We start from the raw sequence: 55738 nt of genomic DNA on the forward strand, positions 1-55738 counted from the left end.
CGCCACGGCCGGGGTCGTGGACGACTGGATGTACGAGCGGCTCAGCGCCGAGTACGTCTTCGCCCCGGAGAACCGGGACTTCATGAAGAAGTCCAACCCGTGGGCGCTGCGCGGCATCACGGAACGGCTGCTGGAGGCGGCCGACCGCGGCCTGTGGGCCGAACCGGACGCGGAGACGCTGGAGCGGCTGCGCGCCACCTATCTGGAGCTCGAAGGCGACTTGGAGGGCGACGACAAGTGAGTACCCCGTTCCCGTTCACGGCCGTCGTGGGCCAGGACGACCTGCGGCTGGCGTTGCTGCTGAACGCGGTGTCACCCGCCGTCGGCGGTGTGCTGGTGCGCGGTGAGAAGGGCACCGCGAAGTCCACGGCGGTCCGCGCGCTGTCGGCGCTCGTGCCGGAGGTGGACGTCGTCTCCGGATGCCGTTTCTCCTGCGACCCCGCCTCCCCCGACCCCGCCTGCCCGGACGGCCCGCACGAGGCCGGGGCGTCCGGGGCGCGGCCCGCGCGGATGGTCGAGCTGCCGGTCGGCGCCTCCGAGGACCGGCTGGTGGGTGCCCTGGACATCGAGCGGGCGCTGGCGGAGGGCGTGAAGGCCTTCGAACCGGGCCTGCTGGCCGACGCTCACCGCGGGATCCTGTACGTCGACGAGGTCAACCTGCTCCACGACCACCTCGTGGACCTGTTGCTGGACGCCGCCGCCATGGGCGCGTCTTACGTCGAGCGCGAGGGCGTCTCCGTGCGGCATGCCGCACGGTTCCTGCTCGTCGGGACCATGAACCCCGAAGAGGGCGAGCTGCGGCCGCAGTTGCTGGACCGCTTCGGCCTCACCGTCGAGGTCGCCGCCTCGCGCGAGCCCGACCAGCGCGTCGAGGTCGTACGGCGCCGGCTGGCGTACGACGACGACCCGGCCGGTTTCGCCGCGCGCTGGGCCGACGAGGAGGCCGCCGTACGGGCGCGGATCGTGGCGGCGCGCGAGCTGCTGCCGTCGGTGCGGCTGGGCGACGGGGCGCTGCGGCAGATCGCGGCGACCTGCGCGGCCTTCGAGGTGGACGGCATGCGGGCCGACATCGTGATGGCGCGCACGGCGACGGCGTTGGCGGCGTGGGCCGGGCGGACGGACGTACTCGCCGAGGACGTACGGCAGGCGGCGCTGCTGGCGCTCCCGCACCGGCGGCGGCGCAATCCGTTCGACGCGCCGGGGCTGGACGAGGACAAGCTGGACGAGACGCTGGAGGAGTTCGGCGGGCCGGACGGGGACGACGGCGGGGACGACGATCCCGGTCCGGGGCCCGGCGGCGGTCCCGGCGGGCAGCCCGAGCCCGACGACGCGCCGAGGGGTGACGGGGACGCCGCCGCGCGCCCGGAGGCCGGTGAGGGCGGGGAGCCTCAGCCGTCCGGCGGTGCCGGTGAGCAGTCTCCCGCCCGTGCCGCCGAGCCGTTCAGGACCAAGGTGCTCAGCGTGCCCGGGCTGGGCGACGGTGCCGCCGGGCGGCGGTCCCGGGCGCGGACCGAGCACGGGCGGACCACCGGGGCTCGGCGTCCCGAGGGGGCGCTGACCAAGCTGCACCTCGCGGCGACCGTGCGGGCCGCGGCTCCGCACCAGCGGGCGCGGGGCCGCAGCGGGCCGGGGCTCGTGGTGCGGCGGGACGATCTGCGGCAGGCGACCCGTGAGGGGCGTGAGGGCAACCTCGTGCTGTTCGTCGTCGACGCCTCCGGGTCGATGGCCGCGCGGCAGCGGATGGGTGCCGTCAAGGGTGCCGTGCTGTCGCTGCTGCTGGACGCGTACCAGCGGCGGGACAAGGTGGGGCTGGTGACGTTCCGGGGTTCGGCCGCGGAGGTCGCGCTGCCGCCGACCTCGTCGGTGGACGCGGCGGCGGTACGGCTGGAGTCGCTGCCCACCGGGGGGCGTACGCCGCTGGCCGCCGGGCTGCTCAGGGCGCACGAGGTGCTGCGCGTGGAGCGGCTGCGGGATCCGGCACGGCGGGCGCTGGTCGTGGTGGTGACGGACGGGCGGGCCACCGGTGGTCCGGAGCCGGTGGCTCTGGCCTCGCGGGCCGCGCGGCTGTTCGCCGCCGACGAGGTCGCCTCCGTCGTCGTGGACTGCGAGTCGGGGCCCGTGCGGCTCGGGCTCGCCGGGCGGATCGCGGGTGAGCTGGGCGGTACGGCGGTGACGCTGGACGAGTTGCGGGCGGACTCGATCGCCGGGCTGGTGAAGGACGTTCAGGGCAGCAGGAGGGCCGCGTAGTGCCGCAGGGGAAGCCGAGTGTCGTGCCGGACGACGGACTGACCACCCGTCAGCGCCGTCACCGTCCGTTGGTCGTCGTGCACACCGGCATCGGGAAGGGCAAGTCGACCGCCGCCTTCGGGCTCGCGCTGCGGGCCTGGAACCAGGGGTGGCCGATCGGGGTGTTCCAGTTCGTCAAGTCGGCGAAGTGGAAGGTCGGCGAGGAGAACGCCCTGCGGGTGCTGGGCGCCAGCGGCGAGGGCGGGTCCGTCGACTGGCACAAGATGGGCGAGGGCTGGTCCTGGGTCCAGCGCGACGCGCAGATGGACAACGAGGAGAAGGCCCGGGAGGGCTGGGAGCAGGTCAAGCGGGACCTGGCCGCCGAGACGTACAAGCTGTACGTGCTGGACGAGTTCGCCTATCCGATGCACTGGGGGTGGGTCGACACCGACGAGGTGGTGTCCGTGCTGCGGGAGCGGCCGGGGACCCAGCACGTCGTGATCACGGGGCGGAACGCGCCCGCCGCGCTGGTGGAGTGCGCCGATCTCGTCACCGACATGTCCAAGGTCAAGCATCCGATGGACGCGGGACAGAAGGGGCAGAGGGGCATCGAGTGGTGACCTCCTCCGGCTCCGGCTCCGCCGTTCCCCGGCTGGTCGTCGCCGCGCCCTCGTCCGGCAGCGGCAAGACCACCGTCGCCACCGGGCTGATGGCCGCGCTCTGCGCGCGGGGCCTCGCCGTGTCCCCGCACAAGGTCGGGCCGGACTACATCGACCCCGGCTACCACGCGCTCGCCACGGGGCGGGCGGGGCGCAACCTCGACGCCTACCTGTGCGGGCCCGAGCTGGTCGGGCCGTTGTTCCTGCACGGGGCGCGCGGGTGCGACATCGCCGTGGTCGAGGGCGTGATGGGGCTGTACGACGGGGCCGCCGGCGAGGGCGAGCTGGCGTCCACCGCGCAGGTCGCGAAGCTGCTGCGGGCGCCGGTGGTGCTGGTCGTGGACGCGTCGTCGCAGTCGCGGTCGGTGGCGGCGCTGGTGCACGGGTTCGTGTCCTGGGATCCGGAGGTGCGGATCGGGGGCGTGATCCTGAACAAGGTGGCGTCGGACCGGCACGAGGCGTTGCTGCGGGAGGCGGTGGACTCCGTCGGGGTGCCGGTGCTGGGGGTGTTGCGGCGCGCGGCGCGGGTCGACGTGCCGTCGCGGCATCTGGGGCTGGTGCCGGTTGCCGAGCGGCACGCGCAGGCGGTGGACGCCGTCGCGGCCATGGCCGCGCAGGTGGCCGACGGGTGCGATCTGGAGGCGCTGGTCGCACTGGCCCGGGGTGCGGGGACGTGGGGCTGTACGGCTTGGGACGCGGGTGAGGCCTTGGTTTCCTCGCCCCCGCCGCCCCTTCCCGTCCCGTCCCCGGGGGCCGCGCCCCCGGGCCCCCGCGTCGCCGTCGCCGGCGGGGCCGCCTTCACCTTCTCCTACGCCGAGCACACCGAACTGCTCGCCGCCGCCGGGGCCGAGGTCGTCACGTTCGATCCGCTGCGGGACGAGGAGCTGCCCGCGGGGACCGCCGGGCTGGTGATCGGGGGCGGCTTCCCCGAGGTGTACGCCTCGGAGCTGTCCGCCAACGAAGGGCTGCGGAAGTCCGTCGCCGAACTGGCCCTCGCCGGGGCTCCCGTCGCCGCCGAGTGCGCGGGGCTGCTGTATCTGTGCCGGGACCTGGACGGGCTGCCGATGTGCGGGGTGCTGGACGCCTCCGCGCGGATGTCGGAGCGGCTGACGCTGGGCTACCGGGACGCGGTGGCCGTGTCCGACAGTGCGCTGGCCGGGGCGGGAACGCGGATGCGGGGGCACGAGTTCCACCGGACGGTCGTGGAGCCGGGGGCCGGGGCGGCGCCGGCGTGGGGGATGCGGGCGCCGGAGCGGCGCGTCGAGGGTTTCGTGGAGCGCGGTGTGCACGCGAGCTATCTGCACACGCACTGGGCGGCCGAGCCCGGTGTCGCCCGTCGGTTCGTGGAGAGGTGCCGGACGTCATGAGCAGCAGGCTGATCGGTGTGGGGGTCGGGCCCGGGGACCCCGAGCTGGTGACCGTGAAGGGCGTCAACGCGCTGCGGGACGCCGAGGTCGTGGTCGTGCCCGTGATGGCCGCACCCGATGGAAGGGACGGCGGGGAGCGCGGGCGGGCCGAGGCGACCGTGCTGCACTACGTGGGCGCCGAGAAGGTCGTACGGGTGGTGTTCGCGCTGAACGAGCGCACCGACCGGGCGCGGCGCGAGGCGGCCTGGGACGCGGCCGGGGAGCGGGTGGCCGGGCTGCTGCGGGAGCACACGGCCGTCGCCTTCGCGACCATCGGTGATCCCAACGTGTACTCGACCTTCACCTATCTCGCGCAGACGGTCGGCGCGCTGGTGCCGGGGACCGTGGTGGAGACCGTGCCGGGGATCACCGCCATGCAGGACCTCGCGGCGCGGTCGGGTGCGGTGCTGACCGAGGGCACCGAGCCGTTGACGCTGGTGCCGGTGACGGCGGGGTCGGCCGTGCTCAAGGAGGCGCTGCACGGGCCGGGCACGGTGGTCGCCTACAAGTTCGGCCGGCAGGCGGCCGAGGTGGCCGAGGCGCTGCGCGAGAGCGGGCGGCTGGAGGACGCGGTGTGGGGGTCGGCGCTGGGGCTGCCGGAGGAGTCCGTGCGGCCGGCCGGTGAGCTGGACGGGGCGCCGTTGCCGTATCTGTCGACGCTGATCGCGCCCGCCCGGCGCGGGAGCGGGCGGGGCGGGAAGCTGTGAGCGTCCGTGGCGCGTGCCGCTCAGTCGGCGGCCAGGCCCACCACCAGCCAGATGAACGCGGCGCCCGCGACCGTGCACAGCAGCGTCGAGCGGGCGGGGTGCTCGTGGTGGGCCTCGGGGAGGATCTCCGCCGCGGCGAGGTACAGGAGTACGCCGCCGAAGAGGCCGAGGTAGGCGCCGAGCGCCTGCTCCGGGATCGTGAAGAGCAGGGTGGAGGACGCGCCGAGGACCGGGGCGAGGGCGTCGGCGACGAGCATGGCGATGGCGCGGCGGCGGGCGTTGCCGTAGAGGCTGGTCAGTGTGTAGGTGTTAAAGCCGTCCGCGAAGTCGTGGGCGATCACGGCCATCGCGACCGCCGCCCCCATGCCGCCGCCGACCTGGAAGGCCGCACCGATCGCCACGCCGTCCATCGCGCTGTGGCCGACCATCGCGGCGGCGGCCGTCAGGCCCACCTCGGGCGAGCGGTGCCCGTGCTCGTCGCCGCCGTGTGCGGCGCGGCGGGCCGCCAGCAGGCGTTCCACGAGGTGCGCGAGCAGGAATCCGGCGACGAAGAGCAGCAGGGCGGCCGGAACACCGAACACCTCGTCGCCCGCCGCTTCCAGGGCCTCCGGCAGCAGGTCGAGGCCGACCACGCCCAGCATGAGGCCGCCGGCCAGGCCCAGGACCAGGTGGCGCCGGTCGGTCACGCGCTGTGCCGTCCAGCCGCCGGCCAGCGTCATCAGGAACGCGCCGAGCGCGACGAAGACCGCCATGGGCCCTTGGTATCCGATCACACCGCGTTCACGCGCGTACGACAGCAGCAACCGCAGTAAATATGCGCAGGACGCACAGGATGCACAGGATGCACAGGAGAGGACCGAACACGATGGATTCCGAGGCCAGGGTGACCTTCGTCGGTGCCGGTCCCGGCGCCGCCGACCTGCTGACGTTCCGTGCGGCGCGTGCCATCGCCGAGGCGGACGTGGTGATCTGGGCGGCCAGCCTCGTCCACGCGGACGTGTTGCAGCACGCGCGGGAGGACGCCGAGGTGCTGGACTCGGCGACGATGTCGCTGGAGGACGTGGTCGCCGTGTACCGGCGGGCCCGGGAGGAGGGGCTGCGGGTGGCCCGCGTCCACTCCGGGGACCCGGCGCTGTGGGGCGGCACGCAGGAGCAGCTGGACCGGTGTGCGGAGATCGGCGTGGCGACCGAGGTGGTGCCCGGTGTCTCCGCCTTCTCGGCGGTCGCCGCGCTCGCGCAGCGGGAGCTGACGATCCCGGAGGTCGCGCAGTCGGTGATCCTCACGCGGCTCGGCGGGGGCAAGACGCCGATGCCGCCGGGCGAGGAGGTCCGGGAGTTCGCGAAGCACGGGACGACCATGGCGGTCTTCCTGTCGGCGGCCCGCAGCGGGCAGTTGGTGCGGGAGCTGCTGGAGGGCGGCTATCCGACCGAGACGCCGGTCGTCGTCGCCCACCAGGCCACCTGGCCGGAGGAGCTGGTCGTGCGGTGCACGATCGGGACGCTGGAGGAGACGGTCAAGGAACACAGGCTCTGGAAGCACACGCTCTTCCTGGTCGGCCCGGCCCTCGACGCGCACGGCACTCGTTCGCACCTGTACCACCCGGGGCACTTCCACGGTTATCGCAGGGCGGACCCGGAGGCGCGCCGGGAGTTGCGGGCGCGGGGTGCGAGCACGTGATCACCGTGGTCGGGATGGGGGCTTCCCCCGGTGCGGCACCGACGGGGGAGGTCGCCGCCGGTGCGGAGCTGGTCGTCGGCGGGCGGCGGCACCTGGACGCGGTACGGCTGCCGGAGGGAGCGAGGACGGTGGTCCTGGGGGCGTTGGCGCCCGCCCTGGACACGGTCGCGGAGTACGTCGCCGAGGAGCGGCCGGTGACCGTGCTGGCCTCCGGTGATCCGGGGTTCTTCGGGATCGTGCGGGCGCTGGCCGAGCGGTTCGGGTCCGAGCGGCTGGACGTGCGGCCGGGGGTGTCCTCGGTCGCGGCGGCCTTCGCGCGGGTCGGGCTGCCGTGGGACGACGCCGTGGTGGCGAGCGCGCACGGGCGGGACCTGAGGACGGCGGTGCACCTGTGCCGGGCGCACCCGAAGGTCGCCGTGCTGACGGGCCCCGGGGCGGGTCCGGCGGAGCTGGGGGCCGCCCTGGCGCCGGACGGGCGGGTGTTCTTCGTCGCCTCGGCGCTGGGCTCGGCCGAGGAGCGGGTGGAGCGGGTGACGCCGGCCGAGGCCGCCGCGCGCGACTGGGGCGGGGCGGTGAGCGTGGTGCTGTGCCTGGACGAGGCGCGGACGCTGGGACCGGTGCGCTCGGTCGCCGGGCCGCGGCCGGGGCCCGCCGGGTGGGCGCTGGACGAGGCGGAGTTCACCCACCGGGACTCGATGATCACCAAGTTCGAGGTGCGCGCGCTCGCGCTGGCGCGGCTCGGTCCCCGGCCCGGCGACCTGGTGTGGGACGTCGGCGCGGGTTCCGGGTCGGTGGCCGTGGAGTGCGCGCGGCTGGGTGCCGCCGTCACCGCCGTCGAGAAGGCCCCGGACGGGGTCGAGCGGGTCCGCGCCAACGCCGCCGCGCACGGTGTCGACGTGCGGGTGGTGCACGGGGCGGCGCCCGCGGTGCTGTCCGGGCTGGACGAGGATCCCGACGCCGTGTTCGTGGGCGGCGGCGGGCGCGAGCTGCCCGGGATCGTCGCCGCGTGCGCGCGGCGGGCCCGGCGCGTCGTGGTCGTGGCCGTGGCCGCGCTGGACCGGGTGCCGGCGGCGCGCGAGGCGCTGCTCGGTGCCGGGCTGGAGTGCGACGGGGTGCTGCTGCAGTCCGCGCGGCTCGCGCCGCTGCCGGGGGACGTGACCCGGCTGGCGGCCACCAATCCCGTCTTCCTGCTGTGGGGCGCGAGGCCGCACAGCCGTACCGAAGGAGTTGCCCCTTGATCGGCCTCATCTCCGCCACGGCGGCGGGAGCGGCGGCGCGGGACCGGCTGGCCGCGGCGTGGCCGGAGCGCACGCGCGTGTACGGGGGTCCCGTCGCGGACGCCGTACGGACCGCGTTCGCCGAGTGCGACCGGCTGGTGTGCTTCCTGGCCACGGGTGCCGTGGTGCGGCTCGTGGCGCCGCTGCTGGACGACAAGCGGACCGACCCGGGTGTGGTGTGCGTCGACGAGGGCGGCCGGTTCGCGGTGTCGCTGGTCGGCGGGCACGGGGGCGGCGCCAACGAACTGGCCCGCGCGGTCGGCGAGGTGCTGGGCGCGGAGCCGGTGGTGACGACGGCGACCGACGCGGTCGGTCTGGCCGGTCTGGACACGCTCGGGCTGCCCGTCGAGGGCGACGTCGCCGGGGTGTCGCGGGCCCTGCTGGACGGTGAGCCGGTGGCGCTGCGCGCGGAGGTGGCCTGGCCGCTGCCGCCGCTGCCGGTGGCGGCCGAGGGGGCCTACGGAATCCGGGTGACGGACCGTGCGGTGGCCCCGGCCGAGGGCGAGGCCGTCCTGCGGCCGCCGTCCCTGGCCGTCGGCGTCGGCGCCTCCCGGGGCGCGCCGGTGGAGGAGGTGCTCGGGGTGGTGGAGGACGCCCTGCGCGAGGCGGGGCTGTCGGCCGCGTCGGTCGCCGAGCTGGCCACCGTGGACGCCAAGGCCGGGGAGCCCGGGATCGTCGGGGCGGCCGAGCGGCTGGGGGTGCCCCTGGTGACGTACCCGGCCGAGGTGCTGGCGGGCGTCGAGGTGCCCAACCCCTCCGACGCGCCGCTGGCGGCGGTGGGCACGCCGTCGGTCGCGGAGGCGGCGGCGCTGGTGCGTGGGGGCGAACTCCTCGTGCCCAAGCGGAAGTCGGCGGCGGTGCCCGCGACGGCGACCTGCGCGGTCGTACGGCGGCCGGGACGCGGGCGGCTCGCGGTGGTCGGACTGGGGCCCGGTGCCCGGGACCTGGTGACGCCGCGGGCGCGGGCGGAGCTGCGGCGGGCGTCGGTGCTGGTCGGGCTCGACCAGTACGTCGACCAGATCCGCGACCTGCTGCGGCCCGGCACCCGGGTGCTGGAGTCGGGGCTCGGCGCGGAGGAGGAGCGGGCCCGGACCGCAGTCGAGGAGGCGCGGCGCGGGCACGCCGTCGCGCTGATCGGCAGCGGGGACGCCGGGGTGTACGCGATGGCCTCGCCCGCGCTCGCCGAGGCGTCCGACGACATCGACGTGGTCGGGGTGCCGGGCGTGACGGCGGCGCTGGCGGCCGGGGCGATCCTGGGCGCGCCGCTGGGCCACGACCACGTGTCGGTCAGCCTGTCCGACCTGCACACGCCGTGGGAGGTCATCGAACGGCGGGTGCGGGCGGCGGCGGAGGCGGACCTGGTCGTGACGTTCTACAACCCCCGCAGCCGGGGCCGCGACTGGCAGTTGCCCAAGGCGCTGGCGATCCTCGCCGAGCACCGGGAGCCGTCGACTCCGGTGGGTGTCGTGCGCAACGCGTCGCGCGCCGACGAGTCGAGCCGCCTGTCCACGCTCGCCGCTCTGGACCCGGCGACCGTCGACATGATGACCGTCGTGACGGTGGGCAACACCGCGACCCGGGAGATCGCCGGGCGCATGGTGACGCCGCGCGGCTACCGCTGGCAGGAGGACCCGGCGACCCGCCGCTCCCCCGCCCCTGCTTCCCGGACCTCCGGGTCCGGGACGTCCGCATCCGAGAAACCCGAGGAGAACCTGTGACGACCCCGCCCGCCCTGCTCATCGCCGGACACGGCACCCGGGACGAGGCCGGAGCCGAGGCGTTCCGCGACTTCGTGCGCGAACTGGGCCGACGCCATCCCGAACTGCCCGTCGCGGGCGGCTTCATCGAGCTGTCCCCGCCGCCCCTGGGCGACGCGGTCGCGGAGCTGGTGGAGCGCGGTGTGCGCCGGTTCGCCGCCGTGCCGCTGATGCTGGTGTCCGCCGGGCACGCCAAGGGCGACATACCGGCGGCCCTGTCCCGGGAGAAGGAGCGCCACCCCGGCATCTCCTACACGTACGGGCGCCCGCTGGGCCCGCACCCCGCGCTGCTGCGGGTGCTGGAGCGGCGCCTGGCGGAGGCGGTCGACCCGTCCTGGGACCCCGCCGAGGTGACCGTGCTGCTGGTCGGGCGCGGGTCGACGGACCCGGATGCCAACGCCGAGGTGTTCAAGGCGGCGCGGCTGCTGTGGGAGGGACGCGGGTACGCGGCGGTGGAGACGGCCTTCGTGTCGCTGGCGGAGCCGGACGTGCCGGGCGGCCTGGAGCGGTGTGCGCGGCTGGGGGCGCGGCGGGTCGTCGTGCTGCCGTACTTCCTGTTCACCGGCATCCTCCCGGACCGGGTCCGCCACCAGACCGAGGAGTGGGCCGCCGCGCATCCGGAGACGCAGGTGCGGTCGGCGGACGTCGTCGGACCCGAGCCGGAACTGCTCGACCTGGTGTGGGAGCGGTACGAGGAGGCCGTCAAGGGCGACCTGCGGATGAACTGCGACAGCTGCGTCTACCGGATCGCGCTGCCGGGGTTCGAGGACAAGGTGGGGCTGCCGCAGCAGCCGCACTTCCACCCCGACGACGACGGCGATCACCACCACGGGCACCATCACGGGCATGGACACGCACACTCCCACGCACACTGAGTCCGGGACGAGCGGGCCCGGCGGCCCGGACCTGCGCCACCACGGGGACGCCGAGGTGCGCGACGGCGGTGCGGCGCTGGTGGACCTCGCGGTGAACGTCCGCGCGGACACTCCCCCGGTCTGGCTGCGTGAGCACGTCGCCGCCTCGCTCGGTTCGCTCGCCGCCTACCCGGACGGGCGGGCCGCGCGGGCCGCGGTGGCGGCGCGGCACGGGCTGCCGGTGGAGCGGGTGCTGCTGACGGCGGGCGCGGCGGAGGCGTTCGTGCTGCTGGCGCGGGCGCTGAAGGTGAGCCGGCCGGTCGTGGTGCACCCCCAGTTCACCGAGCCGGAGGCGGCGCTGCGGGACGCGGGGCACACGGTCGGCCGGGTGCTGCTGCGGGCGGCGGACGGCTTTCGCCTCGACGCCGGGGCCGTGCCGGAGGACGCCGACCTGGTGGTGGTCGGCAACCCGACGAACCCCACGTCGGTGCTGCACCCGGCGGACGTGCTGGCGTCGCTGGCCCGGCCGGGGCGGACGCTGGTCGTGGACGAGGCGTTCATGGACGCGGTGCCGGGCGAGCGGGAGGCCCTGGCCGGGCGGACGGACGTACCCGGCCTGGTGGTCCTGCGCAGCCTCACCAAGACGTGGGGGCTGGCGGGGCTGCGCATCGGGTACGTCCTGGCGGACCCGGAGACGGTGGGCGCGCTGGAGCGTGCCCAGCCCCTGTGGCCGGTGTCCTCGCCCGCGCTGGCGGCGGCCGAGGCGTGCGTGGCGCCGCGGGCGCTGGCGGAGGCCGCCCACGCCGCCCACCGGATCGCCGCCGACCGGGACTGTCTGGTCGCCGGGCTCGCGGAGTTCGCCGCGGCCGGACTGCGGGTCGTCGCCCCGGCCGAGGGCCCCTTCGTGCTGCTCCGCGTCCCCGACGGCGCCGCCGTACGGCACCGGTTGCGCGGCCTGGGGTACGCGGTGCGGCGCGGCGACACGTTCCCGGGGCTGGGCGAGGAGTGGCTGCGCCTGGCGGTACGGGACCGGGCGACGACGGAGCGCTTCCTGCGAGCCCTGCGACGGGCCGTGCCGACCTGAACCGCGCGAAGCCGGACCCGGTCGCCCCGGCCCCGGCCTCCCGCGCCCACCCCGAGACCGGCGCCCGACCCGCCCGCACCCCGGCCCGCGCCCCCGAGCCCTCACCGCCGGTCTCCGGGTCGGGGCGTGAGAGCCGGGCCGGGCGGCCCTCACGCGCCCCGACGCCCATCCGGCGGGCGAAGGCCCACGCCACCCGCCCCGACGCCGACGCGCTCGCCCAGGACGGACCGCACACCGCCGGCGCCCCCGCCCAGCACCCCGGCAGCACCCCCCCGACCCGTCCTCGTGCGCCCCGCCCCCGGAGCGAGCCCCACGCCCCCCGGGCGCTCGCGAAGCGCGGACCGCTCGCCCGGCCCGTAGCCTCCCTGCTCCCCACCGCCGGTCTCCCCCGCCCGGAGCGCGAGGTCGGTGGCGCCGTGGGGAGGGCCCGCCCGCACCCGGGGACGGGTGCCGTCGGGTGCCGGGTGAGGGGGCCGAGGCGGAGCGGGGGTCAGCCGCGCTTGCGTCGGGACAGGACCAGGGCTCCGCCGCCCGCCAGGACCAGGGCCGCGGCGCCGGCCGCGACGTACGGGGTCGACGAGCTGCCGCCCGTCTCGGCGAGGTCGGCCTCGGCCTCGGTGCGGGTGCCCTGGGCCTTGACGTCGGCCGCCGGTTCGGCGGCGGGCTCGGCCTTCTGCCCGGCCGGGGGCTCGTCGGCCTTCGCCGGGGGCTGCTCGGCCTCGTGCGCCGGGGCGGCCGGGGACTCGCAGGTCGCCTTCGCCAGGGTGACGGTGCCGTCGACCTCGGCGACGTTCAGGTTCCCGGGATTGACGGAGACCTTGAGTTCGAGCGCGGTGGCGGCGGCCGTGCGGGAGGTGGTCTCGGTCTTCGACAGGTCGAGCCGCACCTCCCCGACGCCGGGCACCTTGACGTCCGTCGTCCCGCCGGTGGTGAGCGTGACCTTCTTGCCCAGGACGGTCACCGGGCCCAGCACGTGGGCGTCGGCGACCGGCTGCTTCCCGGCCGCGCAGGTCGCCGTCGACGTGACCTCCTGGACCTCGATCACCGACAGCAGCGGCAGGCCGGGGACGTGGAGCCGGGCGCGGGCCAGCGTCGTGGTGCCCTCGCTCTTGTCGGCGGTGGCCGTCGCCTTCGCCTCGGCGACGTCGGCGCGCAGGACGCTGAAGGGCTTTCCGCCGTCGACGCCGTCGAGCCGGGCGGTGAGCGCGGTCTTCTCGGCGCTCGCGGGTGCCTGCACCTCGTTGAGGGTGACCGCGAGCGGGACGTTCACGGTCTTGTTGAGCAGGGAGACGTCGAGCCCGGTGCGCAGCACGGTGGCGCTCGCGCGGCCGTGGTCACCGGTCGCGTGGGCGGTGCCCGCGCCGGCCAGGGCCGCGGGACCGGCGGCCAGGGCCGTGGCCGCCGCGACGGTGGCGAGACGGCGTGCGGGCATGCGGAAGGTGTTGCCGTTCAAGGTGGTGGGACCCCCAGTGAGACATGCGTGCGGGGCACGCATGAGCGACGTGCTTGGGACCCGGACAGAATGTCCCGGGGCTCACCCAACCGTCAGTGAACCGGGGGCACTTCACCCCTTCGTGGGGTTTTGGCGAAGCTATTCGAATCTTCTTCGCATCGCCCTGCACGGGTGTTCGCCCGCGTCACCCGCGTCGGCTACCCGACGACCCGCCCGCGCAGCACCACCCGGCGCGGAGCGGTGAGCACGCGCACGTCCGCGCGCGGGTCCTGCTCGTACACCACCAGATCCGCCGGTGCGCCCTCCTCCAGCCCGGGGCGCCCCAGCCAGCGCCGCGCGGCCCAGGTCGTCGCCGCGAGGGCCTCGACGGGCGGGATGCCGGCGGTGACCAGTTCCGCGACCTCGGCCCCGGCCAGCCCGTGGGCCAGGGCGCCGCCGGCGTCGGTGCCGACGAAGACCGGGATTCCGGCGTCGTAGGCGTTGCGTACGGTGTCGTAGCGGCGTTCGTGGAGCCGGCGCATGTGGGCCGACCAGCGCGGATAACGGGCCTCGCCGCCGTCGGCCAGCGCGGGGAAGGTGGCGATGTTGACCAGGGTGGGCACGATGGCGACCCCGCGCTCGGCGAACAGGGGGATCGTGTCGTCGGTCAGCCCCGTGGCGTGCTCGACGCAGTCGATGCCGGCCTCGACCAGGTCGCGCAGGGAGTCCTCGGCGAAGCAGTGCGCGGTGACGCGGGCGCCCAGGCGGTGGGCCTCCGCGATGGCCGCCTCGACGGCGCCGCGCGGCCAGCAGGCCGACAGGTCGCCGAGGTCGCGGTCGATCCAGTCGCCGACCAGCTTCACCCAGCCGTCGCCGCGCCGGGCCTCCTGGGCGACGTACGCGACGAGGTCCTCGGGCTCGACCTCCCAGGCGTAGTTGCGGATGTAGCGGCGGGTGCGGGCGATGTGCCGGCCGGCCCGGATGATCTTCGGCAGGTCCTCGCGGTCGTCGATCCAGCGGGTGTCGGAGGGCGAGCCCGCGTCCCGGACGAGCAGCGTGCCCGCCTCGCGGTCGGTCAGCGCCTGCTTCTCGGCGACGTCCGCGGGGACGGCCCCGTGCTGGTCGAGGCCGACGTGGCAGTGCGCGTCGACCAGGCCGGGCAGCGCCCACCCCTCGACGGTGCGGACGTCGGCCGCGCCGGCGGGCCGGTCGTAGGAGATCCGGCCGTCGATCACCCACACCTCGTCCCGGACCTCCTCCGGTCCGACGAGCACCCGACCCTTCACGTGCAGCACCGCGCGATCGCTCATGCCCCGCACCCTAAGGGCTGCCCGTCGGCCGGTCCGAGGCCGGGGACGGGCCGCCGCCCCGCGCTGCCGCGCGGACCCGCCGCTCCGTCGCGCACCCGGCCGCCACGCCGCTCCCGACGGCGGTCAGGGCCAGGGCGGCGACGGCGGGGTTGAGGTAGCCGGGGACGTCGGCGGAGTCGTAGCCGCCGCCGTCGGCGGTCTCGCAGCGCAGGCCGAGGGGCAGGTAGGAGGCGGAGTGACCGACGACCGTCCCGGACAGCTGCGGGGACACGCCGGTGCGGCAGGGGCGCGGGGGCGAGGAGTCCGCGCCGCCGTCCTCGGCCGACATGACCGCGAGGGCGACGCAGAGCACACCCCAGAGGTACAGCAGTACGGCGGCGCCCCCGGCGGCACCGGCGACGGCCCTGAAGGGCGCGCCCGGCCGGCGCGGCACGGGAGCCGCGGCCACCGCGTCCGCGGCGAGGTGGCGGGGGTAGGCGCCGGCGCCCCTGCGCAGGACGACGGCCGTCACCACCGCGACGAGGACCAGCAGCAGAAGAGCGAGCACGGGGCCAGTCCATCAGCCCGACGATCACTCCGCAGTGACGGAAGCCATGGTTCCGGGCGTGGGGGTGTCGCAACGGAAGCCCTCCGCCGCGAGTGCCGGCGGGTGCCGCGGTTACTCTCGACTCCGTGCGCGACGTACCTCGTCGTACCCGTGCGCACCCGCGCCGTACACCTGCCGTTACCGAAGAGAGCACCGCCGTGACCCATCCCTTCCTGGATCTCGCCCCGTTGAGCGCCGGCCGTTTCGCCGCGATCGAGGACCGGATCGCGCGCCTGCTGGGCACCGCGCAGGACGTGGTGGTGATGCAGGGCGAGGCGCTGCTGCCGCTGGAGGGCGCGATCCGCGCCGCCGCGGGTCCCGGCACCGTCGCGCTGAACGTCGTCACGGGGCCGTACGGGCAGACCTTCGGCGACTGGCTGCGGGACTGCGGCGCGACCGTGCACGACCTCGCCGTGCCGTTCCGCACGGCGGTCTCCGCCGAGCGGATCGGCCAGGCCCTCGCCGAGCACCCGGAGATCGACTTCGTGTCCCTGGTGCACGCCGAGGCGGCGACCGGCAACACCAACCCGGTCGCGGAGATCGGCGAGGTGGTGCGGGCGCACGGCGCGCTGTTCTATCTGGACGCGGTGGCCTCCGTGGGCGCCGAGCCGGTGCTGCCGGACGCGTGGGGCGTGGACCTGTGCGTGATCGGCGCGCAGAAGGCGATGGGCGGCCCGGCCGGGGTGTCGGCGGTGTCGGTGAGCGAGCGGGCCTGGGCGCGGATGGCGGCGAACCCGCACGCGCCGCGGCGCTCGTACCTGTCCCTCCTGGACTGGAAGGAGCGCTGGATCGACGGCGGGCGCAAGGCGCTGCTGCACGCGCCGGCGCAGTTGGAGATGCTCGCGCTGGAGGCGTGCGTCGAGCGCATCGAGACGGAGGGCGCCGGGGCGGTGATGGCGCGGCACGCGTCCGCCGCGGCGGCGACCCGGGCGGGCGCGCTCGCGCTGGGCGGCCTGGAGCCGTTCGTGTACGAGGCGAAGGACGCGGCGCCGGTCGCCACGACGCTGCGGACGCCCTCGGACGTCGACGCCTCCGCGCTGGTGGCCCGCGCCCTGGAGTCCGACCCGGCGCTGCCGCTGGCGGCGGGCGGGGGCGCGCTGGCGGGCGAGATGATCCGGGTCAACCACTACGGTCCCCACGCCACGCCCGGGGCCGTACAGGGCTGCCTGGCGGCACTGGGTGCCGCGCTGGCCGAGCGGGGCGGCAAGGCCGATCCGGAGGCGGCCCGGCGGGCCGCCGAGGAGGCGTGGCGGCGGCCGGCCGGAACGAGTCCTTCGGAAGGATGAATTCGAGGGAATTCCTGATTCTCACACAAGTAGAATTAAGGAATTCCACTCAGCGCAGCTTCCCGTATTCTTCTGCCCGCTTTCCCGGGACCTAAACACGGCACTTTCACGAACGCCGATCTTCACAATTCGGACACGTCTCGCGCCGGTTATGGGATTGTGACCCGATCCACACGCTGCCCGCTTTGCGGCTTTCGTCCTCCACAAATCATCCCAAAACGCCGCCCCCTCGCGCGGAAGCACGCGCCCGCGTGATAACACACGAGGCATGCATTCGTAACCCCATGCGGCGATGCAATTTCGATTTTCGCTGGGTAAATTCAATTTGCATGACTGCCGCGCAAGCAGACCTGCAAATCGATCGTCCGAGAGTGGCCGACGGCGCCGCCCTGTGGCGGATAGCGAGGGATTCCAAGGTCCTCGACCTGAACTCCTCCTACAGCTATCTGCTCTGGTGCCGGGACTTCGCCGCCACGTCGGCCGTCGCCCGCGACGAGAACGGTGAGCCGGTCGGCTTCGTCACCGGATACGTGCGTCCGGACCGCCCGGACACCCTGCTCGTGTGGCAGGTCGCGGTGGACGAGGCGTACCGCGGGCGCCGGCTCGCCGCCGCCCTGCTCGACGGGCTGGCCGAGCGGACCGTCGCGGAACGTGGGCTGACCACCCTGGAGACCACCATCTCCCCCGACAACACCGCCTCCCAGCGGCTGTTCACCTCGTTCGCCGAGCGTCGCGGCGCCCGGGTGGAGCGCGAGGTGCTGTTCGACGCCGGCGTGTTCCCCGACGGGCCGCACGAGCCCGAGGTCCTGTACCGCATAGGCCCCCTGTCCGCCACCGGCTGACCGGGCCCTCCGGACGGCCCGGCACCCCGTGCCAGTCCGGCCCCGCAGACTTCCCGGCGGACCGCACCGGTCCCCGGATCCGTACGACCTTCCTCTCCCACCCTCACCCCACGAGGAGCGATTCGTCGTGACCATCACCCAGCCCGACCTCAGCGTCTTCGAGACCGTCGAGTCCGAGGTGCGCAGCTACTGCCGCGGCTGGCCCACCGTCTTCGACCGTGCGGTCGGCAGCCGCATGTACGACGAGGACGGCCACGAGTACCTCGACTTCTTCGCCGGAGCGGGCTCGCTCAACTACGGGCACAACAACGCCGTCCTGAAACGCGCGCTGATCGACTACCTGGAGCGGGACGGCGTCACGCACGGGCTCGACATGTCGACGACCGCCAAGCGCCGCTTCCTGGAGACGTTCCAGAACACGATCCTGCGCCCGCGCGACCTGCCGTACAAGGTCATGTTCCCGGGCCCGACGGGCACCAACGCCGTCGAGTCCGCGCTGAAGCTGGCGCGCAAGGTCAAGGGGCGCGAGTCGATCGTGTCCTTCACCAACGCCTTCCACGGCATGTCGCTGGGGTCGCTGGCCGTGACCGGCAACGCGTTCAAGCGGGCCGGGGCCGGCATCCCGCTGGTGCACGGCACGCCCATGCCGTTCGACAACTACTTCGACGGCACCGTCGAGGACTTCATCTGGTTCGAGCGGCTCCTCGAGGACCAGGGCTCCGGCCTGAACAAGCCGGCCGCCGTGATCGTCGAGACGGTGCAGGGCGAGGGCGGCATCAACGTGGCCCGCGCCGAGTGGCTGCGGGCCCTGGCCGACCTGTGCGAGCGCCAGGACATGCTGCTCATCGTCGACGACATCCAGATGGGCTGCGGCCGTACCGGCGCCTTCTTCTCCTTCGAGGAGGCGGGCATCACGCCGGACATCGTCACCGTCTCCAAGTCGATCAGCGGCTACGGCCTGCCCATGTCGCTGTGCCTGTTCAAGCCCGAGCTGGACGTCTGGGAGCCGGGCGAGCACAACGGCACCTTCCGCGGCAACAACCCGGCCTTCGTCACGGCGACCGCCACGCTGGAGACGTACTGGACCGACGGCTCGGCCATGGAGAAGCAGACCCGCACCCGCGGTGAGCAGGTCGAGCAGCACATGATCGCCATCACCGAGGAGAACCTCGCCGACGTCAAGGAGTACCGCGGCCGCGGTCTGGTCTGGGGCCTGGAGTTCCACGACAAGGGCCGCGCGGGCCGGGTCGCCAAGCGCGCCTTCGAGCTGGGGCTGCTCATCGAGACCTCCGGCCCCGAGAGCGAGGTCGTCAAGCTGCTCCCGGCGCTCACCATCACGCCCGACGAGCTGGACGAGGGCATGAAGACCCTCGCCCGCGCCGTGCGCGAGACGGTCTGACCGTCCGACGGCCCGGCCGTCCGGCACCACCCATTCTTCCGGCGCCTTCCGCCCGCGCGGCCGAAGGCGCCGGAGACCCTTGCACATCCTTCACCTAGGAGGCATCGCAACACCGTGATCGTCCGTTCGTTCAAGGAGTTCGAAGGCACCGACCGGCACGTGAAGAGCGCGTCCGGCACCTGGGAAAGCACCCGGATCGTCCTCGCCAAGGAGAAGGTCGGCTTCTCCCTGCACGAGACGATCCTGTACGCGGGTACGGAGACGTCGATGTGGTACGCGAACCACATCGAGGCCGTCGTCTGCACCAAGGGCGACGCCGAGTTGACCGACCGCGAGACGGGGAAGACGTACCACATCACGCCGGGCACGATGTACCTCCTCAACGGCCATGAGCGGCACACGCTCAAGGTCAAGGAGGACTTCCACTGCATCTGTGTCTTCAACCCGCCCGTCACCGGACGGGAGGATCACGACGAGAACGGCGTCTACCCGCTGCTCACCGAGGAGGTGTGAGTCACCGTGACCACGACCACGAACGTCACTGATCTCTATCCCACCCGCGGCGCCACCGAGGTGGCAACCCCCCGGCAGGACCCGGTCGTCTGGGGCTCCCCGGACACGCCCGGTCCGGTCTCGGCGAGCGACCTGCAGTCCCTGGACCGCGACGGCTTCCTCGCCATCGACCAGCTCATCGCGCCGGAGGAGGTGGCCGAGTACCAGCGCGAGCTGGAGCGGCTCACCACGGACCCGGCCATCCGCGCGGACGAGCGCTCGATCGTGGAGCCGCAGTCCAAGGAGATCCGGTCGGTCTTCGAAGTGCACAAGATCAGCGAGGTCTTCGCCAAGCTGGTACGCGACGAGCGCGTGGTCGGGCGGGCCCGGCAGATCCTCGGCTCGGACGTCTACGTCCACCAGTCGCGGATCAACGTCAAGCCGGGCTTCGGGGCCAGCGGTTTCTACTGGCACTCGGACTTCGAGACCTGGCACGCCGAGGACGGCCTGCCCCACATGCGCACGATCTCGGTCTCGATCGCGCTCACGGAGAACTTCGACACCAACGGCGGCCTGATGATCATGCCGGGGTCGCACAAGACGTTCCTCGGGTGCGCGGGGGCCACGCCGAAGGACAACTACAAGAAGTCCCTGCAGATGCAGGACGCGGGGACGCCGTCCGACGAGGCGCTGACCAAGATGGCCTCCGAGTACGGCATCAAGCTGTTCACCGGCAAGGCCGGCTCGGCGACGTGGTTCGACTGCAACTGCATGCACGGGTCGGGCGACAACATCACGCCGTTCCCGCGCAGCAACGTGTTCATCGTGTTCAACAGCGTGGAGAACACGGCCGTGGAGCCGTTCGCGGCCCCGATCCGGCGGCCGGAGTTCATCGGCGCGCGGGACTTCACGCCGGTGAAGTGACCCGCGTCTGATCTCGGGCAGGGGCCTTTTCGTGTGGGACGGGAGGCCCCTGCCCGATGCTGTCCGCAGCCGCTGGGCTCAGCCCGCCAATACGTCCAGCAGCCGGTCCACGTCGGACTCGGTGTTGTACACGTGGAAGGCGGCCCGCAGGTTGCCCGCCCGGTCGGAGACCTGGACGCCGGCCTCGCCCAGCCCGCCCTGGCGGTGGCCGAGCCCCGGCACCGACACGACGGCGGAGCCCGGCGCGGGCACCGGCTCGTGGCCCAGCGCGCGCACCCCCGCGCGGAACCGGTCGGCGAGGGCGGTGTCGTGGGCGTGCACGGCGTCGACGCCCAGTTCCTCGATCAGTGCCAGGGAGTGCCGGGCGCCGGTGTACGAGAACAGGGCGGGGGACTCGTCGAACCGCCGGGCCGAGTGCGCGTACTCCTCGACCGGGCCGTAGCAGCTCTCCCAGGGGCGTTCGCCGGTCGCCCAGCCGGCGAACCGCGGTGTCAGCCCGGCCGCCGCGCCCAGGTCCTCCGGTACGACGAGGAAGGCGACGCCGCGCGGGCAGAGCACCCACTTGTAGCCGACGGCGGTCACGAAGTCGAAGTCGTCCGCGGCCGTCGGCAGCCAGCCGTTCGCCTGGGAGACGTCGATCAGCGTCCGTGCCCCGTGCGCCCGGGCGGCGTCCCGCAGCGCGGCGAGGTCGGCGATCCGCCCGTCGGCGGACTGCACGGAACTGACCGCGACGAGCGCGGTGCCGGGGCCCACCGACTCGGCGAGCCGCTCCAGCGGGACGCTGCGCACCTTGAGGTCGCCCCGGGCGTGCAGCGGGTTCACCAGGGAGCTGAAGTCGGCCTCCGCGGTCAGGACTTCGGCCCCCGGCGGCAGCGACGCGGCGACGAGCCCGCTGAACGTGGCGACGGACGCGCCGGTCGCGACCCGGGTGGCGGGCACCCCCACGAGGCGGGCGTACGCGGCCCGGGACGCCTCGACGTCGGCGAACATGTCGAGCGGCTGCCCCGCCGCCGCGGCGGCCGCCGCGTCGCGCATCGCGACGAGGGACCGGGCGGGGAGCAGGCCGGTACTGGCGGTGTTCAGGTACGTGGTCTTCGGCGCGAACTCGGCACGGACGAGGTTCTCGAAGCTCTCCATGGCACCACTGTGCGGCCCCCGGATCTCCCCGTCCATCGCCTCTTTCTACGCGGTGTCTCCAAGCAACGCTTATGTACCGCCGCCCACCTGCGACGACGGCGGACCCGTCACGTCCCGGGCACCGCGCATCCGTCCGGGCCGCAGGCCTCCGCGTCCCCGTCGTCGATCAGCTTCAGCGGCGTGCGCCCGCCCCACGCCTGGGTCAGCGCCTGGGCGAAGACCTCGGCGGGCTGGGCTCCCGAGACGCCGTAGGCCCGGTCGAGCACGAAGAACGGCACCCCGGTGGCCCCGAGCTGCGCGGCCTCCCGCTCGTCGGCGCGCACGGCGTCGGCGTAGGCGTCGGGGTCGGCGAGCACCGCACGGACCTCACCGGCGTCCAGACCGGCGCCGACGGCGAGCTCCTCGAGCCGCTCGTCGTCGTTGAACACGGAGCGCTCGTCGGCGAAGTTGCCCCGGTAGAAGGCGTCGAGGAGGGCCTCGTGCCGTCCCCGTTCCCGGGCGAGGTGCAGCAGGCGGTGCATGTCGAAGGTGCTGCCGTGGTCGCGGCCCCGGGTGCGGTAGTCCAGGCCCTCGGCGGCGGCCTGCGCACCGAGGTTGTCCTCACCGGCCTGCGCCTGGGCCTCGCTCATGCCGTACTTGGCGGTGAGCATGGTCAGCACCGGCTGCACGTCGTCCTTGGCCCGCCCGGGATCGAGCTCGAACGAACGGTGGACCACCTCGACCGCGTCCCGGTGCGGGAAGGACGCGAGCGCCTTCTCGAAGCGGGCCTTGCCCACGTAGCACCAGGGGCAGGCGATGTCGCTCCAGATTTCGACGCGCATGTCTCGGCTCTTCTCCGGCTCGTACGGCGGCGGAGTCCTTCTCCGCCCTTTGCGTGAACCTTCAACCAGCCGGTCGCATTCCCGCCCTCAGCTTCCGTCCCGCAGGTCCGCGGGCCACCCCGGCCGGAACTCCAGGTGGTCGTAGGTCACCGTGCAGCCCTCGCCCGTCGGCGCCTGAGCCAGGAATCCGACGAGGGCCGCGCCGGTCTCCTCCTCGTCGCCGAGCGTGAAGAGACGGACGAAGGTCCAGCGCTCGCCGTCCGGGGAGGCGTGGAAGGCGAAGGCCCGGCCGCTCCGGCTGACCCGGAACCAGACGGAGTTCCCCTCGACGGTGAAGGAGTTGCAGTCGTCGGAGTGGCCGCGGGTGACCACCGTGCAGACCGTGGCCACGTCCGGGGAGTACTCCAGGCACAGCTTGGCCCAGGCCCGCTCCCCCACGTGGACGTAGAGCACGCCGGCGTCGAACGCACCGCGGAACCCGACGGTGACGCGGGCGACGAGCTGGAAGTCCCCCTCGGGCGAGCCCAGCAGCCGCGGCGCGTCGGAGACGGACTCCAGCGACTCCCCGGTGGGCGGCACGAAGCGGTCCTGCCGGGGGCCGGCCCGTCCGGTGAGGACGCCGTCCCGGTGGGACCAGTGGCCGTCGGGGCCGTAGGCGCGCAAGGAGAAGGGCAGTTCGGGGAGGTCCAGGTCCATGGCGGGATTCTTCCAGGCGGGGCCGGGCGCCGGAGCTTCGGGGGCGGTGCGGCCGGTACGGCTCCGCCGGGAGTCCACTTTCGTCGTCCGGGACCGCGCCGAAGGGAGGACGCGGGGGCCCGGGGGCGGCCCTCTATCGTCTGCGCGTGGACGTAGCAGAGACACCCCGCACCGGCCTGCGGTTCCTCACCCGGCCGGTCACCGCCTCCTCCTGGCCCCGCGGGCGGATCGCCGGGGAGGCCGTGCTCGCCTCGCTGCTCTCCGCGGTCGCCGGTCTGCTCGGCACGACGAGCACCGGGTCCGGGGTGCTGGGCGGCGCCCTGGCCCTGGCCGTCGCCGTCCTGTCCCTGGCCCGCCGTGCCCTGCCGGCGACGGTGCTGGTGGTCTCGTCGGCACTGGCCGGGGCGGTCCTCGGTACGTTCGCGCTGCTCGTCTGCGCCGCCTGGTCGGCGGGGGGCCGGATCGAGCGCCCGGCGCGCGCCCTGGCCGCGTTCGCGGCCGGGTTCGTCCTCCACCTCGTCGCCGAGGCCGCCACCGCGGGCGACGACGGGCTCGGCGCGTCGCTGCCGATGACGGCCGCGCTGGCCGCGAGCCCGTTCGTGGTGCTGGCGGTCGTGCCGGGGTTCGCCGCCCGGTACCGCGCCCAGCGCCGTGCCCTGCTCGACGCCCTGCGCCGGCACAACGCCCAACTGGTGCGCGAGCAGGCCATGGTGGCGCGGCAGGCCCGGCTGCTGGAACGGCAGCGCATCGCCCAGGACATGCACGACAGCCTCGGCCACCAGCTCGCCCTGATCGCCGTGCACACCGGCGCGCTGGAGGTGGACCCGGACCTCGACGGCCGCCGGCGCGAAGGGGTGGGCATCCTGCGGGAGGCCGCCAGGTCGGCGATGCGGGAGCTGCGCGAGGCGGTGGGCATCCTGCGGGACGACGCGGAGGTGTCCATGCCCGGCCGCGAGGGGACGGAGGCGTCGTCGGACCGCGCGGCGGCCTCCGTCGACGGCCTCGTCGCGTCGTCGCGGGCCGCGGGGACGGCGGTGGAACTGCGCCGGTCGGGCACCGAACGGCCCCTCGCTCCCGCCGCCGACCGCGCGGCGTACCGCATAGCCCAGGAGGGCCTGACCAACGCGCACAAGCACGCGCCGGGCGCCCCGATCACCGTGGCGCTGCGCTACGAACCGGACAGCCTCGTGGTGGAGGTCGCCAACGGGCCGGTGCCGGCCGGGGCACCGGCCGGGCCGCCCGCGATCAGCGGCGGCCAGGGGCTGACGGGTCTGCGGGAGCGGGCCCGGCTGGTCGGCGGCATGGTGCACAGCGGCCCCACCCCCGACGGGGGCTTCCGGCTCGCCGGTGTGCTGCCGTACGGCGACGACGGGCAGCGCTCCTCCGCGAACGGTGCGACTTCGGTCGTCGCGGACGACGACTTCCGGGGGACGACCGGCGGGGCCGTCACGGGCGACGGTGGTGACGTCTTCGAACGCACCGATCCGCACAAGGAGTTCGCCACCATCATGAGCAGCAAGAAGAACGCCGCCCTGGGCTGTGCCCTCACCGCCGTGGTCCTCGTCGTGGGCGTCGGCGCCCTCGTGGTGTGGGGGGTGTCGAAACTGATCGACGAGGTGGAGAAGGGCGTCGTCCCGGCGAGCGTGTACGAGTCGGCGCGGGTCGGCGACGCGGAGGCGGACCTGCGCGAGAAGTTCCCGGAGGGCGGCTCCCTGCTCACCGACGGCGTGGACAAGTACGGTCCGCCGCTGCCCGAGGACGCCGTCTGCGAGCACTTCGTGGACGACGAGAAGGACATCGTCTACCGCTTCTGCTTCCGCGACGGGAAGCTGTCCTCCAAGGAGTCCTACGCCCACAAGGTGTGACGGGCGGCCCGTGCCGGCGGCCCGCGGCGGATCGGGCATGATGAGCGGGCTTGCCGTCCGCTTGTCCTACCGCCGCCGCACACCGACCCCGCGCAGGAGGCCGCATGATCCGGGTCCTCGTCGCCGACGACGAGCCGCTCATCAGGGCCGGCATCAGGATGATCCTCACCTCGGCCGGGGACATCGAGGTGGTCGCCGAGGCCCGGGACGGCCGGGAGGCGGTGGAGACCGCCCGGAGCACCGCGGTCGACGTGGCCCTGCTGGACATCCAGATGCCGGTGATGGACGGGCTGACCGCGCTGGCCGAGCTGGGCCGCGCCGCGCCGGGGGTGCGTGTGCTGGTCCTGACGACGTTCGGGGAACGCGACAACGTCCTGCGGGCGCTGGGCCACGGCAGCGCCGGGTTCCTGCTGAAGGACTCCGCCCCGCAGGAGCTGATCCACGCGGTCCGCGCGGCGGCGGCCGGCAACGCCTATCTGTCCCCGGCGGCCACCCGCCACGTGGTGGACACCCTCGCCTCCCCCGCCGCCACCGTGCGCGCCGAGGACGCGCGCCGCCGCCTGGCCGGGCTGACCGGGCGCGAACGCGAGGTGCTGGCCCTGCTCGGCGAGGGCCTGTCCAACGCGGACGCGGGCGCGCGGCTGCACATGAGCGAGGCGACGGTGAAGACCTACGTCAGCCGCATTCTGACCAAGCTCGACTGCGACAACAGGGTGCAGGCGGCGCTCCTGGCCCGCGACGCGGGCCTGGAGCCGAGCGCGGGGTGAACCTCAGCGCTCCAGCCGGCCGTTGAACCTGCGGGGCAGTCCCAGCGGGTTGTCGTCCCTCAGCTCCGCCGGCAGCAGGGCCTCGGGCGTCCCCTGGTAGACCACCGGCCGCAGCCACCGCTCGACGGCCGTGCCGCCCACCGAGGTGGACGTGGAGGTCGTCGCCGGGTACGGGCCGCCGTGGTGCTGGGCCGGGGCGACCGCGACGCCGGTCGGCCAGCCGTTGACCAGGACCCGTCCGGCCAGGGGCGTCACCGCCGCGAGCAGGGCCGCCCCGGCGCCCTCGCCCGCCGCCTCCTCGGCGGAGAGCTGCACGGTCGCCGTGAGGTTGCCCGGCAGCCGGGACAGCACGCCCCGCACCTCGGCCTCGTCCTCGTAGCGGGCCACGACGGTGACCGGCCCGAAGCACTCCTCCAGGAGCAGGTCGTGCTCGCCCTCCGCCGCCAGCCGCGCCGCCGGCACGGTGAGGAACCCGGCGCTGACGCTGTGCTCGCCGCCCGCACCCGGCGTCACCGGGGAGTCCACGTCGGGCAGCGCGGCGCGCTCGGCGACGCCCGCCACGAAGTTGTCCCGCATGCGGTGGTCGAGGAGCACACCGGCGTCGGTGGCGCTGACCGCGTCGGTGAGCGACTTGACCAGGCCGTCGCCGGCGTCACCGGCCGGCACCAGCACCAGCCCGGGCTTGACGCAGAACTGGCCGACGCCGAGCGTCATCGAGCCGGCCAGGCCCGTCCCGATCGCCTCCGCCCGCTCCACGGCCGCCGCCTCCGTGACAACGACCGGGTTCAGCGAGCCCAGCTCGCCGTGGAAGGGGATCGGCACGGGACGCGCCGCCGCGGCGTCGAACAGCGCGCGGCCGCCGCGGACGGAGCCCGTGAAGCCGGCCGCGGCGACCAGCGGGTGCTTGATCAGCTCGACGCCGGCCTCGAAGCCGTGCACCAGACCGAGGACGCCGTCCGGGATGCCGTGACCGGCCGCGGCCCGGCGCAGCACCTTGGCGACCAGCTCGGACAGGGCGGGGTGGTCGGGATGGGCCTTGACGACGACCGGGCAGCCGGCCGCGAGCGCGCTCGCGGTGTCACCGCCGGCCACGGAGAAGGCGAAGGGGAAGTTGGACGCGGAGTAGACGGCGACGACGCCCAGCGGGATCTTGTAGCGGCGCAGGTCCGGGACGGGCGGCGTCGCGGTGTCGTCGGGGTGGTCGACGACGACGTCGAGGAAGGCGCCCTCGTCGACGAGGTCGGCGAAGGCCCGCAACTGGTAGCAGGTGCGGGCGAGTTCGCCGGTGAGCCGGACCGGGCCGAGGGCGCTCTCCGCGTCGGCGACCTCGACGAGGGTGCTCTCGGCCGCCTTCAGCTCGTCGGCGGCGCTCCGCAGGAAGGCCGCACGGACGGCGCGGTCGGCCAGGGCCTCCCGGGCGGCGTGCGCGGCACGGACGGCGGCGTCCACCTCCTGGGCGGTGGCTTCCACCGCGACCTGTTCACGCTGCTTCCCGGTACGGGGGTCGACACTCCAGACTGGTGCTGCTGCCACCGCGGGTCCCTCCACGTGCTCTGCACAGAAGGCGTTCGATATACTGAACGCTGTCTCTATTGGTGAATATGCTGTTCGAGACTATTTCCCGTCGAACGAAGGGGTCAAGGGCGATGTCGGCTGTCGAGACGGGGGGCGGAGCGCAGGTCAAGTCCGCGGTGCGCACGGTGGAGCTGCTCGAGTACTTCGCCGGACGCCCCGGCATGCACTCCCTCGCCTCGGTCCAGGAGGCCGTCGGGTATCCCAAGTCCAGTCTGTACATGCTGCTGCGCACGCTGGTGGAGCTGGGCTGGGTGGAGACCGACGCCACGGGCACGCGGTACGGCATCGGCGTGCGGGCCCTGCTGGTCGGCACCTCGTACATCGACGGCGACGAGGTGGTGGCGGCGGCCCGGCCGACGCTGGACCGGCTCTCGGACGACACGACGGAGACCATCCACCTGGCCCGCCTGGACGGCACGAACGTGGTGTACCTCGCCACCCGCCAGTCCCAGCACTACCTGCGGCCCTTCACCCGGGTCGGCCGCCGGCTGCCCGCGCACTCGACCTCGCTGGGCAAGGCGCTGCTGAGCACGTACAGCGACGAGCAGGTGCGCAAGCTGCTCCCCGAGACGCTGCCCGCGCTCACCGAGCACACCATCACCGACCGGGAGAAGCTCATCGAGGAGCTGCACCAGGTGCGGGAGCAGGGTTTCGCCGTGGACCGCGAGGAGAACACGCTGGGGCTGCGCTGCTTCGGCGTGGCGGTCCCCTACCGCACCCCCGCGCGGGACGCGATCAGCTGCTCGGTGCCGGTGGCGCGGCTGACGCCCGCGCACGAACAGATGGTGAAGGACGCGCTCTTCGACGCCCGGGACCGGCTGACACTGGCCACGCGTAGGCTCTGATCCATGCACATCGCACTGCGCGAGGTACACGACAGCGACCTGCCCGTCTTCTTCCGGCAGATGAACGATCCGGAAGCCCTGCACATGGCGGCCTTCACCCCGAAGGACCCCGCCGACTGGGACGCCTTCTCGGTGCACTGGAGCAAGATCCGCGCCTCCCGCGACGTCGTGCGGACCATCCTGGGCGACGGTGACGTCGTCGGCAGCACGGCGGTGTACGGGGATCCCGGCGAGCGCGAGGTGACGTACTGGGTGGACCGGGCGTACTGGGGACGAGGCGTGGCCACGGCCGCGCTGCGGGCCCTGCTCGCCGAGGTGCCCGACCGCCCGCTGTACGCGCGCGCGGCGGCCGACAACGCGGCGTCGCGGCGGGTGCTGGAGAAGTGCGGCTTCGTGATCAGCGCGCGGGCCCGGGGGTTCGCGCCCGCGCGGGGCGAGGAGATCGACGAGGTCGTCCTGCACCTGGCCTCGTGACCGGGCGCCCGGCCCCGTGAACGGGCGCCGAGAAGTATGAGAAAGATGAGAAAGCGGGGCACAGGGGAACGATCGCGCCCCGCCCGCTCGTCCTGCCATCGGGATGAACAAGACGATCAGGCGCGCCTCGGTCTTCACGCTGCTCCTGGTGTTCGCTCTGCTGGTCAGGGCGACCTGGGTGCAGTTCTACGAGGGCCGGGCGCTCGCGGACAGCAAGGACAACCGGCGCAACGCGATCGAGACGTACGCGGAGCCGCTCGGGAACATCGTCGTGGCCGGCCGGTCGGTCACCGGCTCGGCGCGGACGCAGGGAGGTGACCTCGCCTACAAGCGCACGTACGAGAACGGGAAGCTGTACGCGGCGGTGACGGGCTACGCCTCGCAGGCGTACGCGCCGACCCAGCTGGAGGGCATCTACCAGGACGTGCTCAACGGCACCGATCCGCGGCTGAAGACCGTGACGGACACGGTCACCGGCACCCGGGCCGAGCCGGGCACCGTGGTGACGACGATCGACCCGGCGGTGCAGAAGGCCGGGTTCGAGGCGCTGGGCGACAAGAAGGGCGCCGCCGTCGCGATCGACCCGAAGACGGGTCGGATCCTGTCGGTCGTGTCGACCCCCTCCTACGACCCGGCGTCGCTGACCGACGCCAACACCGCCGGCGCGGCCTGGAAGAAGCTCACCGACGACCCGGACAAGCCGCTGACCAACCGCGCGCTGCGCCAGCCGCTGCCGCCGGGCTCGACGTTCAAGCTGGTCGTGGCCGCCGCCGCGCTGGAGAACGGACTGTACGGCTCGGTGGACGAGAGGACCGACAGCCCCGACCCGTACACCCTGCCGGGCACGACGACCGACCTCAGCAACGAGAACCCGGACGCGCCCTGCGAGAACGCCACGATCCGCACCGCGCTGCAGTACTCCTGCAACAACGTCTTCGCCAAGATGGCCGTCGACCTGGGCCAGGACGAGGTGCGCGCCATGGCCGAGAAGTTCGGCTTCAACGACGCGTCGCAGGACGTGCCGGTGCGGGCGTACACCAGCGTCTACCCGAAGGACATGAACCGCTCCTCGACCGCCCTGACCGGCATCGGCCAGTTCGACGTGACGGCGACCCCGCTGCAGATGGCGATGGTCTCGGCGGCCCTGGCCAACGGCGGCGAGCTGGTCTCCCCGCACATGGTGTCGCAGGTCACCGACGGCGGCGGCGACGTCCTGGAGGACCACACCGACGCGGACGCGAAGCGGATCGTCGGCTCCGCCACCGCCGACCAGCTCCAGTCGGCCATGCGGACCGTCGTCGAGGACGGCACGGGCTCGAACGCGCGGATCTCCGGGGCGACGGTGGGCGGCAAGACGGGCACGGCCCAGCACGGCGAGAACAACAGCAAGACGCCGTACGCCTGGTTCACCTCGTACGCCAAGTCCGACACCTCGGACAAGGAGGTCGCCGTGGCCGTCATCGTCGAGCAGTCCGACGCCGCCCGCGGCGAGGTCAGCGGCAACGGCCTGGCCGCGCCGGTGGCCAGGGCGATGATGGAGGCGGCGCTCAAGGGCTGACGTTCCGGGGGCCGTTCGGGTTCGGTCTGCCGTACGGTGTTCGGCACCCGGGAAGCCGCTGCGAGGAGAGTCCGCCGTGAGGACAGTCGGTGACGACGCCGCCTCCGCGGAGTTCCACGCCTTCTTCGAGCGCCACTACGCCGAGCTGGCCCGGCTCGCCCATCTGCTGACGGGCGAGCCGGACGCCGCCGACGACCTCGCGGCGGACGCGCTGCTGGCCCTGTGGCACCGCTGGGACCGGGTCCGCGCGGCCGACCACCCGGTGGCGTACGCGCGCGGGGTCGTCGCCAATCTCGCCCGCACCCGCGTCCGCAGCGCCGTGCGCGAGCGCCGGCGCGTCGCACTGTTCTGGTCCCCGCGCGAGGAGCGGACGGAGGACCCCGACGTCGCGGGTGTGGTGGACGTGCAGGAGGCGCTGCGCCGGCTGCCGTTCCGCAAGCGGGCGTGCGTGGTGCTGCGGCACGCCTTCGACCTCTCGGAGAAGGACACGGCGCTCGCCCTGGGCGTCTCGGTGGGCACGGTCAAGAGCCAGACCTCGAAGGGGGTGGCCGAACTCCAGCGGCTGCTCGGCACCCCGGCGGCTCCCCGTGCTCCCCGGCAGGTGCACGCGGCGATCGCGCGCAGCGGCGGGGCCGCGGGAGGCGCGCGATGACTGCGGGGAGGCGGGACGCGGACGACGGCCTGCGTGCCCGGCTGCACGAGGCCGCCGGGGCGCACCGGCCCGACCGGGCCCGGATCCTGGCCCGGGTCGAGCGCGGCATGGCGGCAGGGGGCCGCGGGCCGGTCCGCCCGCCGGTGCGGGGCTGGGTGCGGGTGGCCGCCGCGGCGGCGGCCGTGGCGGGCGTCCTGGTGGCCGGGGGCCACACCGTGACCTCGGTGGTGCGGGACGACCGCCCGGAGCAGCGCTCGGCCGCCGTCTCCCCCGGACCCCGGCCGCCCGAATCGCGGGAGCCCGGATCGCGGGAGACCGGATCGCAGGAGCCCGGATCGCAGGAGCCCGGATCGCCGCAGAGCGGTCCGCTGTGGACGAGCGGTGCGGTGGACCCGCACAGCAACGAGTTCTGGGCGCAGAGCAACATCACCCTGCGGACGAGCGCTCCCCTCACCGCGCTCACCGTCGAGCTGCGGGTGGCGCGGACCGGGTCGGTGACCTCGGCCGGTGCCTGGCGCTCGCTGCCGGAGGGGGACTTCGCGTTCACGGCCGGCGAGCGGGACGGCTTCCTCGTCTACCGGTGGACGCTCAGGCGGGGCCGCACGGTCCCGCCCGGCGAGTGGATCTTCGCCGGGCAGTACCACCACGAGCGGGGCGGCCGGGACGCGCGCGACGACCGCTACAGCGCGACGGCCACCGCCGCGTCCGGGCGCTTCACGGCCCGGGGCGGCTTCGCCCCCCGCACCTGAGCGGGCGCGCCGCTACTCCACGAAGTAGGTCGGGTTGGGCAGCTTGTACGTGCGGTCCGCGTAGCCGCCCTGGAGATCGGAGTACTGGTCGCCGAAGTTGGCGACGATGTCGTACCCGAGGTCCCGCTCGATGTGCCGGCGGGTGCCGGCCTTGTACTGCACGGTGGTGCACGTCCAGGTGCCGGGGACGGCGCAGTGGGCCAGGTAGGACGGGGGGTTCGCCTTGTCCTTGAGGAAGACGTGGCCGGTGTCGAGGTTCACGTCGGCGCCGACCTTCTTCAGGTTCTCGACGGCGGCGGAGCGCTGCGCCTCGCCGAGACCGGAGTTGTAGAAGACCTCGACGCCCTTCTTCTCGGCGTAGCGGGCCAGTTCGGGGCTGCCGGGGACGGCGGGGCGGTCGGCCCGGTCCACGTAGGCGGCCCAGGTGGCGCCGTCGTAGCCGTAGTTGTTCTTCTTCTCGTAGTCGAGGCTGAGCAGCAGCGTGTCGTCGATGTCGAAGACGACCGCGGGCCTGGTGTGCGCGTGGCGCGCCGTGCGGGCGGCCCGGTCGATCTGCTTCTTCGCGGCGGTGTCGAGCCGGGCCAGGTCGGCGGCGTAGGGGCTGTCGGGGGAGGCCCGGTAGACGCCGTCGTCGTCGAGCGTGGTGCCGTAGTAGGCGTCGATGTCCTTGGCCAGCACGCCGATGTTGTACGGCTCGTGCGTGGAGTTGGCCGTCGACTGGCCGGCCGTGGCGGCGCCCGTGCCGTACAGGACGGCACCGGCGACGGCACAGGCGGCGGTGACGGATGCGATGCGCAGTGGCTTGTGCATGGCACATGTTTCTACGCGCGTCACCCGGGTGGGCGCGAGACCCGTGGCCGGATTCGCGCCCCCGTATCTGGCAAAGATCGCGTCAAGCAGGTCAAGTGCCGTCGTGCGGCGCGGGTCAGCCCCGTCCGTGGTGCGCCGGCCGGTCGTGGGGCCGCCAGTCGCCCAGGTACGCCTCCCGGGTGTGCGCGGCGGCCTCGGCGCGGGTGAGCTGCGGCCGGTTCCCGGGGACGGTGACCGCGGCGCCGGGCCCGGTGTTGCGGTACTCGCGGAACCGCTGCTCCTGCCAGGGGTGGGCGTCCCGCATGTTCGCGTACGGCGCCACCGCGTCGATGCCCGCGCCGAGGCGGGTCTCGCGCACGGTGAGCATCGGGCGGGCGGTGGTGTCGGAGCTGGGCACCCAGGGGCGGGCCAGCTTGTAGAAGCCGTCGGGGGCCTCGCTGCTGACGCGGCCGCCGGTCACCAGGTAGCCGCGCGGGTTGGCGCCCGCCGTGGACGGCGCGAACACGAAGCCGTACGGGGCGGCGTCCAGGTCGGGGCGGACCAGGGTGTGGAAGTGGCACTGGTCGTACACGGCGGTCGCCCGGCCGAAGACGAAGTCGACGTCGCCCTCGACGTAGCAGCGCTCGTAGTACTGGCGGGCGAAGAGGCCGAGGTCGCGGGTATCGGCGTAGAGGGTGTCCTGATGGCCGAGGAAGCGGCAGTCGTGAAAGGCGGACCGGTCGCCCATCACCTTGATCGCGACCGCCTGGGTGCCGGTCCAGTCCGGCTGGTCGGAGCGCAGCCAGTCGTTGGCGAAGGTGACGGCGCGGGCGGTGAAGCCGTCGGCGTGCACGGTGGTGGTGGCCGAGCCGCTGGTGCCGTAGGTGCCGGAGCCGTCGGGCTTGGGGGTGCCGGCCGCGGTGTCGTGGACGATGACGACGTCGCGCGGGTCCCCGGAGGCACCGATCCAGGTGGCGCCGGTGCGCCCGGTGTCGACGGAGACCCTCTCGCGGTAGGTGCCGGGGGCGAGGACCAGCGTCCAGCCGTCGCCCGCGGCGGCGTCGACGGCTGCCTGGACGGAGGTGAAGTCGCCGCGCCCGTGCGGGTCGACGTACAGGGTCGTGGGGGTGCGGCGGGCGGCGGGCGAGCCGTACCGGCCGAAGGGACGCGGGCGCGGCCGGGTGCCGGCGGCGGCGGAGCCGCCTGCCGCGAGACCGAGGCCGAGGGCGGCGCCCGCGCCGGCGGACGTCAGGAGGAAGCCTCTGCGGGAGGGGACGGGTCGGCGCATACGGGTGCTCCTTCGCGGGCGGGTGTGGACGGGGTGGGCCGGGGCGGTGCGGGCGCCCCGGCCCGGTTCGCGGGACGGGTGCCGGGCCCGTCAGCGCAGGCGGCCGGCGCCCGCGCCGTGGTCGACGACGCCGGGGACCGCCTGCGCCGGCAGCACCTTGGTGCGCAGCGTGGGCGTCCAGCCCGCACCGGAGCGCAGGGGGGCGTCCGGGTTCGCGGCGTTGTGCGCGGCGATCAGGTCGACGCTGCGGCCGTTGACCCGGTTGTGGGCGGCGCTGAGCGGCGAGTCGTTCCAGCGCTTGAGCACCTTCGCGGGGCCGACGCCGGCCGGCAGGGTGAAGGCGTTGTGCTCGGCGACGATCGCCGACTCCTTGCCGACGCCGAAGCTGTAGCCGTAGTCGTCGGAGCCCACGAAGTGGTTGTTGTACACGTCGACCTGGCCGAAGCGGACACGGGGCGTGCGCTCGACGAGGTTCTTGAACAGGTTGTGGTGGAAGGTGACCCTCAGGTGGCCGCGGTCGACGGCGGCGGTGGACTCGCTGTCGCTGTTGCCGATCAGGATCGTCTTGTCGTGCTCGGCGAAGACGTTCCAGGACGCGGTGACGTGGTCGGCGCCCTTGACGATGTCCAACTGGCCGTCGTGCTGCTGGTAGAGCATGCCGAAGTAGGTGGGCGCCGCGCTGTCGGGGTGCTCGCCGTCGGTGAAGGTGTTGTGGTCGAGCCACACGTGCGTCGACCCGTACACCACGGCGCTGTCGTACTCCGAGTTCCAGTTGCCCCGGTCCCCGTCGGTCGGGTCCCACTGCGGGAAGCAGTCGACGGGGCTCTCGAAGGTCAGGTTGCGGACGATGACGTTGTCCACGCCCTTGATCTGGAGGCTGGCTCCCTTGAGCGCGGCGTCCCGGCCGAGGCCGATGATGGTGGTGTTGGAGGGGACGTTCGCCTTGATGGAGCGGTCCTGCCGGGCGGCGGAGGCGCGGCGCAGGCCCTCGGGGCTGTCGTCGGGCTCGGCGCTGAGGTCGGTGTCCATGCCCCAGTTCTCGGGCGAGTACTTCTCCAGGTAGGCGTCGAAGTCGTAGCCGGGCGCGGCGAAGGCCGCGCAGCCCTCCGACACGGCGTCGACGGTGCCCTTGACCTTGATGATCCGCGGCGCGGTGCCCTCCACGGCGAGGGCGGCCCGGAACTCGTCCCAGGTGGAGACGGTGAACACCCGCTGGGCGGCGGCGTCGGCCCCGCCGGTGGTGCCGGTCCCCTGCGCGGCCCAGCCGTCGTGCGCGGGCAGCGTCTGACGGGCGGTGTCGCGGGGCTGGTGGTGCCCGGGGCGGGCCTCGGCCGTGGCGGCGGTCAGGCTCAGGACGAGGGCGGTGCAGCCGACGAGCGCGGCGGCCCTGCTGGTGGCATGCCCATGCCATCCGTACATGCTCATGGTGCGGTTCTCCCTGGTTCTCGGGTGAGGTTCGAGCTGTTACGCGGTGGCCGGTTCCGGCCAGTCGATCCAGGACTCGGGGATCTCCTCGTCCAGCCGGCGCACGTCCCGGTGCGCCAGTACGCGCCCGCGCAGCAACTCCCGGGCGACGGTCCGGGCGACCGCGATCGCGCCCGGCGGATTGAAGTGGGTGTTGTCCTGCTCGGTGGCGGTCCAGTTGAAGTACGCCTTGGTCCCCTCGGTACCGAGCCGCTGCCACAGCGCGAGCGACAGCGCCTGTACGTCGAGCAGCGCCACGCCCTCCTGCCGCGCGAGCGCCCGCATCGCCGCCGGGTACTCCCCGTGGCTCGGCACGGCGTCGCCCGCCGCGTCGAACCGGCGCCGCTCGACGGGCGTGGCCAGCACCGGCCGCGCCCCGCGGGCCCGCGCCCCGTCGACGTACCGGCGCAGGTGGTCCTGGTACGTCGTCCAGGGCTCGGTGTGGCGGGCGGGGTCCTCGGCCTTCTCGTCGTTGTGCGCGAACTGGATCAGCAGGAAGTCACCGGGCCGGATCTCGGCGAGGAGGGCGTCGAGCCGCCCCTCGTCGACGAAGCTCTTCGAACTCCGCCCGTTCACCGCGTGGTTGGCGACCCGGAGGTCCTCGTGGAGGAAGAAGGGCAACGCCATGCCCCACCCGGTCTCGGGCGCGGCGTCGGAGTACTTCTGCGCGGCGGTGGAGTCCCCGGCGATGTAGAGGCTGCGAGGGTGGCGGCGTCCGCCGGCTCGGGCGGTCTGGGCGGCGGCGAACGCCAGGGGAAGGGAGGAGACGGCGGCTGCGGTGACCTGTCTCCGGCTGAGTGACATGCCGGTCTGCCTTTCACTAGGGGCGGGGCAGTACTCCCGGGGCCGGGGGCCGGATCGATGTGCGGCTGAGCCACGTGGGCGCGAACGGCCACGGACGGCCCGCGGCCCCCGACGAACCACGGACCACCCACGGCGGAGCGGCACGGGCCGGCTAACCCATCTGTTCCGACCACTCGGCCTGCGCCTCGTTCAGCTTCTTGGCCAGCCCGTCCAGGAAGTCCTTCGGGCTCATGTCCCCGAGCAGCACCTTCTGGAACGCCGGCTCGCTCTCGGACTTGGACACCGTGTTCCAGTCCGGCAGGTAGTACGGCAGCTGGACGATGGTCGTGGACCCGTCGTTCAGCGCCTGCGCCGCCAGCTTCGTCGGCTCGGCCTTCTGGATCCACGCGTCGTTCGCGGCCTCGGTGTTGGACGGCACCTGCCCGGCCGACTCGTTGAACTCGGAGTTCTGCTCCTTCGAGGTGGCGAACTCGATGAACTTCCAGGCGGCCTCCTTGTTCTTGGAGCTCTTGAACACACCGAGCCCGTCGACCGGGTTGGAGACCTGCACCCGCTTGCCGCCGGCGCCGACCGGCTGCGGGATGCCGCGGAACTTGTCGACGCCGAGCGCCTTCACGTGGTCCTGGTAGGAGCCCAGGTTGTGGTTGACCATGCCGATGGTGCCGGTGTCCCACTGGGCGACCATCTTGGCGAAGTCGTTGTTGACGTCGGCGGCCGGCGTGACCTTCTTGTAGAGGGCGGCGTACTTCTCCAGCGCCGCGACGTTCTTCGGGTCGTTGACCGTGGTCTTCTTCTTGTCGGCGTCCCAGAACGAGGTGATGCCGGACTGCCCGTACATCGCGTCGAACGCCTGGGCGATGGATCCGGAGCCGCCGCGGATGGTGTAGCCGAACTCGTTCTTGCCCGCGTCGGTCAGCTTCTCGGCGGCGGCGTAGAACTTGTCCCACGTCGTCGGCTCGTCCAGACCGGCCTTCTCGAACAGGTCGGTGCGGTAGTAGAGGACGCCGTTGTTGGCGGAGGTCGGCACCGAGTACAGGGTGCCGTCGCCGCCGCCCGCGGCCTTCAGGGACTCGACCATGTCCTTGTTGAGCTTGCCGTTCAGGGCGGACTTGTCGAGCCGGTCGTCCAGCGGTTCCAGGGCGCCCTGGGCGGAGAAGCCCGCGAGCATCGACGCCGTCACGCCGCCGACGTCCGGCAGGCCGCCGCCCTGGATGGCGGTGTCGACCTTGGACTGGTACTCGGTGGCGGCGATCCCGACGTACTCCACGTCGATGTCCGGGTTCGCCTTCTCGAAGTCGGCGATGATCTCCTTCCAGACGGCCGTGCGGATGCCGCCGTTGTTGTCCCAGAAGACGATCTTCCCCTTGCCGCTGCCCTCGGCGCCCTTGTCGCCGCCCGCCCCGCTGCCGTCGTCACCGCAGGCGGTGGCGGTCAGCGCGAGCACGGCCCCCAGGGCGACGGCGGCGGACGTCCGGCGCCTGGCTGTGCCTCGGTCTCTGCTGCTGTGCATGCTGATCCTCATTGGTCGGCTCTCTTCTTCTGGATCCAACAAAGCGGTGGAACGACAACGTGGGGGTTCAGTGGGGCCGGTGGGGCGCGACGCGGAACCGCGTGAAGGAAGCGGTGCCGGCGTGTCCCTGGCCGGCGGGTGCGAGGGCGAACAGGCCGAGCAGGGCGCCGACCCAGCGCCAGGGGGTGGCGGCGAACTCCCGTCCGACGGGGTGCGGACCGCCGCCCGGGTCGTCGTCGCCGAGGTCGTAGGAGAAGCGGCAGCGTGCCCCGGGCACCGTCTCGATCCGCAGCCGGGCCCGTCCTCCGGGAGCCGGGCGGGGCCGGTCGGCGTCCCGCTCGGCCTCGGCCACGGACTCGGCGAACCGGTGCACCAGGTGCACCCCTCCGTCGGAGTCCCGCTGGAGCCCGATCCAGCGGTAGGCGTCGCCGAGCACCGCGAGCCCGGCCCGCGCCCCGGGTTCCTCGCTGTCCAGGCGCAGGTCGACCTCGATCACCGAGGGCTCCCCGGGGAAGCGCTGGGTGAGGACGCTCGGCAGCAGGCGCAGGTCGTGCGCGTCGGCCGAGCGGACGCAGGCCAGCCGCAGCCCGTCCCCGGCGTGCTCGGTGGCCCACCCGGCGCGGGGGTTGGCCGTCCACGACCACTGGCGGCCGAACCGTCCGCCGGGGAAGTCGTCGTCGGTCGCGGGCGCGGCGGGCGGCTGCGGGGGCAGGGCGGGACGCGGGTGCTCGGCCACCGGGGCGCCGTCGTCGCCGAGGACCGGCCAGTGGTCCGCGTCCCACCGCATCGGCTGGAGGTGGACCACCCTGCCGTACGCGCCGCGCTGCTGGAAGTGCAGGAACCAGTCCTCGCCGGACGCCGTGCGCACCCAGCCGCCCTGGTGGGGGCCGTTGACGCCGGTGTCCTTCTGCTCCAGGACGACCTTCTCCTCGTACGGACCGAAGAAGTCGCGGGAGCGGAAGGCGCCCTGCCAGCCGGTCTCCACGGAGCCGGCGGGGGCGAGGATCCAGTACCAGCCGTCGTGCCGGTAGAGCTTGGGGCCCTCCAGGGTGAACCAGCCGGGCAGCCGGTCGGCGTCGACGATCACCTGGCCGTCGTCGAGGAGTCCGGTGCCGTCGGGGCGCATGCGGTGGCCGGTGAGGCGGTTCTTGACGCCGGAACGGGAGCGGGCCCAGGCGTGCACGAGGTACGCCTCGCCGGTCTCCTCGTCCCACAGGGGGCAGGGGTCGATCAGGCCCTTGCCGGCCTTGACCAGGTGGGGAGCGGTCCACGGGCCCCGGATGTCGGGGGCGTTGACCTGGAAGACGCCCTGGTCCGGGTCGCCCCAGAAGATCCAGAAGCGGCCTGCGTGGTGGCGCAGGGACGGGGCCCAGACGCCGCGGTCGTGCCGGGGCGCGGCGAACACGTGCTCGGGCTCCAGGCGGTCCAGGGCGTGCCCGGCCAGGGTCCAGTCGACCAGGTTGCGGGAGTGCAGCAGGGGCAGGCCGGGGACGCGGCCGAAGCTGGAGGCGGTCAGGTAGAAGTCGTCGCCGACGCGGACGACGTCCGGGTCGGACCAGTCGGCGTTCAGGACGGGGTTGGTGTAGGTCCCCGCGGTCTCGGGGGCGGGCGCGGTCTCCGGGCTCACGGGCTCACCGCCTTGCGGACGAGGGCGGCGGCGCCGTCGGTGTCGAGGCGTCCGTCGGCGACGACGGTGACGATCCGGCGGACCAGGGTCTCGCCCGGGGCGACGGCCACCCGCTCGTCGTGGGCCAGCGAGGAACCGACCCCCGGGTATTCCTCGGTGCGCACGAACCACGGGTCGCGCCGGGTGGCTTCCGTGGCGCCGGCGAACACCAGCGACCAGGAGTCCGAGGTCAGGGCCAGCCAGTCCGCCGTGCCGCCGTGCACCTCGCGTTCGCCCTCCCGGTCGGCGGTGAAGACCCTGGGCGCCGTGCTCTGCTTGCGGGCGCGCCAGAAGAAGCCGCCGTAGGCCGCGCCGGGGCGCCCGTTGGTGGCGGGGCTGCCGATCGTCAGCGGGTCCGGGGTGGTGTTGGTGAGGGAGAAGGTGAAGTCCAGCGCCCAGGCCGCGGCGGTGAGTTCGGTGGCCGCGACGGTGCGGCGCTCGCGCAGCAGCTCGGTGCCCGCGGCGACCCAGCGCAGCTCCTCGACGAAGCCGTCGGGGTCGCGCAGCTGGAAGGCGGTGTGCCGCTGGGTGCCGTGGTTGTCCAGCTCGGTCGGCCCCTGGTCGCGGACGTAGGTGCGCCCGCCCCAGAAGTTGTGGCCCTCGACGTCGGGAACGGCGACACCGACGCCGAGGTGATGGAGGTGGTCGGCGGGACCGAACTCGGTCACCGTGGTGCCGGCCAGGGTGGTGACGGGGTGCAGGTAGGGGCGCGGGGAGAGTCGCCGGGGCAGCTCGGGCCGGGTCGTGTACCGGGCGACGGGGCGGCCCGCCACGCGCAGCACCGGGGTGTCGTTGCCGGTCATCGGGTGCTCACCTCGCCACGCGGGTGCTCGGTGCGCGGGGCCCAGGGCGCACCCAGTTCGGAGTAGAGGGAGAGGGTGTCGGCGGCGGCGGCCACGAGCGCGTCGATGCCGGGGACCACGCGGCGGCCCTCGCCGGGGACGCGGTGCCAGGCGGCGGCGGGCAGCGGCTCGGGGTCGGGGGCCCGGCGGATCGCCTCGACGACCCGCATGAAGGCGCCCGTCTCGTCCGGCGGCACCAGCAGCGGGGCACCGGTGGTGAGGTGGTCGACCAGGTTCTCCAGCAGGTCGGTGCGGCCGTGGTGGAACTCCTCGGGGCCGTGGCCGCCACGCTGGAGCAGGACGCGGTCCTGCTTGTACCAGAAGGTGACGCGGCCGCTGGAGCCGTGCACCAGGACGTACGGCTCGTCGGCCCGCTCGGCGCACAGGGTCGCGGCGACGGTGACGCGGTGCCCGCGGGCGGTGCCGATCCGCACGCAGGAGGTGTCGTCGGCCTCGATGTCGTTGGCGTGGCTCAGCTCGGTCTCGATACCGGTGACGTCCTCGGCGCGGGCGGTGCCGCCGAGCGCGAGGGCGGTGGCGACGGCGTGCGCCAGCGGGTTGGTGAGGGCGCCGTCGACGACGTCGGCGCCGTTCAGCCGCCGCTTGCCGGACCAGGGGGCCCGGCGGAAGTAGGCCTCGTCGCGCACCCAGGCGCCGGCCGCCCCGATGCCCACGACCTCGCCGATGGCGCCCCCGGCGACCAGTTCCCGGATGGCGGGCAGGGCGTGCGAGCCCAGCGACTGGAACCCGGTCTGGCAGGCGACCCCGGCCTCCGCGACCCCGTCGGCCATGCGGCGGAACTCGGCGTACGACGGCGCGGGGGGCTTCTCCAGGAGCAGGTGCACACCCCGCCGGGCGGCGGTCAGGGCGAGGTCGGTGTGGGTGGGGATCGGCGTGCAGATCACGGCGATCCGGGCGCCGGTGGAGTCGAGCAGGGCGCCGAGGTCGGCGGACTGCTCGGGGAGTTCTCCCCCGGCCTCCTCCTCGGTCAGCGGGGCCAGTTCGCAGATGCCGGCCAGCCGGACCAGGCCGGCCCGCTCCAGGCGGCGGATGTTGGCGACGTGCCAGCGGCCGTGGCCGCGGGCGCCGGCGAGGACGACGGGCAGCGGCGCGCTCATCCCTTCACCGCCCCGGCGCTGAAGCCGGTGATCAGCCACTTCTGGATGAAGGCGAAGACGATCACGACGGGGACGGCGGCGACGATGCCGCCGGCGGCGAGCGCGCCGAGGTCGACGCTGTCCGCGCTCATCAGGGAGTTGAGGCCGACCGGGATGGTCTGCTTGTGCTGGTTGTTGAGGAACATCAGGGCGAACAGGAAGTGGTTCCAGGAGTGCACGAAGGCGAAGGAACCCACCGCGATCAGACCCGGCCGCAGCAGCGGCAGGACGACGATCCGGAAGGCCCTGAAGCGTCCGCAGCCGTCGACCCAGGCGGCCTCCTCCAGGGAGTACGGCACGTTCTTGATGAAGTTGCTGATCAGGATGATCGACAGCGGAAGCTGGAAGACCGTCTCGGCGATGATGACGCTGCCCAGCGAGTTGATCATCTGGAGCCCGGCGAAGATCTCGAACAGCGGCACCAGCAGCAGCGCGCCGGGCACGAACTGGGAGCAGAGCAGGGCGAGCATGAAGCCCCGCTTGATCTTGAAGTCGAACCGGGCGAGGGCGTAGCCGCCGGCCAGGGCGACGAGCGTGGTCATCACCAGGGTCGCCAGCCCGACGTACACGCTGTTCTGGAAGTAGGTGCCGAAGCCGCGGTCCGTCCACACCTTCTCGAAGTGGTCGGTGGTCATCGGCCAGGGCACGAGCGAGGTCGAGCCGGCCGGGCGCACCGCGAAGAGCAGGATCCAGTAGAACGGGATCAGGGTGAAGACCAGGTAGATCCCGAGCGGCAGGTAGATCTGCCAGCGGGGGACCTCGTCCCAGGCCGGGCGCTTCTTGCCGGGCCGCGGGGGCGCGGGGGCGGCCGGGGCGGGGGCGGGGGCGGCCGCGGGGGCCTCTTTGGTGATCACTTGTTCTCGCCTCCGAACTTGCTCAGCCGCAGGTAGACGATCGAGCAGAAGAGCAGGATCACGAACGCGACCGTGGTGAGGGCCGACGCGTAGCCGAAGTCGTGGGCGTCGACGCTGGTGTTGGCGATGTACAGGGGCAACGTCGTGGTCTCGCCGGCGGGTCCGCCGCCGGTCAGGGTGTAGAGCAGGTCGACGTTGTTGAACTCCCACACCGCGCGCAGCAGCGTGGACAGGATGATGGCGTCCTTCAGGTGCGGCAGCGTGATGTGCCAGAACTGCTTGATCCGGCTGGCCCCGTCGACCTCGGCGGCCTCGTACAGGTCCTTCGAGACGGACTGGAGGTCGGCGAGGATGAGGATCGCGAAGAAGGGCACGCCCCGCCAGAGGTCGGCGACCACCGCCGCGGAGAACACGGTCGAGGTGTCGGAGAGCCAACTGGTGCCGTACGAGCCGATGCCCATGTCGGCGAGGTAACGGGTGATTCCGGTCTGGGAGTTGTAGAGCAGCACCCAGATCGCGGAGGTGAGGACGCCGGAGACCGCCCAGGGGGAGAAGACCAGGGCCCGCCCGACGCCCCGGCCCACGAAGGTCTGGTTGACGATGAGCGCCAGCGCCAGGCCGAGCAGCAGTTGCAGTCCGACCTCGACGAAGACCCACTTGGCGCTGAAGACCAGCGTGTCCCAGAAGATCGCGTCGTCCGTGAAGATCTTGACGAAGTTGTCGAAGCCCGCGAAGCCGTTCCGCCACGGCTTGGTGGGGTTGTAGTTCTGCAGGCTGTAGTAGAAGACGCTGATGACCGGGTAGGCGATGAAGCCCAGCATCAGCAGGGCGGCCGGTCCGATCAGCAGGTACGGGAGCCTGCGCGGCGTGGCCGAGGCACGGCGCCGCCGGGGTGGCGCGGGCGGTTTCGCCACGGCTGCGGCTTGGGCCATGACAGTTCTCCGATCTTGTACGTCTACGTCGTGCGGGGCGTGCGAGGCGTGCGGGAGCTGGTGGGAAGCGCTTTCTCGACGGGCAGGGGGCTGCCGGGTCCCGCCGGCGGCGGGCTCAGCCTGCGTAGGGGTCCTGCACGGAGCCCGGTCGGGCCAGGAACTCGAAGTCGCAGCCGGTGTCGGCCTGGGTGATCTGTTCGTTGTAGAGCGCGCCGTAGCCCCGTTCGTAGCGGGCGGGCGGCGGTGTCCAGGCGGCCCGGCGGCGCTCCAGCTCCTCGTCGTCCACGTCGAGCCGGAGGGAGCGCGCCTCGACGTCGAGGGTGATGGAGTCGCCGGTGCGCACCAGGGCGAGCGGTCCGCCGACGTACGACTCGGGGGCCACGTGCAGCACGCACGCGCCGTAACTGGTGCCGCTCATCCGGGCGTCGGAGATCCGGACCATGTCCCGCACGCCCTGCTTGAGCAGGTGGTCGGGGATGGGCAGCATGCCGTACTCCGGCATGCCCGGGCCGCCCTTGGGTCCGGCGTTGCGCAGCACCAGCACGCTGTCGGCGGTGATGCCCAGCTCCGGGTCGTTGATGGTGCGCTGCATGGTCTTGTAGTCGTCGAAGACGACGGCGGGACCGGTGTGCTTGAGCAGGTGCGGCTCGGCGGCGATGTGCTTGATGACCGCGCCGTCCGGGCAGAGGTTGCCGCGCAGTACGGCGACTCCGCCCTCGCTCGCGACCGGGTTGTCGCGGGGCCTGATGACGTCGTCGTGGTGGACGAGGGCACCGTCGAGCTGCTCCCGCAGGGTGTCGTGGGAGACGGTCGGCCGGTCCAGGTGGAGCAGGTCGGTGATGCGGGAGAGGAAGCCGGGCAGTCCGCCGGCGAAGTGGAAGTCCTCCATCAGGTAGGTCTGTCCGCCGGGGCGGACGTTGGCCAGGACGGGGACGGTGCGGGCGATGCGGTCGAAGTCGTCCAGGGTGAGGGTGACCCCGGCACGGCCCGCCATGGCGATCAGGTGGATCACGGCGTTGGTGGAGCCGCCGAGGCCGAGGACGGTGGTGACGGCGTCCTCGAAGGCGTCGGCGGTGAGGATGTCGCTCAGCTTCCGGTCCCGGTGGACCAGTTCGACGATGCGCAGTCCGGCGGCGGCGGCCATCCGGTCGTGCCCGGAGTCGACGGCCGGGATGCTGGAGGCGCCGGGGACCGTGACGCCGAGGGCCTCGGCGGCGGCGGTCAGCGTGGAGGCGGTGCCCATCGTCATGCAGTGGCCCGGGGAGCGCGCCAGGCCGCTCTCCAGTTCCTGCATCTCGCAGTCGCCGATGAGGCCGGCCCGCTTGTCGTCCCAGTACTTCCACATGTCGGTGCCGGAGCCGAGGGTCTGGCCGCGCCAGTGTCCGGGGAGCATGGGCCCGGCGGGCACGAAGACGGCGGGCAGGTCGACGCTGGCGGCGCCCATGAGCAGGGCGGGCGTGGACTTGTCGCAGCCGCCCATCAGGACGGCGCCGTCGACCGGGTAGGAGCGCAGCAGTTCCTCGGTCTCCATGGCGAGGAGGTTGCGGTAGAGCATCGGGGTCGGCTTCTGGAAGGTCTCGCTGAGCGTGGAGACCGGGAACTCCAGCGGGAAGCCGCCCGCCTGCCAGACGCCCCGCTTAACCGCCTGGGCGCGGTCGCGCAGGTGGACGTGGCAGGGGTTGATGTCGGACCAGGTGTTGAGGATGGCGATGACGGGCTTGCCGAGGTGCTCCTCGGGCAGGTAGCCGAGCTGGCGGGTGCGGGCGCGGTGGCTGAAGGAGCGCAGGCCGTCGGTGCCGTACCACTGGTGACTGCGGAGCTGTTCGGGCGCCTTGCGGCCGGCCGGGGCCGTCATATGGACCACCCCGCGGCGATGGCGGCGACCTCGGCCCGCTCGCTCTCGGGCAGCGGCTTGCTCGGCGGGCGGACCTCCCGGCGGCACAGGCCGAGGGAGGCGAGGGCCTCCTTGACCACCGTGACGTTGTTGGCGGAGCCGTTGGCGGCGCGCAGTTCCTCGAAGCGGCGGATCTGCTCCCAGACCTTCATGGCGGCCGGGTAGTCGCCGGAGCGGAGCGCTTCGATCATGTTCAGCGAGACGGCCGGGGCGACGTTCACCAGGCCCGAGGTGAAGCCGGTGGCGCCCGCGCTGAAGTACGAGGGGGCGTAGGGCTCGGCGAGCCCGGCGACCCACACGAAGCGGTCGAGGCCGGCGTCGCGGGCGAACGCGGCGAACTTGGCGGCGTCCGGCACGGCGTACTTCACGCCGACCACGTTGGGGCAGGCGTCGGCCAGCTCGGCGAGGCGGGCGCCGGTGAGCTGGGCGTTGCGGATGTAGGGCACGACGCCCAGCTCGGGCACAGCCTCGGCGATGGCGCGGTGGTAGTCGACCCAGCCGCCCTGGGAGACGTAGGGGTGGACCGGCTGGTGCACCATCACCATCGAGGCGCCGAGGTCCCGGGCGTGCCGGGCGGAGGCGACGGCGGTCGGCACGTCGTGGCCGACGCCGACCAGGATCGCGGCGCCCTCGCCGGCCTCCTCGAAGGTCAGCTCGGTGACGAGGCGGCGCTCGGCCGGGTCGAGGGCGTAGAACTCGCCGGTGTTGCCGTTGGGCGTGAGGGTGGTGATGCCACCGTCGAGGAGACGACGCAGCAGGGCCCGGTAGGTGGCGGGGTCGACGGTGCCGTCCTCGGCGAACGGGGTCACCGGGATCGCCACCACGTCGGCCAGGGCCGCCCGCTGGGTCTCGAACGTCGCTGTCATGCCTGACCGTCCTCTTCCTGGGCCGCGGTCCCCGCTTCGGGGAAGGCCCGCTCGACGAACGACGCGATGTGTGCGTGGAGGGCGCGGGCCGCGCCGTCCGCGTCACCGGCGAGGGCGAGGCGCAGGATCTCCTGGTGCTCGCCGGCCTCCCGTTCCCAGGAGGGGTCCGAGGCCCAGGCGACCGCGGAGACGAGGGCCGCCTGGTCGCGGACCTCGTCGAGCATCCGGCCGAGCAGCGGGTTGCCGCACGGCACGTACAGCGCGCGGTGGAACTCGCGGTTGGCCAGTGACCGTTCGGCGGTGTCCGTCGCCTGGTCGGCGCGGGTCAGCGCGTCCCGTGCGGCGTCCAGGGAGGCACCGCGGCGCACGGCGCGCTTGAGCGCCTCGGGCTCGAGGAGCAGCCGGACGTCGTAGACCTCGCGCGCCATGTCCGCGTCCACCATGCGCACGGTGACGCCCTTGTACTGGCTCATCACGACCAGCCCGGTGCCGGCCAGTGTCTTGAGCGCCTCGCGCACCGGGGTCTTGGACACCCCGAACTGTGCGGCGAGGTCGGTCTCGACCAGGGCCTGGCCGGGCGTCAGCCGGCCGGTGAGGATGCGGCGTTTGATCTCCTCCAGCACGTACTGCGTGCGGGAGGGGATCGGCGTGGGCACAGAGGTCATGCGCGCCTCTCGGAATCTCGCGTCGGATGCGCGGACAGATCTCTGACATCAGATCTCGCGTATCGCGTCTCATATATGACGTACGGAGTACGACGCGTTGAAGGTAAGAGGGGCGCGCGGCGACGTCAATGCTTCTGACAAAGGAAGTCCGGGCCGGTGCCGGACTCGGCTACGCGGGGCGGCTCCAGCCCGGGTCGCGCCCGCTCAGCCCCACCGCACGCTCCAGCAGCGGTGCGTCGGCGGGCACGGCGACGACCGGCCCGAACATGCCGCGCTCCCCGCCGGACTCCTCGGCGGCCCCGGCGAGCAGCCCGTACGCCGCCTGCAGGGCGGCCGGGTCGGGCGTGTACTCCTGGCCGGTCGCGCGGGCCAGATCCCAGCCGTGGACGACCAGTTCGTCGGCGACGACGGCGCCCGCGACCGCGCCGGGCAGGTCGACGCCGCCGGCCCGGGTCGCGCCGGTCCAGGCGCCGGGCTCGCGCCACGCCTGGGCGAGTTCCCCGAGGGCGGCGGCGAGTTCCCCGCGCCAGCCCGGGCCGATGTCCGGCACGGACTCCTCCGGGCTGGTGTCCGTGGTGGGTCCCAGGTCCTTGCGCGCGGCGTCGCGGAAGGCGACGGCAAGACCGGTCAGGTGGCCGAGCAGGTTGCGCACCGCGAGGCCGGGGCACGGCGTCGGGTCCGCGAGCCGCTCGTCGCGCACGCCGTCGGCGAGGCGGACGAGGACCTGGGTCTGCGGCCCCAGGTCGAGGGTGGTGGTCTCGTGGGTCATCGGTCGCTCCTCGGGGCATGTGGCCATGGCTGTCCTGTCGGGAGGCAGACCGGTCACGGCCGCGAAACTCATCGGCGTGCGAGCCCGCGCGTAGGGCATCTGCCCGATGCGGGCCGGTGTGCCTTAGTCCCACGATGACCAGGCATGACGACAAGAACGCCGGACACCGGTGCGGCGCGGCGCGCCCCCTGGCCCCTGGCCCGCGTCCTGCGCGACCGCAACGCCGGCCTGTATCTCACCGGGGTACTGGTCTCCGGTTTCGGCAGCTCGGCGCTGGGTCTGGCGGCGGGCGTGTGGGTGAAGGACCTCACCGGCTCGGACGGACTGGCGGCCCTGTGCCTGCTCGCGCTCTGGGCGCCGACGCCGGCCGGACCCGCGCTCGGCACGGTCGCGGACCGGGTCCGTCGCAAGCCCCTGCTGATCGCCGCGAACCTGGTGCCGGCCGGTCTCCTGCTCACCCTCTTCGCGGTCGACTCGCCGGGCACCCTGTGGCTGCTGTTCGCGGTGCTGTTCGCGTACGGCGTCGCGGGCGTGGTCCAGGACGCGGCCGAGTCGGCGCTCGTGGCCGCCGCCGTCGACCCGGGCCTGCTCGGCGACTTCAACGGGCTGCGGATGACCGCCAACGAGGGCATGAAGCTCGTGGCGCCCCTCGCCGGTGCGGGACTCTGCGCGGCGTACGGCGGCGCGAGCGTGGCGGCGCTGGACGCGGTGACGTTCGTGCTGGCCGCGGGCCTGTACGCGGCCCTGCGGGTGCGGGAGGCGCCGCCGCGGCGGCCCGCGGTGAACTGGCGGCGGCAGACGGCCGAGGGCGCCCGGTACCTGTGGGGGCACCCGGGGCTGCGCCCGCTGGTCCTCGCGGGCGGGGTGACGATGCTGTGCGCGGGCGTCGGCGGCGCCACGCTGTACGCCGTCGTGGACGCCCTGGACCGCTCCCCCGCCTACGCCGGTGTGCTGTACGCCGTCCAGGGGGCCGGTTCGGTGGCGGTCGGGATCCTGTCCGGGCCCGCCCTGCGCCGCCTGGGCGCGCGGCGGTTCGGGGCGGCGGGGATCGCCCTGTTCGCGGTGGCGGTGGCGGTGCGCGCGGTCCCGTCCGAGGCGGTCGCCTGGGCGTCCGGAGCGGCGGCCGGCGTGGGCCTGCCGGCGGTCCTGATCGCCGCCCTGACGGCCGTGCAGCGCGAGACGCCGGGGCCGCTGCTGGGCCGGGTCTCGGCGACGGCCAACTCCCTGGTCTTCGCCCCGAACGTACTCGGTCTGGCCGTGGGGGCGGCCCTGGTGGAGCTGACCGGGCTGCGGCTGCTGCTCCCGGCCGTGGGCGCGGTCCTGCTGGTGACGGCGCTGGCGCTGGCGCGGCGGCCGGGCGGACGGCCCACGCCGTCACCCGCGTAGGGCCAGCCACTCCTGGAGTTCGACGAGGTTTCCCTCGGGGTCCTGGAGGTGGGCGACGCGCATGCGGTCCGTCATGGGGGCCGGACCGTGGACGAGTGCGGCCCCCCGCGCGGTGATCTGCTCGCAGTAGCGGTCCACGTCGTCGACCCGCAGGACGACGAGGGACCGGTGGCCGGCGGGTACGTCGGCGAGACCGCCCAGGACCTGGGCCATCTGTGCGCGGTCCTGCAGCGCGATGCCCGCCGTGCCGCCGTCGGGAGTGAACTTGGCGTAGGGACCGTCCTCCGCCTCGACCTGCGGCTTCAGTCCCAGGACGTCCCGGTAGTAGCGGTAGCAGCCGGGGAAGTCCGTCACGAGCAGGCGGACCTGGGCGAGTTCCGTGGCCATGCCCGCACCTTACGCGAGGGCCCCGAGCCCCGTCCGCACCTCCTCCAGATCGCGGTCCGAGGCCAGCCCCGCGTGGTACAGCCGCAGTTCCGTGGCCCCCAGGTCCCGGGCCCGGGCCGCGTCGGCGGCAAGGGTGGCGGGGCTGCCGCCCATGCCGGAGACCACCGTGAGGTTGGCGGCGAGGACGGTCCCGGCCCGGCCCTGCTCGGCGAAGGGCGTCAGCGGGGACGCGCCGCCCGTGCAGGGGACGACGACGCCGTCCGCGACGGAGAGGACGTGCGCCGGGTCGACTCCGGCGTTGGCGCCGCAGTGGTGGGAGACCGGGTCGGCGTGCAGCAGGACCTGGAAGCCGTCGGGGGCGGCGGCGCGGACCGCTGCGACCGCCGCCTCCTGGAGCGTGCGGGCCCGGTCCTCCCGCCACGCGCGGGTGGCGTTCGCCGTCGCCCCGCCGAGGAGCTTCTCGACGCCCGCCCAGCCCCCGTCCGAGGGCGCCGCGCCCCGCCACACCGGCTCCAGCGCGGTGCGTACGGCGGCGGCGAGTCCGTCGGCGTCGAGGCCCTGACCGGCGTACCCGGTGCGGCAGTCCGGGCAGAAGCACAGCGACATCAGGTACTGCCCGGCGTCCCCGAGGGGCACCCCGCCGGTCTTGTCGTGGGCGTGCAGGTGGGCGAGGCCGTACCAGCCGAGGGACTCCAGCTCCGTGCCGCGGGCCCCGGGCCGTACCGCCGCCTCGGCGGCCAGGCCGGTGAGGTACGCGCGCGTGGCGGGCTGCGCGATGCAGGGCGCCCAGGGGTAGCGGTCGCCGTAGGCGTTGACGACGGAGGTGTCCGGGTGCTCGGCGCCCAGGCGGGAGTTGTGGGCGAGGACGACCCAGGTGTGCACCTCCAGGCCCGCGTCCGCGAGGGCAGCGGCGGCCTCGCCGTACGCGTCGCCGGGCGCCCAGTCGCCGGACTCGTGGGGGCGCGGCGTGCGGCCCTCCCAGCGGGCGGGGTCCGGCGGGTAGAGGACGGCGGCGTACTCCGCGGTGACGACGCGGTGGCGCGGGTGGCGCGGGGTGAGGGCGCGGGTGGAATGGTAGGCGGCGGCGAGGGTCGCCTGTGCCACGCCGAGGTCCGCGATGCGCGCGGGGGCTTCCGGGTCGCCGTTGACGTCCCAGGGGTAGACGAACGCCGACGCCTTCACCGGCCGGCCCCTTCCGCGAGCAGTTCCTGGCCGCGCTCGATGATCCGCGCGAGCTGCTTCACGTGCTCCTCGGCCGGTTCCCGCAGCGGGGTGCGCACCTCGCCGACGTCCAGACCGCGCAGCCGTACGCCCGCCTTGACCAGGGCGACGGCGTATCCGCGGCCCTGGGCGCGCAGTTCGACGAACGGCCGGTAGAAGCCGTCCAGCAGACGGTGCACGGTGGTGTCGTCGCCCTCGCGCAGGGCCCGGTGGAAGGCCACGGCGATCTCGGGGGCGAAGCAGAACACGGCGGAGGAGTAGAGGGGGACGCCCAGCGCGCGGTAGGCGAGCTGGGTCTGTTCGGCGGTCGGGAGCCCGTTGAAGTACAGGAACTCCTCGCCGGGCAGCTCCGTGCGCACCGCGCTGACGGTCCGCTGCATCAGGTCGAGGTCGCCGAGCCCGTCCTTGAGGCCGACGACGCCGTCCGTGCGGGCCAGTTCGACCACGCTCTCCGGGGTGAACACGGCGTTGTCGCGCTGGTAGACGATCACGGGCAGCGGGGTCGCGGCGGCCACCTCGCGGTAGTGCCGCACCAGCCCCTCCTGCCCGGCGTGCACCAGGTAGGGCGGCATGGCGAGCAGCCCGTCGGCCCCCGACTCCTCGGCGAGGCGGGCGTAGCGCACCGCGAGGGCGGTGCCGTAGCCCGCGCCCGCGAGGACGGGAACCCGGCCCGCGCTCTCCTCGACGGCGGCGCGGACCGTGGCCGCGAACTCCTCGGGCGTCAGGGCGTGGAACTCGCCGGTGCCGCAGCAGGCGAACACGGCGGCGGCACCGGCCTCGATCCCGCGCCGCACGTGGGTGCGGAAGACGTCGAGGCCGAGTCCGCCGTCGGGGGCGTACGCCGTGACGGGGAAGAACAGCGGGCCGCTGGGCGCGGTGAGCCGGGCGGCGAGAGGGGCTGAGGTCACGGGCGCTCCCCATTCCAGGTACGTGGTCGAGTCACGATCGTCGTCATACTCATGACCTGTGTCTACATTTCTGAACGCGACCACGCTAAGCCGCTCGGCGAAGACCGTCAAGCAGGCGACCTCTTGACGCGTGACCACCGGTTCTTTAGCGTGTCCACGCATATGAACGCCGGGCACACACGGACACGCACCGGCACCTGTGCCCGCCCGCGCCTCAGCAGACCGACCTAGGAGTCCCGAGGATGCCCGCTCCCCGCACCGTCCTGCTCACCGGCGCCGCCGGCGGTCTCGGCACCCTGATGCGGGAACTGCTCCCCCACCACGGCTACGAGCTGCGCCTGCTCGACCTGCGCCCGGTCGAGGGCGAGCCGGACGCGATCGTCGCCGACCTCGCCGACCGGGACGCGCTGCGCGAGGCGGTCCGGGGTGTCGACGCGATCATCCACCTCGCGGGCATCTCCCTGGAAGCCTCCTTCGAGAAGATCCTCGCGGCCAACATCGAGGGCACGTACCACCTGTACGAGGCCGCCCGCGAGGAGGGCGTCGGCCGCATCGTCTTCGCCTCCTCCAACCACGCCGTCGGCTACACCCCCCGCCCCCGGGGCGACGACCCCCTCATCCCCGTGGACACCCGGCGCCGCCCGGACACCTTCTACGGCCTGTCCAAGTGCTTCGGCGAGGACCTGGCCCAGCTCTACTGGGACAAGCACGGCATCGAGACCGTCTCCGTGCGCATCGGCTCCTGCTTCCCGGAACCGACCAGCGTGCGCATGCTCTCGGTGTGGATGAGCCCCGCCGACGGCGCCCGCCTCTTCCACGCGGCCCTGACCGCCGAGAACGTGGGCCACACCGTCGTCCACGGCTCCTCCGCCAACACCCGCCTGTGGTGGGACCTGACCTCCGCGCGGGCGCTCGGCTACGAACCGCAGGACGACTCCGAGCCGTACGCCGACAAGCTCCTCGCCGAGCAGGGCGACCTCGACCCGGACAACCCCGCGCACGCGTGCCTGGGCGGCCCCTTCGTGACCGACCCCCCGATCTGGCCGTACTGACCGGAAGACGACCCCACGAGAGGCGGACGGGCACCGAACGGGCCCGTCCGCCTCCGCATGCGGGCAGCCGCACTGCCCGTTCTCACCCCGCTCCGCGCTGCGCCCCAGGTCCGAGACGGGCGCCCGGCAGCGCAAACGGGCACACCCGGGCAGTATCGGGTCCGCAACAGGCCTGGTCAGTGCCGCATGACGCCTGTAGAACTTCCCCCAAGGGCCGAACGGGCCCGAACGGGCAACCACACGGCGACGAGGCGGTGAGGCAGGTGTTCGGCATGGGCACGAGGACGGCGGAGGAACGCCGGCACGAGATCGTGCGGGTCGCCCGCGCCACCGGCTCGGTGGACGTCACCGCGCTCGCCGCCGAACTGGGCGTCGCCAAGGAGACCGTGCGACGGGACCTGCGCGCCCTGGAGGACCACGGCCTGGTCCGCCGCACCCACGGCGGCGCCTACCCGGTGGAGAGCGCCGGGTTCGAGACCACGCTCGCCGTCCGCGCCACCAGCCACGTGCCCGAGAAGCGCCGGATCGCGTCCGCCGCCGTCGAGCTGCTCGGCGACGCGGAGACGGTCTTCATCGACGAGGGCTTCACCCCCCAGCTCATCGCCGAGGCCCTGCCCCGCGACCGGCCGCTGACCGTGGTCACCGCCTCCCTGCCGGTGGCCGGCGCGCTGGCCGAGGCGGGCGACACCTCCGTCCTGCTGCTCGGCGGCCGGGTCCGTTCGGGCACCCTGGCCACCGTCGACCACTGGACGACGAGGATGCTGGCCGGCTTCGTCATCGACCTGGCCTACATCGGCGCCAACGGCATCTCCCGCGAACACGGTCTCACCACCCCCGACCCGGCGGTCAGCGAGGTCAAGGCGCAGGCCGTACGGGCCGCCCGCCGCACGGTGTTCGTCGGCGCGCACACCAAGTTCGGGGCGGCCAGCTTCTGCCGGTTCGCCGAGGTCGGCGCCCTGGAGGCCGTCGTCACCAGCACGCTGCTGCCCTCGGCCGAGGCCCACCGCTACTCCCTGCTCGGACCGCAGGTCATCCGCGTCTGAGCCCACGTCCCCACCCGCCCCCCCCCGCACGGCACACCCACACCTGTCACCACCCGTTCGACTCCCCCTACCTCCCCATACCTCCCCATACGTTCAGGAGCGATCCATGCGAACCCAGAGCCGACGGAGGCCGCGAGCCACGCTCGCCATGGCCGCCGCAGGGACGCTGCTCGCCCCGCTGCTCTCCGGCTGCTGGGTCGGGGCGGGCGGCGCCGGTTCCGGCGGCAACGCCATCAACGTCCTCATGGTGAACAACCCGCAGATGGTCGAGTTGCAGAAGCTCACCGCGGCCCATTTCACCAAGGACACCGGCATCAAGGTGAACTTCACCGTCCTGCCCGAGAACGACGTCCGCGACAAGATCAGCCAGGACTTCGCCAACCAGGCCGGCCAGTACGACGTGGCGACCCTCTCCAACTACGAGATACCGATCTACGCCCGCAACGACTGGCTGCACGAGATGGACTCCTACGTCGCCGAGGACCCGGGATACGACGAGGACGACGTCCTCGGCCCCATGCGCGAGTCCCTGACCGGCGACGACGGCAAGCTCTACGGGCAGCCCTTCTACGGCGAGTCGTCCTTCCTGATGTACCGCAAGGACCTGTTCGCCAAGGCCGGCCTGACCATGCCCGAGCACCCCACCTGGTCCCAGGTGGCCGGCTTCGCCGAGAAGCTCGACGGGGCCGAGCCCGGCATGAAGGGCATCTGCCTGCGCGGACTGCCCGGCTGGGGCGAGCTGATGGCACCGCTGACGACGGTCGTGAACACCTTCGGCGGCACCTGGTTCGACCAGGACTGGCAGGCCCGGCTCGACTCCCCCGAGTGGGAGAAGGCCACCAAGTTCTACGTCGACCTCGTGCGCGAGCACGGCGAGTCCGGCGCCGCCCAGTCCGGCTTCGCCGAGTGCCTGAACAACATGACCCAGGGCAAGGTCGCCATGTGGTACGACGCCACCTCCGCGGCCGGCTCCCTGGACGCCGCCGACTCCCCCGTCAAGGGCAGGATCGGCTACGCGCCCGCCCCGGTGGAGAAGACGGACTCCTCCGGCTGGCTCTACACCTGGGCCTGGGGCATCCAGAAGGCCTCCCGCAACTCCGACAAGGCGTGGAAGTTCGTCTCCTGGGCGTCCGGCAAGGAGTACGAGCAGCTGGTCGGCGACCGGGTCGGCTGGTCCAACGTCCCGGCCGGCAAGCGCGCCTCGACGTACGAGAACCCGGCCTACGTGAAGGAGGCCGCCGCCTTCCAGGAGATGACCAGGAAGGCCATCGAGGGCGCGAAGCCCAAGGATCCCGGCGTGCAGCCGCGGCCCGCGCCCGGCATCCAGTTCGTCGGCATCCCCGAGTTCACCGACCTCGGTACCAAGGTCTCGCAGGAGATCAGCGCGGCCATCGCCGGACGCCAGTCCGTCGAGTCGGCCCTGAAGAAGTCCCAGCAGCTCGCCGAGCAGATCTCCGAGGAGTACGAGGGACGATGACCGCCACGACCACGGCCCCCTCGGCCGCCCCCGACCGCCCCCGTCCCGCAGTCCGCCCGCCGTCCGGCCGGCTGCGCGCCTGGGCCACCCGCGCCCCGCTCCTGCCCGCCCTGATCTTCATGATCGTGGTCACCCAACTGCCCTTCGTGGCGACCCTGGTGATCTCCTTCTTCGACTGGAACGCCCTCTACCCCGACGCCCGCAGCTTCGCCGGCTTCGCCAACTACGGCGACGTCCTCGGCGACCCGGCCCTGCGCAAGTCGGTGTGGACGACGATCCTGCTGACCGTCGCGGTCGTCCTGGCCAGCCTGGTCCTCGGCCTGGCCCTCGCCCTGCTGCTCGACCGGAGGTTCAAGGGCCGCGGCGTGGTCCGCACCCTCCTGATCGCCCCGTTCCTCGTGGTCCCGGTGGCGGCCGCCCTGCTGTGGAAGCACGTCCTCTACAACCCCGAGTACGGCCTGCTCAACGGCCTGTTGCACTACGTCGGGGGTCCGCAGCCGGACTGGATCTCCAACACCCCGCTGCTCGCGGTCGAGGCCGCCCTGGTGTGGCAGTGGACCCCGTTCATGATGCTCATCCTGCTGGCGGGCCTGCAGAGCCGCGACCAGCAGCAGATCGAGGCCGCCCGGGTGGACGGCGCGGGCGACTGGCAGATCTTCGTCCACCTCACCCTCCCCCACCTGCGCCGCTACCTGGAGCTCGGCGCCCTGCTCGGCTCCATCTACATCGTCCAGAACTTCGACGCGGTCTTCACGCTCACGTCCGGCGGCCTGGGCACCGCCAACCTGCCCTACACCGTCTACCAGAGCTTCTACCAGGCCCACGAGAACGGCCTCGCCTCGGCCGCGGGCGTCCTGGTCGTCATCGGCTCGATCATCATCGCCACCTTCGCGCTGCGCGTGGTGTCGTCCCTGTTCCGCGAGGAGGTCGGCCGCGCATGACCGCCACCGCCGTACGCCCCGTCGTCACCGACACCAAGCCCGCCCCCGCCCGCCGCAGGGCCGGCGCCGGCCTCGGCCTGGTGGCCTGGCTGGTGGGCATCGTCTTCTTCCTGCCCATCGCCTGGATGGCGCTGACCTCCTTCCACTCGGAGTCGGACGCCGCCACCAACCCGCCGTCCTTCGCGGCCTCGCTGACCCTGGACGGCTACCGCGAGTTCTTCGGCGCGGGCGGCGGCGCCAGCCCCTGGCCCGCCCTCGCCAACTCGGCGGTGGCCTCGATCGCCTCGACCCTCTTCGTCCTGGTCCTGGCCCTGCCCGCCGCCTACGCCCTGTCCATCCGCCCGGTGAAGAAGTGGACGGACGTCCTGTTCTTCTTCCTGTCCACCAAGATGCTGCCGGTGGTGGCGGGCCTGCTGCCGATCTACCTGTTCGCCAAGAACACCGACATGCTGGACAACATCTGGCTGCTGGTCATCCTCTACACGTCGATGAACCTGCCGATCGCCGTCTGGATGATGCAGTCCTTCCTGGCCGAGGTCCCGGTCGCCATCATCGAGGCGGCCCGTGTGGACGGCGCGAAGCTCCCCACGATCCTGGCCCGGGTCGTGGCGCCCATCGCCCTGCCGGGCATCGCCGCCACGTCGCTCATCTGCTTCATCTTCAGCTGGAACGAACTGCTCTTCGCCCGGGTGCTGACGGGCGTGGTCGCCGAGACCGCCCCCGTCTTCCTGACCGGCTTCATCACCAGCCAGGGCCTGTTCCTGG

General features: G+C 73.6%; 53 protein-coding genes (2 of these 53 cut by a window edge). 28 read left to right on the forward strand and 25 right to left on the reverse strand.

Annotated elements, in window-relative coordinates; genetic code table 11:
* The 5 genes in view from cobN to cobI are tightly spaced (each overlapping or abutting the next) and all read left to right on the forward strand, a layout consistent with a single transcriptional unit that may run on beyond the window.
* Positions 1-241, forward strand: partial view of a cobaltochelatase subunit CobN gene (gene cobN / locus Sdi02f_RS30170; RefSeq protein WP_108934368.1) — the end only. 3413 nt of this gene lie to the left of the window's left edge; only the last 241 of its 3654 coding nucleotides appear in the window; its start codon lies beyond the left edge, outside the window; it ends in the stop codon at positions 239-241.
* The gene (locus tag Sdi02f_RS30175) at positions 238-2247 is read left to right on the forward strand and encodes a putative cobaltochelatase (protein WP_030404447.1); all 2010 of its coding nucleotides are present in this window, start codon (positions 238-240) and stop codon (positions 2245-2247) included. Before cobN ends, Sdi02f_RS30175 begins: the two co-directional genes overlap by 4 nt.
* Positions 2247-2846 (forward strand): cob(I)yrinic acid a,c-diamide adenosyltransferase, encoded by a 600-nt coding sequence (cobO, locus tag Sdi02f_RS30180; RefSeq protein ID WP_030404446.1) that lies wholly within the window; start codon positions 2247-2249, stop codon positions 2844-2846. The genes Sdi02f_RS30175 and cobO overlap by 1 nt, the downstream gene beginning before the upstream one ends.
* Positions 2843-4252: a cobyrinic acid a,c-diamide synthase CobB gene (locus Sdi02f_RS30185; protein WP_031186142.1), complete on the forward strand. Its 1410-nt coding sequence runs from the start codon at positions 2843-2845 to the stop codon at positions 4250-4252. Before cobO ends, Sdi02f_RS30185 begins: the two co-directional genes overlap by 4 nt.
* Positions 4249-4998, forward strand: coding sequence for a precorrin-2 C(20)-methyltransferase (gene cobI / locus Sdi02f_RS30190; RefSeq protein WP_030404444.1), 750 nt, complete (start codon positions 4249-4251; stop codon positions 4996-4998). The genes Sdi02f_RS30185 and cobI overlap by 4 nt, the downstream gene beginning before the upstream one ends.
* A gap of 20 nt (positions 4999-5018) precedes the next feature.
* Here cobI and Sdi02f_RS30195 read toward each other — a convergent pair whose 3' ends face one another.
* Complete coding sequence (locus Sdi02f_RS30195; protein WP_030404443.1) at positions 5019-5750, reverse strand: ZIP family metal transporter; 732 nt, start codon at positions 5748-5750, stop codon at positions 5019-5021.
* Between the two features lie 113 nt (positions 5751-5863).
* Between Sdi02f_RS30195 and cobM the strand changes: the two genes are divergently transcribed.
* The 5 genes from cobM to cobC are packed head-to-tail and all read left to right on the forward strand — an operon-like array spanning position 5864 to position 11648.
* A complete protein-coding gene (gene cobM, locus Sdi02f_RS30200; RefSeq protein WP_053638639.1) occupies positions 5864-6676 on the forward strand; it encodes a precorrin-4 C(11)-methyltransferase in 813 nt (270 codons plus the stop codon).
* Positions 6673-7914, forward strand: coding sequence for a precorrin-6y C5,15-methyltransferase (decarboxylating) subunit CbiE (gene cbiE, locus Sdi02f_RS30205; RefSeq protein WP_167458277.1), 1242 nt, complete (start codon positions 6673-6675; stop codon positions 7912-7914). The genes cobM and cbiE overlap by 4 nt, the downstream gene beginning before the upstream one ends.
* Positions 7911-9671, forward strand: coding sequence for a precorrin-3B C(17)-methyltransferase (cobJ, locus tag Sdi02f_RS30210; protein WP_234353268.1), 1761 nt, complete (start codon positions 7911-7913; stop codon positions 9669-9671). Before cbiE ends, cobJ begins: the two co-directional genes overlap by 4 nt.
* Complete coding sequence (locus Sdi02f_RS30215) at positions 9668-10585, forward strand: sirohydrochlorin chelatase (protein ID WP_030404439.1); 918 nt, start codon at positions 9668-9670, stop codon at positions 10583-10585. Before cobJ ends, Sdi02f_RS30215 begins: the two co-directional genes overlap by 4 nt.
* Complete coding sequence (gene cobC / locus Sdi02f_RS30220; RefSeq protein WP_030404438.1) at positions 10557-11648, forward strand: Rv2231c family histidinol phosphate aminotransferase CobC; 1092 nt, start codon at positions 10557-10559, stop codon at positions 11646-11648. Before Sdi02f_RS30215 ends, cobC begins: the two co-directional genes overlap by 29 nt.
* Positions 11649-12138: 490 nt before the next feature.
* Here the strand turns inward: cobC and Sdi02f_RS30225 are convergent, their stop codons facing one another.
* From Sdi02f_RS30225 to Sdi02f_RS30235, 3 genes are all read right to left on the reverse strand, one after another.
* Entirely contained in the window at positions 12139-13101 is a 963-nt protein-coding gene (locus Sdi02f_RS30225; RefSeq protein WP_053638637.1) for an SCO1860 family LAETG-anchored protein, read from the reverse strand.
* A 197-nt stretch (positions 13102-13298) separates the two neighbouring features.
* Complete coding sequence (locus tag Sdi02f_RS30230; RefSeq protein ID WP_030403837.1) at positions 13299-14390, reverse strand: amidohydrolase family protein; 1092 nt, start codon at positions 14388-14390, stop codon at positions 13299-13301.
* Between the two features lie 10 nt (positions 14391-14400).
* Positions 14401-14937, reverse strand: a complete 537-nt coding sequence (locus tag Sdi02f_RS30235) for a hypothetical protein (protein ID WP_051783643.1) — start codon at positions 14935-14937, stop codon at positions 14401-14403.
* Between the two features lie 197 nt (positions 14938-15134).
* On the opposite strand from Sdi02f_RS30235, the gene Sdi02f_RS30240 reads away from it, so the two are divergent.
* From Sdi02f_RS30240 to thpD, 5 genes are all read left to right on the forward strand, one after another.
* Positions 15135-16262, forward strand: coding sequence for a pyridoxal-phosphate-dependent aminotransferase family protein (locus Sdi02f_RS30240; protein ID WP_031086680.1), 1128 nt, complete (start codon positions 15135-15137; stop codon positions 16260-16262).
* Between the two features lie 329 nt (positions 16263-16591).
* The gene (ectA, locus tag Sdi02f_RS30245; protein WP_030403834.1) at positions 16592-17104 is read left to right on the forward strand and encodes a diaminobutyrate acetyltransferase; all 513 of its coding nucleotides are present in this window, start codon (positions 16592-16594) and stop codon (positions 17102-17104) included.
* Positions 17105-17231: 127 nt separating this feature from the next.
* Positions 17232-18503, forward strand: coding sequence for a diaminobutyrate--2-oxoglutarate transaminase (gene ectB, locus Sdi02f_RS30250; protein WP_030403833.1), 1272 nt, complete (start codon positions 17232-17234; stop codon positions 18501-18503).
* Positions 18504-18617: 114 nt separating this feature from the next.
* Positions 18618-19016: an ectoine synthase gene (locus Sdi02f_RS30255; protein ID WP_030184764.1), complete on the forward strand. Its 399-nt coding sequence runs from the start codon at positions 18618-18620 to the stop codon at positions 19014-19016.
* A 6-nt stretch (positions 19017-19022) separates the two neighbouring features.
* Positions 19023-19919 (forward strand): ectoine hydroxylase, encoded by an 897-nt coding sequence (gene thpD / locus Sdi02f_RS30260; protein WP_030403832.1) that lies wholly within the window; start codon positions 19023-19025, stop codon positions 19917-19919.
* 78 nt (positions 19920-19997) lie between these two features.
* On the opposite strand, the gene Sdi02f_RS30265 is transcribed toward thpD, so the two are convergent.
* From Sdi02f_RS30265 to Sdi02f_RS30275, 3 genes are all read right to left on the reverse strand, one after another.
* Positions 19998-21092: an aminotransferase class V-fold PLP-dependent enzyme gene (locus tag Sdi02f_RS30265; RefSeq protein ID WP_107087417.1), complete on the reverse strand. Its 1095-nt coding sequence runs from the start codon at positions 21090-21092 to the stop codon at positions 19998-20000.
* A 71-nt stretch (positions 21093-21163) separates the two neighbouring features.
* Positions 21164-21877 (reverse strand): DsbA family oxidoreductase, encoded by a 714-nt coding sequence (locus Sdi02f_RS30270; protein WP_108934369.1) that lies wholly within the window; start codon positions 21875-21877, stop codon positions 21164-21166.
* Between the two features lie 87 nt (positions 21878-21964).
* A complete protein-coding gene (locus Sdi02f_RS30275; RefSeq protein WP_031086688.1) occupies positions 21965-22573 on the reverse strand; it encodes a DUF1349 domain-containing protein in 609 nt (202 codons plus the stop codon).
* A gap of 146 nt (positions 22574-22719) precedes the next feature.
* Between Sdi02f_RS30275 and Sdi02f_RS30280 the strand changes: the two genes are divergently transcribed.
* Both Sdi02f_RS30280 and Sdi02f_RS30285 read left to right on the forward strand, forming a co-directional pair.
* Positions 22720-24438 carry a sensor histidine kinase gene (locus Sdi02f_RS30280; RefSeq protein ID WP_108934370.1) on the forward strand — a complete coding sequence of 573 codons (1719 nt, stop codon included), beginning with the start codon at positions 22720-22722 and terminating at the stop codon, positions 24436-24438.
* 104 nt (positions 24439-24542) lie between these two features.
* Positions 24543-25205 (forward strand): response regulator transcription factor, encoded by a 663-nt coding sequence (locus tag Sdi02f_RS30285; protein WP_030403821.1) that lies wholly within the window; start codon positions 24543-24545, stop codon positions 25203-25205.
* A 3-nt stretch (positions 25206-25208) separates the two neighbouring features.
* Here Sdi02f_RS30285 and Sdi02f_RS30290 read toward each other — a convergent pair whose 3' ends face one another.
* Complete coding sequence (locus tag Sdi02f_RS30290) at positions 25209-26738, reverse strand: aldehyde dehydrogenase (NADP(+)) (RefSeq protein WP_063788323.1); 1530 nt, start codon at positions 26736-26738, stop codon at positions 25209-25211.
* Positions 26739-26851: 113 nt separating this feature from the next.
* Here Sdi02f_RS30290 and Sdi02f_RS30295 point away from each other — a divergent pair, with 113 nt between their 5' ends.
* The 5 genes from Sdi02f_RS30295 to Sdi02f_RS30315 all read left to right on the forward strand — a co-directional run bounded on the left by Sdi02f_RS30295 (position 26852) and on the right by Sdi02f_RS30315 (position 31058).
* Entirely contained in the window at positions 26852-27625 is a 774-nt protein-coding gene (locus tag Sdi02f_RS30295; protein WP_030403819.1) for an IclR family transcriptional regulator, read from the forward strand.
* A gap of 3 nt (positions 27626-27628) precedes the next feature.
* Complete coding sequence (locus tag Sdi02f_RS30300) at positions 27629-28099, forward strand: GNAT family N-acetyltransferase (RefSeq protein WP_030403818.1); 471 nt, start codon at positions 27629-27631, stop codon at positions 28097-28099.
* A 103-nt stretch (positions 28100-28202) separates the two neighbouring features.
* Positions 28203-29657 carry a peptidoglycan D,D-transpeptidase FtsI family protein gene (locus Sdi02f_RS30305; protein ID WP_053638631.1) on the forward strand — a complete coding sequence of 485 codons (1455 nt, stop codon included), beginning with the start codon at positions 28203-28205 and terminating at the stop codon, positions 29655-29657.
* A gap of 76 nt (positions 29658-29733) precedes the next feature.
* Positions 29734-30309, forward strand: a complete 576-nt coding sequence (locus Sdi02f_RS30310) for a SigE family RNA polymerase sigma factor (RefSeq protein WP_030403816.1) — start codon at positions 29734-29736, stop codon at positions 30307-30309.
* Positions 30306-31058: a hypothetical protein gene (locus Sdi02f_RS30315; protein ID WP_108934371.1), complete on the forward strand. Its 753-nt coding sequence runs from the start codon at positions 30306-30308 to the stop codon at positions 31056-31058. Before Sdi02f_RS30310 ends, Sdi02f_RS30315 begins: the two co-directional genes overlap by 4 nt.
* A 12-nt stretch (positions 31059-31070) precedes the next feature.
* Here the strand turns inward: Sdi02f_RS30315 and Sdi02f_RS30320 are convergent, their stop codons facing one another.
* The 14 genes from Sdi02f_RS30320 to Sdi02f_RS30385 all read right to left on the reverse strand — a co-directional run bounded on the left by Sdi02f_RS30320 (position 31071) and on the right by Sdi02f_RS30385 (position 46558).
* Positions 31071-31868: an HAD family acid phosphatase gene (locus Sdi02f_RS30320; protein ID WP_031186147.1), complete on the reverse strand. Its 798-nt coding sequence runs from the start codon at positions 31866-31868 to the stop codon at positions 31071-31073.
* Positions 31869-31983: 115 nt separating this feature from the next.
* Entirely contained in the window at positions 31984-33135 is a 1152-nt protein-coding gene (locus Sdi02f_RS30325) for a pectinesterase family protein (RefSeq protein WP_108934372.1), read from the reverse strand.
* Positions 33136-33225: 90 nt separating this feature from the next.
* Positions 33226-34560 (reverse strand): pectate lyase family protein, encoded by a 1335-nt coding sequence (locus tag Sdi02f_RS30330; RefSeq protein WP_108934373.1) that lies wholly within the window; start codon positions 34558-34560, stop codon positions 33226-33228.
* 39 nt (positions 34561-34599) lie between these two features.
* Positions 34600-35403 carry a rhamnogalacturonan acetylesterase gene (locus tag Sdi02f_RS30335; protein WP_108934374.1) on the reverse strand — a complete coding sequence of 268 codons (804 nt, stop codon included), beginning with the start codon at positions 35401-35403 and terminating at the stop codon, positions 34600-34602.
* A gap of 151 nt (positions 35404-35554) precedes the next feature.
* Complete coding sequence (locus Sdi02f_RS30340) at positions 35555-36913, reverse strand: ABC transporter substrate-binding protein (protein ID WP_108934375.1); 1359 nt, start codon at positions 36911-36913, stop codon at positions 35555-35557.
* A gap of 67 nt (positions 36914-36980) precedes the next feature.
* Complete coding sequence (locus Sdi02f_RS30345) at positions 36981-38540, reverse strand: glycoside hydrolase family 43 protein (RefSeq protein ID WP_108934376.1); 1560 nt, start codon at positions 38538-38540, stop codon at positions 36981-36983.
* The gene (locus Sdi02f_RS30350; RefSeq protein ID WP_108934377.1) at positions 38537-39382 is read right to left on the reverse strand and encodes a DUF6807 domain-containing protein; all 846 of its coding nucleotides are present in this window, start codon (positions 39380-39382) and stop codon (positions 38537-38539) included. The genes Sdi02f_RS30345 and Sdi02f_RS30350 overlap by 4 nt, the downstream gene beginning before the upstream one ends.
* The gene (locus tag Sdi02f_RS30355) at positions 39379-40539 is read right to left on the reverse strand and encodes a Gfo/Idh/MocA family protein (RefSeq protein WP_030403807.1); all 1161 of its coding nucleotides are present in this window, start codon (positions 40537-40539) and stop codon (positions 39379-39381) included. Before Sdi02f_RS30355 ends, Sdi02f_RS30350 begins: the two co-directional genes overlap by 4 nt.
* Entirely contained in the window at positions 40536-41432 is an 897-nt protein-coding gene (locus Sdi02f_RS30360) for a carbohydrate ABC transporter permease (RefSeq protein WP_030403806.1), read from the reverse strand. Before Sdi02f_RS30360 ends, Sdi02f_RS30355 begins: the two co-directional genes overlap by 4 nt.
* Complete coding sequence (locus Sdi02f_RS30365; protein ID WP_030403805.1) at positions 41429-42364, reverse strand: carbohydrate ABC transporter permease; 936 nt, start codon at positions 42362-42364, stop codon at positions 41429-41431. Before Sdi02f_RS30365 ends, Sdi02f_RS30360 begins: the two co-directional genes overlap by 4 nt.
* A 115-nt stretch (positions 42365-42479) precedes the next feature.
* Positions 42480-44219: an L-arabinonate dehydratase gene (araD, locus tag Sdi02f_RS30370; protein WP_108934378.1), complete on the reverse strand. Its 1740-nt coding sequence runs from the start codon at positions 44217-44219 to the stop codon at positions 42480-42482.
* Positions 44216-45124: a dihydrodipicolinate synthase family protein gene (locus tag Sdi02f_RS30375; protein WP_031086717.1), complete on the reverse strand. Its 909-nt coding sequence runs from the start codon at positions 45122-45124 to the stop codon at positions 44216-44218. Before Sdi02f_RS30375 ends, araD begins: the two co-directional genes overlap by 4 nt.
* Positions 45121-45789: a GntR family transcriptional regulator gene (locus Sdi02f_RS30380; protein ID WP_030403802.1), complete on the reverse strand. Its 669-nt coding sequence runs from the start codon at positions 45787-45789 to the stop codon at positions 45121-45123. The genes Sdi02f_RS30375 and Sdi02f_RS30380 overlap by 4 nt, the downstream gene beginning before the upstream one ends.
* A 169-nt stretch (positions 45790-45958) precedes the next feature.
* A complete protein-coding gene (locus Sdi02f_RS30385; RefSeq protein ID WP_030403801.1) occupies positions 45959-46558 on the reverse strand; it encodes a TIGR03086 family metal-binding protein in 600 nt (199 codons plus the stop codon).
* A 144-nt stretch (positions 46559-46702) separates the two neighbouring features.
* Between Sdi02f_RS30385 and Sdi02f_RS30390 the strand changes: the two genes are divergently transcribed.
* On the forward strand, positions 46703-47944 hold the full coding sequence (locus tag Sdi02f_RS30390; protein ID WP_055469510.1) for an MFS transporter: 1242 nt from the start codon (positions 46703-46705) through the stop codon (positions 47942-47944).
* On the opposite strand, the gene Sdi02f_RS30395 is transcribed toward Sdi02f_RS30390, so the two are convergent.
* Genes Sdi02f_RS30395 through Sdi02f_RS30405 form a run of 3 tightly spaced genes read right to left on the reverse strand, consistent with a single transcriptional unit; the run spans position 47933 to position 50460 of the window.
* A complete protein-coding gene (locus tag Sdi02f_RS30395) occupies positions 47933-48331 on the reverse strand; it encodes a VOC family protein (protein WP_053638626.1) in 399 nt (132 codons plus the stop codon). The two genes, Sdi02f_RS30390 and Sdi02f_RS30395, sit on opposite strands and share 12 nt — an antisense overlap.
* Positions 48332-48340: 9 nt before the next feature.
* Entirely contained in the window at positions 48341-49513 is a 1173-nt protein-coding gene (locus Sdi02f_RS30400; protein ID WP_031086721.1) for a hypothetical protein, read from the reverse strand.
* Positions 49510-50460, reverse strand: a complete 951-nt coding sequence (locus Sdi02f_RS30405) for a 5-dehydro-4-deoxyglucarate dehydratase (protein ID WP_053638624.1) — start codon at positions 50458-50460, stop codon at positions 49510-49512. Before Sdi02f_RS30405 ends, Sdi02f_RS30400 begins: the two co-directional genes overlap by 4 nt.
* 242 nt (positions 50461-50702) lie before the next feature.
* Between Sdi02f_RS30405 and Sdi02f_RS30410 the strand changes: the two genes are divergently transcribed.
* The 5 genes from Sdi02f_RS30410 to Sdi02f_RS30430 form a co-directional block, all read left to right on the forward strand.
* Positions 50703-51512: an NAD-dependent epimerase/dehydratase family protein gene (locus Sdi02f_RS30410; protein WP_108934379.1), complete on the forward strand. Its 810-nt coding sequence runs from the start codon at positions 50703-50705 to the stop codon at positions 51510-51512.
* 272 nt (positions 51513-51784) lie between these two features.
* Positions 51785-52555: a DeoR/GlpR family DNA-binding transcription regulator gene (locus Sdi02f_RS30415; RefSeq protein ID WP_030403795.1), complete on the forward strand. Its 771-nt coding sequence runs from the start codon at positions 51785-51787 to the stop codon at positions 52553-52555.
* Between the two features lie 106 nt (positions 52556-52661).
* Positions 52662-54032 carry an ABC transporter substrate-binding protein gene (locus Sdi02f_RS30420; protein ID WP_030403794.1) on the forward strand — a complete coding sequence of 457 codons (1371 nt, stop codon included), beginning with the start codon at positions 52662-52664 and terminating at the stop codon, positions 54030-54032.
* Positions 54029-54973: a carbohydrate ABC transporter permease gene (locus tag Sdi02f_RS30425; protein WP_030403793.1), complete on the forward strand. Its 945-nt coding sequence runs from the start codon at positions 54029-54031 to the stop codon at positions 54971-54973. The genes Sdi02f_RS30420 and Sdi02f_RS30425 overlap by 4 nt, the downstream gene beginning before the upstream one ends.
* Positions 54970-55738, forward strand: partial view of a carbohydrate ABC transporter permease gene (locus Sdi02f_RS30430; protein WP_030403792.1) — the 5' portion only. 107 nt of this gene lie beyond the right edge of the window; only the first 769 of its 876 coding nucleotides appear in the window; it begins with the start codon at positions 54970-54972; the stop codon falls past the right edge of the window. Before Sdi02f_RS30425 ends, Sdi02f_RS30430 begins: the two co-directional genes overlap by 4 nt.

The organism is Streptomyces ardesiacus (assembly GCF_003112575.1).
Taxonomy (GTDB): domain Bacteria; phylum Actinomycetota; class Actinomycetes; order Streptomycetales; family Streptomycetaceae; genus Streptomyces; species Streptomyces ardesiacus.

Coding starts and splice junctions, on each gene's coding strand:
- cobI (WP_030404444.1), top strand. CDS start 4,249: ATGAGCAGCAGGCTGATCGGTGTGGGGGTCGGGCCCGGGGACCCCGAG.
- Sdi02f_RS30195 (WP_030404443.1), bottom strand. CDS start 5,750: ATGGCGGTCTTCGTCGCGCTCGGCGCGTTCCTGATGACGCTGGCCGGC.
- cobM (WP_053638639.1), top strand. CDS start 5,864: ATGGATTCCGAGGCCAGGGTGACCTTCGTCGGTGCCGGTCCCGGCGCC.
- cobC (WP_030404438.1), top strand. CDS start 10,557: ATGGACACGCACACTCCCACGCACACTGAGTCCGGGACGAGCGGGCCC.
- Sdi02f_RS30230 (WP_030403837.1), bottom strand. CDS start 14,390: ATGAGCGATCGCGCGGTGCTGCACGTGAAGGGTCGGGTGCTCGTCGGA.
- ectA (WP_030403834.1), top strand. CDS start 16,592: ATGACTGCCGCGCAAGCAGACCTGCAAATCGATCGTCCGAGAGTGGCC.
- Sdi02f_RS30265 (WP_107087417.1), bottom strand. CDS start 21,092: ATGGACGGGGAGATCCGGGGGCCGCACAGTGGTGCCATGGAGAGCTTC.
- Sdi02f_RS30270 (WP_108934369.1), bottom strand. CDS start 21,877: ATGCGCGTCGAAATCTGGAGCGACATCGCCTGCCCCTGGTGCTACGTG.
- Sdi02f_RS30275 (WP_031086688.1), bottom strand. CDS start 22,573: ATGGACCTGGACCTCCCCGAACTGCCCTTCTCCTTGCGCGCCTACGGC.
- Sdi02f_RS30285 (WP_030403821.1), top strand. CDS start 24,543: ATGATCCGGGTCCTCGTCGCCGACGACGAGCCGCTCATCAGGGCCGGC.
- Sdi02f_RS30295 (WP_030403819.1), top strand. CDS start 26,852: ATGTCGGCTGTCGAGACGGGGGGCGGAGCGCAGGTCAAGTCCGCGGTG.
- Sdi02f_RS30300 (WP_030403818.1), top strand. CDS start 27,629: ATGCACATCGCACTGCGCGAGGTACACGACAGCGACCTGCCCGTCTTC.
- Sdi02f_RS30305 (WP_053638631.1), top strand. CDS start 28,203: ATGAACAAGACGATCAGGCGCGCCTCGGTCTTCACGCTGCTCCTGGTG.
- Sdi02f_RS30315 (WP_108934371.1), top strand. CDS start 30,306: ATGACTGCGGGGAGGCGGGACGCGGACGACGGCCTGCGTGCCCGGCTG.
- Sdi02f_RS30320 (WP_031186147.1), bottom strand. CDS start 31,868: ATGCACAAGCCACTGCGCATCGCATCCGTCACCGCCGCCTGTGCCGTC.
- Sdi02f_RS30325 (WP_108934372.1), bottom strand. CDS start 33,135: ATGCGCCGACCCGTCCCCTCCCGCAGAGGCTTCCTCCTGACGTCCGCC.
- Sdi02f_RS30330 (WP_108934373.1), bottom strand. CDS start 34,560: ATGAGCATGTACGGATGGCATGGGCATGCCACCAGCAGGGCCGCCGCG.
- Sdi02f_RS30335 (WP_108934374.1), bottom strand. CDS start 35,403: ATGTCACTCAGCCGGAGACAGGTCACCGCAGCCGCCGTCTCCTCCCTT.
- Sdi02f_RS30340 (WP_108934375.1), bottom strand. CDS start 36,913: ATGCACAGCAGCAGAGACCGAGGCACAGCCAGGCGCCGGACGTCCGCC.
- Sdi02f_RS30350 (WP_108934377.1), bottom strand. CDS start 39,382: ATGACCGGCAACGACACCCCGGTGCTGCGCGTGGCGGGCCGCCCCGTC.
- Sdi02f_RS30355 (WP_030403807.1), bottom strand. CDS start 40,539: ATGAGCGCGCCGCTGCCCGTCGTCCTCGCCGGCGCCCGCGGCCACGGC.
- Sdi02f_RS30365 (WP_030403805.1), bottom strand. CDS start 42,364: ATGGCCCAAGCCGCAGCCGTGGCGAAACCGCCCGCGCCACCCCGGCGG.
- araD (WP_108934378.1), bottom strand. CDS start 44,219: ATGACGGCCCCGGCCGGCCGCAAGGCGCCCGAACAGCTCCGCAGTCAC.
- Sdi02f_RS30375 (WP_031086717.1), bottom strand. CDS start 45,124: ATGACAGCGACGTTCGAGACCCAGCGGGCGGCCCTGGCCGACGTGGTG.
- Sdi02f_RS30380 (WP_030403802.1), bottom strand. CDS start 45,789: ATGACCTCTGTGCCCACGCCGATCCCCTCCCGCACGCAGTACGTGCTG.
- Sdi02f_RS30385 (WP_030403801.1), bottom strand. CDS start 46,558: ATGACCCACGAGACCACCACCCTCGACCTGGGGCCGCAGACCCAGGTC.
- Sdi02f_RS30390 (WP_055469510.1), top strand. CDS start 46,703: ATGACGACAAGAACGCCGGACACCGGTGCGGCGCGGCGCGCCCCCTGG.
- Sdi02f_RS30395 (WP_053638626.1), bottom strand. CDS start 48,331: ATGGCCACGGAACTCGCCCAGGTCCGCCTGCTCGTGACGGACTTCCCC.
- Sdi02f_RS30410 (WP_108934379.1), top strand. CDS start 50,703: ATGCCCGCTCCCCGCACCGTCCTGCTCACCGGCGCCGCCGGCGGTCTC.
- Sdi02f_RS30415 (WP_030403795.1), top strand. CDS start 51,785: ATGGGCACGAGGACGGCGGAGGAACGCCGGCACGAGATCGTGCGGGTC.
- Sdi02f_RS30420 (WP_030403794.1), top strand. CDS start 52,662: ATGCGAACCCAGAGCCGACGGAGGCCGCGAGCCACGCTCGCCATGGCC.
- Sdi02f_RS30425 (WP_030403793.1), top strand. CDS start 54,029: ATGACCGCCACGACCACGGCCCCCTCGGCCGCCCCCGACCGCCCCCGT.